Annotated in this window: 47 protein-coding genes, 2 rRNA genes, 2 pseudogenes and 3 riboswitches (2 of these 54 cut by a window edge); of the genes and pseudogenes, 3 read left to right on the forward strand and 48 right to left on the reverse strand. The window is 38.1% G+C overall.

Going from position 1 to position 57,671, the window contains the following annotated elements:
* The 5 genes from QNH24_RS22770 to QNH24_RS22790 form a co-directional block, all read right to left on the reverse strand.
* Positions 1-486 carry the start of a sodium:solute symporter family protein gene (locus QNH24_RS22770; protein WP_283869672.1) on the reverse strand. It extends 1,002 nt beyond the left edge of the window, so the window shows 486 of its 1,488 coding nt (coding positions 1-486); it begins with the start codon at positions 484-486; its stop codon lies beyond the left edge, outside the window.
* Between the two features lie 25 nt (positions 487-511).
* A complete protein-coding gene (locus tag QNH24_RS22775; protein WP_283869673.1) occupies positions 512-1,264 on the reverse strand; it encodes an SDR family NAD(P)-dependent oxidoreductase in 753 nt (250 codons plus the stop codon).
* Positions 1,254-3,005, reverse strand: a complete 1,752-nt coding sequence (locus QNH24_RS22780) for a methyl-accepting chemotaxis protein (protein WP_283869674.1) — start codon at positions 3,003-3,005, stop codon at positions 1,254-1,256. The genes QNH24_RS22775 and QNH24_RS22780 overlap by 11 nt, the downstream gene beginning before the upstream one ends.
* A gap of 106 nt (positions 3,006-3,111) precedes the next feature.
* A riboswitch (cyclic di-GMP riboswitch) is annotated at positions 3,112-3,197 on the reverse strand.
* A 205-nt stretch (positions 3,198-3,402) separates the two neighbouring features.
* Positions 3,403-3,597 (reverse strand): hypothetical protein, encoded by a 195-nt coding sequence (locus tag QNH24_RS22785; RefSeq protein WP_283869675.1) that lies wholly within the window; start codon positions 3,595-3,597, stop codon positions 3,403-3,405.
* Between the two features lie 216 nt (positions 3,598-3,813).
* Entirely contained in the window at positions 3,814-4,308 is a 495-nt protein-coding gene (locus tag QNH24_RS22790) for a YehS family protein (protein WP_054772112.1), read from the reverse strand.
* A gap of 191 nt (positions 4,309-4,499) precedes the next feature.
* On the opposite strand from QNH24_RS22790, the gene QNH24_RS22795 reads away from it, so the two are divergent.
* Positions 4,500-4,697: an alpha/beta-type small acid-soluble spore protein gene (locus QNH24_RS22795; RefSeq protein WP_054772111.1), complete on the forward strand. Its 198-nt coding sequence runs from the start codon at positions 4,500-4,502 to the stop codon at positions 4,695-4,697.
* Between the two features lie 211 nt (positions 4,698-4,908).
* Here the strand turns inward: QNH24_RS22795 and QNH24_RS22800 are convergent, their stop codons facing one another.
* The 27 genes and pseudogenes from QNH24_RS22800 to QNH24_RS22925 form a co-directional block, all read right to left on the reverse strand.
* The gene (locus QNH24_RS22800) at positions 4,909-6,267 is read right to left on the reverse strand and encodes a serine protease (protein ID WP_283869676.1); all 1,359 of its coding nucleotides are present in this window, start codon (positions 6,265-6,267) and stop codon (positions 4,909-4,911) included.
* Between the two features lie 186 nt (positions 6,268-6,453).
* On the reverse strand, positions 6,454-7,542 hold the full coding sequence (locus QNH24_RS22805) for a methyl-accepting chemotaxis protein (protein ID WP_283869677.1): 1,089 nt from the start codon (positions 7,540-7,542) through the stop codon (positions 6,454-6,456).
* Positions 7,543-7,583: 41 nt separating this feature from the next.
* A complete protein-coding gene (locus QNH24_RS22810; RefSeq protein WP_283869678.1) occupies positions 7,584-8,297 on the reverse strand; it encodes a hypothetical protein in 714 nt (237 codons plus the stop codon).
* A 43-nt stretch (positions 8,298-8,340) separates the two neighbouring features.
* On the reverse strand, positions 8,341-8,715 hold the full coding sequence (locus QNH24_RS22815; RefSeq protein WP_283869679.1) for a hypothetical protein: 375 nt from the start codon (positions 8,713-8,715) through the stop codon (positions 8,341-8,343).
* 172 nt (positions 8,716-8,887) lie between these two features.
* Positions 8,888-8,974: riboswitch (cyclic di-GMP riboswitch) on the reverse strand.
* A 139-nt stretch (positions 8,975-9,113) separates the two neighbouring features.
* Positions 9,114-10,076: a tRNA dihydrouridine synthase gene (locus QNH24_RS22820; RefSeq protein WP_283869680.1), complete on the reverse strand. Its 963-nt coding sequence runs from the start codon at positions 10,074-10,076 to the stop codon at positions 9,114-9,116.
* 348 nt (positions 10,077-10,424) lie between these two features.
* On the reverse strand, positions 10,425-12,407 hold the full coding sequence (locus QNH24_RS22825; protein ID WP_283869681.1) for an AraC family transcriptional regulator: 1,983 nt from the start codon (positions 12,405-12,407) through the stop codon (positions 10,425-10,427).
* 637 nt (positions 12,408-13,044) lie between these two features.
* On the reverse strand, positions 13,045-14,997 hold the full coding sequence (gene ltaS / locus QNH24_RS22830) for a lipoteichoic acid synthase (RefSeq protein ID WP_283869682.1): 1,953 nt from the start codon (positions 14,995-14,997) through the stop codon (positions 13,045-13,047).
* A 458-nt stretch (positions 14,998-15,455) separates the two neighbouring features.
* A complete protein-coding gene (locus tag QNH24_RS22835) occupies positions 15,456-15,749 on the reverse strand; it encodes a hypothetical protein (RefSeq protein WP_283869683.1) in 294 nt (97 codons plus the stop codon).
* A gap of 127 nt (positions 15,750-15,876) precedes the next feature.
* Positions 15,877-17,241, reverse strand: a complete 1,365-nt coding sequence (gene rlmD, locus QNH24_RS22840; RefSeq protein ID WP_283869684.1) for a 23S rRNA (uracil(1939)-C(5))-methyltransferase RlmD — start codon at positions 17,239-17,241, stop codon at positions 15,877-15,879.
* Between the two features lie 375 nt (positions 17,242-17,616).
* Complete coding sequence (cydS, locus tag QNH24_RS22845; protein WP_283869685.1) at positions 17,617-17,739, reverse strand: cytochrome bd oxidase small subunit CydS family protein; 123 nt, start codon at positions 17,737-17,739, stop codon at positions 17,617-17,619.
* Between the two features lie 12 nt (positions 17,740-17,751).
* On the reverse strand, positions 17,752-18,777 hold the full coding sequence (locus QNH24_RS22850; protein ID WP_283869686.1) for a cytochrome d ubiquinol oxidase subunit II: 1,026 nt from the start codon (positions 18,775-18,777) through the stop codon (positions 17,752-17,754).
* Positions 18,774-20,120 (reverse strand): cytochrome ubiquinol oxidase subunit I, encoded by a 1,347-nt coding sequence (locus QNH24_RS22855; protein WP_283869687.1) that lies wholly within the window; start codon positions 20,118-20,120, stop codon positions 18,774-18,776. Before QNH24_RS22855 ends, QNH24_RS22850 begins: the two co-directional genes overlap by 4 nt.
* Before the next feature lie 492 nt (positions 20,121-20,612).
* Entirely contained in the window at positions 20,613-21,536 is a 924-nt protein-coding gene (locus tag QNH24_RS22860) for a diacylglycerol kinase (protein ID WP_283869688.1), read from the reverse strand.
* Positions 21,537-21,632: 96 nt separating this feature from the next.
* Complete coding sequence (locus tag QNH24_RS22865) at positions 21,633-22,193, reverse strand: thioredoxin family protein (protein WP_283869689.1); 561 nt, start codon at positions 22,191-22,193, stop codon at positions 21,633-21,635.
* Positions 22,194-22,627: 434 nt separating this feature from the next.
* Entirely contained in the window at positions 22,628-24,055 is a 1,428-nt protein-coding gene (gene gatB / locus QNH24_RS22870; RefSeq protein ID WP_283869690.1) for an Asp-tRNA(Asn)/Glu-tRNA(Gln) amidotransferase subunit GatB, read from the reverse strand.
* 1 nt (position 24,056) lies between these two features.
* Positions 24,057-25,520, reverse strand: coding sequence for an Asp-tRNA(Asn)/Glu-tRNA(Gln) amidotransferase subunit GatA (gatA, locus tag QNH24_RS22875; RefSeq protein WP_283869691.1), 1,464 nt, complete (start codon positions 25,518-25,520; stop codon positions 24,057-24,059).
* A gap of 24 nt (positions 25,521-25,544) precedes the next feature.
* On the reverse strand, positions 25,545-25,832 hold the full coding sequence (gene gatC, locus QNH24_RS22880) for an Asp-tRNA(Asn)/Glu-tRNA(Gln) amidotransferase subunit GatC (RefSeq protein WP_054772107.1): 288 nt from the start codon (positions 25,830-25,832) through the stop codon (positions 25,545-25,547).
* Positions 25,833-26,095: 263 nt separating this feature from the next.
* Positions 26,096-27,229 carry a CamS family sex pheromone protein gene (locus tag QNH24_RS22885; RefSeq protein ID WP_283869692.1) on the reverse strand — a complete coding sequence of 378 codons (1,134 nt, stop codon included), beginning with the start codon at positions 27,227-27,229 and terminating at the stop codon, positions 26,096-26,098.
* A gap of 136 nt (positions 27,230-27,365) precedes the next feature.
* Positions 27,366-29,369: an NAD-dependent DNA ligase LigA gene (gene ligA, locus QNH24_RS22890; protein WP_283869693.1), complete on the reverse strand. Its 2,004-nt coding sequence runs from the start codon at positions 29,367-29,369 to the stop codon at positions 27,366-27,368.
* 14 nt (positions 29,370-29,383) lie between these two features.
* Positions 29,384-30,946 (reverse strand): annotated as a pseudogene (locus QNH24_RS22895) (3'-5' exonuclease); the annotation flags it as partial.
* 100 nt (positions 30,947-31,046) lie between these two features.
* Positions 31,047-31,853 (reverse strand): HNH endonuclease signature motif containing protein, encoded by an 807-nt coding sequence (locus QNH24_RS26210; protein WP_347342923.1) that lies wholly within the window; start codon positions 31,851-31,853, stop codon positions 31,047-31,049.
* Between the two features lie 86 nt (positions 31,854-31,939).
* Positions 31,940-32,962, reverse strand: coding sequence for a reverse transcriptase domain-containing protein (locus tag QNH24_RS26215; protein WP_347342924.1), 1,023 nt, complete (start codon positions 32,960-32,962; stop codon positions 31,940-31,942).
* 667 nt (positions 32,963-33,629) lie between these two features.
* Positions 33,630-34,322 (reverse strand): annotated as a pseudogene (locus QNH24_RS22905) (UvrD-helicase domain-containing protein); the annotation flags it as partial.
* A gap of 32 nt (positions 34,323-34,354) precedes the next feature.
* Positions 34,355-35,044 carry a heptaprenylglyceryl phosphate synthase gene (gene pcrB / locus QNH24_RS22910; protein ID WP_283869694.1) on the reverse strand — a complete coding sequence of 230 codons (690 nt, stop codon included), beginning with the start codon at positions 35,042-35,044 and terminating at the stop codon, positions 34,355-34,357.
* Between the two features lie 115 nt (positions 35,045-35,159).
* A complete protein-coding gene (locus QNH24_RS22915) occupies positions 35,160-35,480 on the reverse strand; it encodes a YerC/YecD family TrpR-related protein (protein WP_004225717.1) in 321 nt (106 codons plus the stop codon).
* Between the two features lie 15 nt (positions 35,481-35,495).
* Positions 35,496-36,548: a DUF3048 domain-containing protein gene (locus QNH24_RS22920; RefSeq protein ID WP_283872922.1), complete on the reverse strand. Its 1,053-nt coding sequence runs from the start codon at positions 36,546-36,548 to the stop codon at positions 35,496-35,498.
* Between the two features lie 80 nt (positions 36,549-36,628).
* Positions 36,629-38,350, reverse strand: a complete 1,722-nt coding sequence (locus tag QNH24_RS22925) for an adenine deaminase C-terminal domain-containing protein (RefSeq protein WP_283869695.1) — start codon at positions 38,348-38,350, stop codon at positions 36,629-36,631.
* 201 nt (positions 38,351-38,551) lie between these two features.
* On the opposite strand from QNH24_RS22925, the gene QNH24_RS22930 reads away from it, so the two are divergent.
* Positions 38,552-39,010: a YgaP-like transmembrane domain gene (locus QNH24_RS22930; protein ID WP_283869696.1), complete on the forward strand. Its 459-nt coding sequence runs from the start codon at positions 38,552-38,554 to the stop codon at positions 39,008-39,010.
* 92 nt (positions 39,011-39,102) lie between these two features.
* On the opposite strand, the gene purD is transcribed toward QNH24_RS22930, so the two are convergent.
* The 14 genes from purD to QNH24_RS23000 all read right to left on the reverse strand — a co-directional run bounded on the left by purD (position 39,103) and on the right by QNH24_RS23000 (position 53,572).
* Complete coding sequence (gene purD / locus QNH24_RS22935) at positions 39,103-40,359, reverse strand: phosphoribosylamine--glycine ligase (RefSeq protein WP_283869697.1); 1,257 nt, start codon at positions 40,357-40,359, stop codon at positions 39,103-39,105.
* A gap of 75 nt (positions 40,360-40,434) precedes the next feature.
* Positions 40,435-41,961, reverse strand: coding sequence for a bifunctional phosphoribosylaminoimidazolecarboxamide formyltransferase/IMP cyclohydrolase (purH, locus tag QNH24_RS22940; protein ID WP_283869698.1), 1,527 nt, complete (start codon positions 41,959-41,961; stop codon positions 40,435-40,437).
* Between the two features lie 431 nt (positions 41,962-42,392).
* The gene (gene purN, locus QNH24_RS22945; RefSeq protein WP_283869700.1) at positions 42,393-42,962 is read right to left on the reverse strand and encodes a phosphoribosylglycinamide formyltransferase; all 570 of its coding nucleotides are present in this window, start codon (positions 42,960-42,962) and stop codon (positions 42,393-42,395) included.
* Positions 42,962-44,017 carry a phosphoribosylformylglycinamidine cyclo-ligase gene (gene purM, locus QNH24_RS22950; protein WP_283869701.1) on the reverse strand — a complete coding sequence of 352 codons (1,056 nt, stop codon included), beginning with the start codon at positions 44,015-44,017 and terminating at the stop codon, positions 42,962-42,964. The genes purN and purM overlap by 1 nt, the downstream gene beginning before the upstream one ends.
* Before the next feature lie 22 nt (positions 44,018-44,039).
* Positions 44,040-45,464 (reverse strand): amidophosphoribosyltransferase, encoded by a 1,425-nt coding sequence (gene purF, locus QNH24_RS22955; RefSeq protein ID WP_283869702.1) that lies wholly within the window; start codon positions 45,462-45,464, stop codon positions 44,040-44,042.
* Positions 45,440-47,674 carry a phosphoribosylformylglycinamidine synthase subunit PurL gene (purL, locus tag QNH24_RS22960; RefSeq protein ID WP_283869703.1) on the reverse strand — a complete coding sequence of 745 codons (2,235 nt, stop codon included), beginning with the start codon at positions 47,672-47,674 and terminating at the stop codon, positions 45,440-45,442. Before purL ends, purF begins: the two co-directional genes overlap by 25 nt.
* A complete protein-coding gene (gene purQ, locus QNH24_RS22965; RefSeq protein WP_054772102.1) occupies positions 47,661-48,344 on the reverse strand; it encodes a phosphoribosylformylglycinamidine synthase subunit PurQ in 684 nt (227 codons plus the stop codon). The genes purL and purQ overlap by 14 nt, the downstream gene beginning before the upstream one ends.
* A gap of 2 nt (positions 48,345-48,346) precedes the next feature.
* A complete protein-coding gene (gene purS / locus QNH24_RS22970) occupies positions 48,347-48,595 on the reverse strand; it encodes a phosphoribosylformylglycinamidine synthase subunit PurS (RefSeq protein WP_283869704.1) in 249 nt (82 codons plus the stop codon).
* Positions 48,596-48,597: 2 nt separating this feature from the next.
* Positions 48,598-49,308 (reverse strand): phosphoribosylaminoimidazolesuccinocarboxamide synthase, encoded by a 711-nt coding sequence (gene purC / locus QNH24_RS22975; RefSeq protein ID WP_283869705.1) that lies wholly within the window; start codon positions 49,306-49,308, stop codon positions 48,598-48,600.
* A 129-nt stretch (positions 49,309-49,437) separates the two neighbouring features.
* Complete coding sequence (gene purB, locus QNH24_RS22980; protein WP_283869706.1) at positions 49,438-50,733, reverse strand: adenylosuccinate lyase; 1,296 nt, start codon at positions 50,731-50,733, stop codon at positions 49,438-49,440.
* A gap of 13 nt (positions 50,734-50,746) precedes the next feature.
* Positions 50,747-51,871: a 5-(carboxyamino)imidazole ribonucleotide synthase gene (gene purK, locus QNH24_RS22985; RefSeq protein WP_283869707.1), complete on the reverse strand. Its 1,125-nt coding sequence runs from the start codon at positions 51,869-51,871 to the stop codon at positions 50,747-50,749.
* Positions 51,868-52,356, reverse strand: coding sequence for a 5-(carboxyamino)imidazole ribonucleotide mutase (gene purE / locus QNH24_RS22990; RefSeq protein ID WP_283869708.1), 489 nt, complete (start codon positions 52,354-52,356; stop codon positions 51,868-51,870). The genes purK and purE overlap by 4 nt, the downstream gene beginning before the upstream one ends.
* A 396-nt stretch (positions 52,357-52,752) precedes the next feature.
* Positions 52,753-52,851: riboswitch (purine riboswitch) on the reverse strand.
* Between the two features lie 94 nt (positions 52,852-52,945).
* Entirely contained in the window at positions 52,946-53,140 is a 195-nt protein-coding gene (locus QNH24_RS22995; RefSeq protein WP_283869709.1) for an NETI motif-containing protein, read from the reverse strand.
* A gap of 162 nt (positions 53,141-53,302) precedes the next feature.
* Positions 53,303-53,572 carry a hypothetical protein gene (locus QNH24_RS23000; protein WP_283869710.1) on the reverse strand — a complete coding sequence of 90 codons (270 nt, stop codon included), beginning with the start codon at positions 53,570-53,572 and terminating at the stop codon, positions 53,303-53,305.
* 527 nt (positions 53,573-54,099) lie between these two features.
* Here QNH24_RS23000 and QNH24_RS23005 point away from each other — a divergent pair.
* Positions 54,100-55,239, forward strand: coding sequence for an IS110 family RNA-guided transposase (locus tag QNH24_RS23005; RefSeq protein WP_283869711.1), 1,140 nt, complete (start codon positions 54,100-54,102; stop codon positions 55,237-55,239).
* A 178-nt stretch (positions 55,240-55,417) separates the two neighbouring features.
* Here QNH24_RS23005 and rrf read toward each other — a convergent pair.
* Positions 55,418-55,533, reverse strand: a 5S ribosomal RNA gene (gene rrf, locus QNH24_RS23010).
* A gap of 162 nt (positions 55,534-55,695) precedes the next feature.
* Positions 55,696-57,671: ribosomal RNA gene (locus QNH24_RS23015) — 23S ribosomal RNA — on the reverse strand (it continues 952 nt past the right edge of the window).

The following is a 57,671-nucleotide window of genomic DNA, read 5'->3' on the forward strand; positions in this document are numbered from 1 at the left end:
CGTTAGTGATACAAATAGTAATGCGGCAGGTACAAAATCAATTTGTAAAAGTTGCTGAATAATATATGTTCCACCCACAGTTAGCGCAGCTGCATTAAAGACCCCAAAGGCTATTGCCATCACGACTCCTGTATATGCACCTAGCTTCTTACTTCCATATCGTAATCCATAGTAATCTGCTAATGTCCAACCCTTCAATCTTCGTAGTGGCTTTGTCCAGATAAGTGCCCCAAGAATCATACAGGTACCTAAGCCGCCCATTGTTGCTGAACCTTCAAACCCTCCACTTGTATAGCCTGAACCAACAGCAGCAAAAAAGAAGGGTGCGGCTAATAAGGCGGCAACTAAGCTTCCTGTTACGACAGATAGTGGCATGCTCCATCCAGCAACAATTAAATCCTCGGCAGTATTTACACGCTTATAGCCTTTATAGCCAATATAATAAATAAAAATTAAGTATAAGCTAAAGATGATTATATTTAACATAAGTATGGCTCCTTAGTTTTTCGCTTTATCCATTCATAACAACCCCACCATTAGGCGTTAAAAGCTGTCCTGTATAGAAATTGGCATTTTCTGAGGCTAAAAATAATACACTCTTTGCAATTTCCTCAGGTTGTGCTAATCGTTTTAAAGGATATTTAGCGGACTCCTCCTCTACATAGTTGTCACCAAATTCCTTAAGGATATCAGTAAATGTGCCACTAGGAGCTACTGCATTGACTAAAATAGAAGGGGCTAATTCTCTTGCTAAAGCTTTTGTAAAAGCGTTAATTCCACCTTTAGCAGCCGAATAATGCGTAAACTCTTCACAACCTAGACTACCAATATCAGAAGAGATATTAATAATTTTTCCACTGTTTTGTTCCTTCATTCTTTTTGCTGCTTCACGACAATTATAGAAGCAGCCATATAAATGTACCTTAATCATTTTATCCCATTGCTCGTCAGTCAAATCTGTAATGCTTGAAGCCTGAGCAAATCCGGCGTTATTGACAAGAATATCAATTGCGCCTAAATGTGTATCCATATATTGATACATGTCTTGCACTTGCTGAGAATTCGATACATCTGCATTGAATTTAATTGCCTGAACGCCAAACTTTTCTGCTTGTGCACGAACCTCTTCTGCTTCCTTGTCATCCCCAATATAGTTTATTAAGAGATTAGCACCGTGTTCCGCAAAGCCTAATGCGATAGCTTTGCCGATGCCTTTACTTGAACCAGTTACAAGAACATTTTTTCCTTTAAAATTAATTTCCATAATGATCATTCTCCAATTTGAATTTTGAAACGAGTGCCTGCAATTCTTCTGCTGTTTTTCCTAATGAAGAAGATGCCTCTTTTACTTCCTGCATTGCTGTCAATTGATCTTGTGTTGCTGTTGAAACATTTGATGAGAATTCCGAAGACTGCTCTGCTGATTGTTTAATGTTATTTACAGATGCAGCGACTTCCTCAGATGAAGCAGATATTTGCTGAGATGCAGCCGAAATTTCACGAATTTGGCTTGCAACCTCCTCAGACGAAGTGAGAATTTCCTTAAAGATTTCTCCTACCTCATTGGTAAATTCCATACCAGCCTTTACATCCTCTTTACCCTTCTCCATAACCGTAATAGAAGCGTTTGAATCAGCTTGAATTGTACTAATCAAATTGTAAATTTCAGTAGCAGATTGTGATGATTGCTCAGCTAAACGTCTTACCTCATCAGCCACCACCGCAAAGCCCTTTCCGTGCTCTCCAGCTCTTGCTGCCTCAATAGCGGCATTCAATGCTAATAAATTTGTTTGATCTGCGATGGCTGTAATAAGGCTTACAATATCGCTAATTTTTTTCGTATTGGAATGTAATCCATTGATGGTTGTGCCGATTTGTTCCACAGAGCCATTAATTAGCTCCATCTGTGTAATTACTTGCTGAACAACTTGATTCCCACGTTCGGAAGCTTGAGATGCAGCAATAGAAGATTCAGCTGCCGTATTAGCAGAGTCTGCAATTTGCTGAATGCCTGTCGCTGTTTCTTCCATTGCAGCTGCTGTTTCTTCTGTCATCACCATAGAAGCCTCAGCATTTTGTGTAATTTGTCTCATATCCTGAGCAATATTTGTAGAACTGTTATATGTCTCCCCTGCATGCACAGTAAGCTGATTAGCTGCAGAAGATACATTGTTTGATGTATTTCTTATGTTTAATATGATATGTTGCAAATTGGACACCATCTTATGTATAGATTCAGATAAATTTCCAATTTCATCCTTCGTAATTTCTAAATCAACATTCATCAATTCACCATTTGCGACCTGATTGGCTACATTTACTACTTTCTTTAATGGCTTTAATAAACGATCAATAATTATGTAAACTAAAATTAATAAAATAACAATACCAATAACAGCAATCACAATCTGTTTAGTGACACTTTTTTTAATAATGGTGTTAATGTAATCCGCAGAATAATCAATACCTAATAATGCTATTAGTTGGCCGTTATCATCCTTAATAGGACTAAAAACTGTTCTCCATGAACCAAAAGGATCTTGGAAAATATCAGTTACCTCCGTACTGTTATTTTTAATAGCCAATTTAGCTGTCTCTACATGCTCATCTGCTAAATCCGTAAAAATTTCACCTGCTTCATACACATCATTTAAATTGGTCGTATAACCTATTGGGTTGACGCCACCCTCATCCTTGACATCCCATATGTAGCTCCAGCTCATAATTCCTTGTTCCTCTTGGATCTTATCGAGCTGCTTTTGAATTTTTGTAAATTTAGCGTTGGTTTCCCCTTTTTCGGTCAATAAAGCTTTAATCTCATCACTATCAAGATTCATGGCTGTTAATAACCCAACACTTTTTAACTCTTGCTCTAAATCTACAGTCATTCGATTGTTTAATTCTCTAATACTTTGTGTAGTAATCACAATTATTAGAAGTAAAACAATAATGCTCACTGTTAGTAAAAGTTTGTTTTTTAATGAAGCATTCTTTAAGAACTTCATTATTACTTCCCCCTTATTCAAATTTTTTATAAAAAAATAACCTATTTCACAAAAAGAAATAGGCACAAAGAATATAACTAGCATTATATGTACGTAACTAGCAATCTTCTGCAACCCAGCCATCATAGCATTCATTGCCTTAGACCTGTGGCTTTGCGTCTCTACTTTTCAGTAGATTTGCCTATCTTTTTCCTCCTCAAATTAACACAATGGGTAAAAGTAGTCAATGGAACCATTTTAAAATACGCATTTCTTAATACTTATTTACCATCAATTAACAATCAGCGGAATGATTCTAATGACACACGAACACATAAAAAGAGTAGCTACAAAAATCGTAGCTACTCTTATGTTTTTATATTCACTTACCCCTAAGTGTTTATTCCTATTAAAATCACTATACGTTGTGTGTCATAAGTAAGATTGTTGGTATAAAAGATAAAACAAACATACATAAATACCATACTGATGTACGACGTAATGAAAAACGAACCTGTTTTTTCTCTGCATAAAAGATGTCTAATATAATTGCAACAATGAGTGGCGTACTAACACATGCAATAGCAACTAATAAGATGTCAAAATAAACCATAAAAGCACCCCTCTGTTCGTAAACATTTATTTTCCCCGTTTGTGACAACTTTGTGTCATCTAAAGTGTACACAATTCCGTCACATTTTGTCAACTAAATCTTGAAAAGAAAATTGTGATTTTAACAGTATATTTACAACCTTTTAGAGCTATTTATGTAAGATTACCTATTAAAACAGCAGCTACAAAACTGTAGCTGCTGTTTTAAAATATCCATTTATTCTCTATATTTATTTGTTAGTCCTCTTAAAAAGTTTCTCACGAATCGATCGCCACATTCCTTATAGTTGCGATGACTTGGATTTCTTAAAATGGCACCTAATTCACCTTTCGAAACATTAACACCGCCATCATATAAAATATCCAACATATCCTCACTTGTTAATGCTAAAGCAATTTTTACTTTCTTTAATAGCATATTATTAGGACTTTCTTTTCCTGAAATCAGTTGTGCTCCCTCAGCTTGTCCAGGCTTAGATGGCTGTGGCCCTCGCTTGAATGTGATGAGCCCATTCAAGAAAGCTTCAAGCATTTTATTATTACATTTGATGTATTCTTCTGGTGCTTCTTCCTCATCATTAACTTTAATAAGCATGTTCAAAACTTCATCTTTTGTAAAGTCCATGCCACCTAGCTTAAAAATTTTAACCATATCTGTATTTTTGATATCTAATGCATATCTTAAACGAATTAAAATATCATTATTCGTCATTTAATAACCTCCATTTACTTAGAAAAAACTAAAATTTAATTAAGTTTCACTTTATTATAGCAGAGACATTCACATTTTTAGCTATCTTTCCACAAAGTTACTTTACTATAGTAATTAGAATATGCATTTTCCTAAGTTAAATGTATGAATCGCTCACTCTCGACCATTCTAATCACAAGGAGGTGAGCAAAATGGCTATTCGTAGTTCCAATAAACTTCAAGTACCTGGTGTACAAGAAGCTGTTGATCAATTAAAGTATGAAATCGCACAAGAATTTAATGTACAGTTAGGGCCTGAAGCCTCTTCTCGCGCAAACGGCTCAGTCGGAGGAGAAATAACAAAACGCCTCGTGGAAATGGCTGAAAAACGTTCAAAAGGTTTATTATAATAACAATAAAAAAGAACGAATCCCTTTTGTTTGGAATTCGTTCTTTCATATTTTATTAATAATTAATTTTTTCATCACTCCAAGTTTTCTTGAATAAGTTCACTTAATTCATTATCGCTCTCAATAGGCATAAGTTTGTACATAATTGACTCTCCTTTTTATGATAAGGGTAACATCTATTACAGGGTTTTATGAAATAATAGATTGATCGTTAACTCGGTAATTCAATAAAATTTTGAGCAAATTGATAGATTAAATGAGCAGGTACAGCTAAGTTAAGATTCTGACCATCATTAAAGCCTGCTGTAATCAACCCTACCAATCTTCCTTGCATATCCAATAAAGCACCACCTGAACTTCCGTTTGAAATGGCCGCCGTAAATTGAATCATAGACATATCTCGAATATCCCGAAACCCAGAAACAATACCATCAGAAACGGAATTAAATAATCCTAGAGGACTGCCAATAGCAACTATTTTCTGTCCTCGAACTAATGGACCTTCAACTTTAACAGGTAAAGGCTTGCTTACTCTATCTACCTTCAGAATGGCTAAATCATGCATATCATGATATTTTACAAACTGATGAGTTATATATTCGTTCGTATCGTTTTCATATAGTACAGAATAATATTCACCACCACTCACAACATGCAGGTTTGTTAAAATATACCCATCTTGATGAAGAACGACACCAGAACCAAAGCACAACACCTCATGATCCGCTCCAAACGTTTTAATCATTACAACAGATGTGGCTAAAGAGGCTAATTGCTCATAGCTACATTCTTCCGTCGTTTTATTCTGAACTGGAAGACTTATTGCTTGTTGAGATAGTGTACTCTTTCTAGTTTGAGGCTTTGGTATTACCACTTCCTTTTCGTAGAAACCGCGACACTTATATACAGTAGATGATGCTGCAATGATTGGAAGCAAATTTGGAATGTCTTCTTTAGGATTCATATAACAGATATCACAACCAAGTGTAGATAAGAAATATAAGAATAATAATTCATGCTGTGTAATGCTACCAACAAAAACAATTTTCTGCACTGTTTGGTTATCTTCAGAAAAAATTTGAGGCAAATAATAATCCATCCAGTATAAAAATTTTACTGCAAAATTTTTTAATAAAGTTTCATTGGCGTTTGGCTGATTTTCTTTATACATTTGGATGATTTCTTTAAAGCTAATTTTTTTTGTCCATTCAAGATGAGCTTTCTGTAATTTACCACATAAAGGTGTCTCGTAAAGTAACGCAGGGTTATTAACCACGACTTGCCAATTCCCCCAAAGCTCTGAAAATCTATCTACATCTTTTTTATTGGTGATGACCTCAAGCTTATGTAATCGTAAATAAAGCACACTTTCCTTTTTAGCATAAAAATACTCATCCATTTTTAAAATATCTTCTCTATAAAGATCGACAGATTCAGGTATACCGATATATCGAAGAAAGACAACTTCTTTTGTAAGGGAGCTTTTGTATTGAATGTTTTCCATAAACTCCTGAAGAGGATTGCCTGGTTTTTTATATTTAATTTTTAAAGGTCTGGTTGTCACAATCATATCCTTCCATCTCCTACAGTACGTATATTTATTTAGCACTTATATACAATTCGTTTATATTCCTCTAAATCCTTTATTCATTTACATGAAAAAGAACGAATTCCTCCCAGAATTCGTTCTTGCTTAACTTCCCTTTGGCCTATTCTCTTGTGGAAGTGACATATCTCCATTTGTTGCTTAAAACATTCAAACAGCTCTAACTTCTTCTGTTTCAACACCACGATTTAAGGTCTTTTCTACATCATTTTTTAATTTTACAAGTTGCTCTGCTTCTTGAACTAGTTTTTCCATTGTATTTAACTCTTCATCGCTAATTCCAACTAACTCTTCAAACATTTCAACTGACTCTCGCGAAATAAAAGAAATATCCTTCATAGCTGCCACAATTTGAAGTGAGCTTGAAGATAATTCTTCTGTACTTGCTGATGAATTCGCATTATTTTCAGCAATAATTTTTGTTGTATCTACAATTTTTTCAAACATTTCTCCTATTTCAAGAATTTTCGTATTTGTTTGTTCAAATTCTTCTGTTCCTTGCTTCATCGATATTACGACTTTGTTCGTCTCATCTTGGATATTTTTGACAATATTTGAAACTTCATCAGCTGACTGACGCGATTGTTCTGCTAATTTGCGAACTTCATCAGCAACTACAGCAAAGCCTTTACCATGTTCACCTGCACGTGCTGCTTCGATAGCTGCATTCAATGCTAATAGATTGATTTGCTCGGAAATTCCTGTAATTACTTTTACAATGTTTCCAATTTCGTATGATTTTTCTCCAAGTGTATTGATTGCATCAAATGTCGTATTAATCGTTTGATTAAATTGCTCCATTTTCACCAGTGAATCTTTTAACTTAACGTTACCCTCTTGCGTTAATTCTAACGTCGTATTCGATTGTTCTGAAATTTGGTTTGATCTTATAGACAGTTCTTCAATAGCTACTGTAATGTCTTCGATAGAAGTAGAGCTCTCTTCGGTAGCGACTAGTTGCTTTTTTAATCCTTTACCGACTTCGTCAATTGCGGCCCTTACAGTATCAGCCTTTTCAGTTGCGTATTCCCCATGTTCAAAAAGATTTTCACCTTTTTCCTTGATCTTATTTGCGAATTTATAAAATTGTTCACCTATTTGACCTGCTGGTAATTCGTTTAGTCCATTTTGTCCTTCATTATTTAACTGGGCATGACGTTTAAGTGAAAAATAGCGGTAAGCAAAATACAAAGATGTACATATTAAAACTACAATAATCCCTAGCATAATGGCTTCCATGAAAATATCTCCTATTCTACTAACGTATTAGTGATGAAATTTTATAGTTCTTTTACAATGATGTAAATTCCATCTGCTACAGTTGATGGAATACTGCTTAGATGTTCGTTGCTTTCATATTTATGAACAATAAAGTTTCCTTCTATGTCTACATATTTTGTCAGGTCATGATACTTCTCCATTAAACGCAATGACTTTGGATTTGTCGCTTCACCTAATACTAATCTTAAGCCTTCTTTTCTTGCTCTTTTTACTAATATATCTCCTAAGCCTTGTACAATCTCATGACGATTATGCTCGGCAATTACACCTAATAAAAATAAATGTAACACCTCGCCATCTTCCATATTTTTTCCATAACGTTTTTTATAATCTTCTAAGAAACGTTTATCAATATCCTCTAATACATGCATGACTATATTCATATTAGAAAACGTGCCTTCAAAAATATCCTCTTCCATAATTTCAAGGACATTCGTATCTCCAACTAGTGCGCCTACGACTTTTCGCTCTTTATCTAGTGCAATAGCACAATATCCTTGATGAACATTTGCTTCAATATATTCCTTTGTAAATTGATAGAAATCTTCGTACGGGAGTTGTAAGGCGTACCCGATAATCGGCTCTTGAACCCATTTACCGGCAACTTCTACTCCAATAAATGTTTTTGCTAAACATTCTGCTGCCTTTTCAATTAAATCTGGCTGGTCCTTTGTAAGGATTTCATATGTATATAATTCTTGAATTGTTTGCATCGTAAATTCCTCTTTTCAAAATGTGACTATAGCTAATTAAAGGTTAACGAATTGGTAATTGCGAAACATTGTCGACCACAGTTCCTGGGAAGTTAACTCTCTCTAAAGCATTTCGTACTTGAACATATCCTATTTTAGAGGCTGGGCTAACAATAAATAGTTCTTTAAAACCTAGTGATGCGTAAAACATTAGTGTTTCTCCTAGCTCTGTTGAAACCTTTGAAGGAAGGGGTGATTGATAAGTTGCATCAAAAACTAATGTATATGTATTTTTCTGTACTCTAGCCACTGTTTCTTCCAAATCTTTTAAATATTGCTCTACAAGAGCTGCTTTAATAAACCCTATTACTTGGACGTGAACTTCTTTTTTTGCCTCATAAATCGCCATTTTATATTTTTCTTTATCAACGACTATCATCTCAAATCTCCTTTTTATTCTTTATTTGATATTGTTAGTATTATTCTATAAATATAAACATTTCAATATAATTACATCTATCATTACGATTGATTGTTGTCTGTTCTTTTATTTTTTCAACAAAAAAACTATCCTTGAACATAATTAGGATAGCCAAAAAAACGCTTATTATTTTGGCAACCCGACTATCATTATCCAAGGGGATTTTAGACTCGTAGCTTTGCGTCCTTACCTTTCGATAAGTTTGCCTTTTTCTATTTTATAAAAATAATACTAACATCACATTGATATATTACAATTACATTATAAATGACTTGTCAATTTTTGTCGACATTTAGTAATTTACTCCTAATAACATCAGGAATTAGAAGCATTTTAAATTTATGTTATAGTATTCATCAGTATTCTTTTTCAAAGCTATCAAGCAATGCACGCACTTCATCTGTTGATTTCGTGTTCATCAATTGATTTCTTAATTCGCCAGCCCCACGGAATCCTTTGACATAGATTTTGAAAAAGCGATGTAGCCCTGTGATGGAACGTGGCAGTACTTCCGCATATTGATCTTGAAGATCGAGCTGCAATCTCAAAAGATCTAGATATTCTTTACTGCTATGCTCTTTCGGCTCTTTTTCAAAAGCAAAGGGATTTTTAAAAATACCTCGCCCAATCATAACGCCATCAATCCCATATGTCTTCGCAAGCTCCAGCCCTGTTTGACGATCAGGAATATCTCCATTGATGGTAAGTAGCGTATTTGGTGCAATACGGTCACGTAACATTTTGATTTCCGGAATAAGCTCCCAATGCGCATCTACTTGACTCATTTCCTTTCTTGTTCGTAAATGAATAGAAAGATTGGCAATATCCTGTTTTAAAATATGCATTAGCCACTCTTCCCACTCATCTACATCCTTATAGCCAAGTCGTGTTTTCACACTAACAGGCAACCCACCCGTTTTTGCTGCTTGAATAAGCTCTGCTGCAACGTCTGGACGTAAAATCAGGCCACTGCCTTTCCCTCTGGTAGCCACATTCGGTACAGGACAGCCCATATTAATATCAATGCCTTTAAATCCAAGCTCTGCCATGCCAATACTCATTTGACGGAAATATTCGGGATTATCCCCCCAAATATGAGCCACCATCGGCTGTTCATCTTCTGTAAAAATCAAACGGCCCCGCACACTTTTCATGCCTTCTGGATGACAATAGCTATCCGAGTTTGTAAACTCTGTGAAAAATACATCTGGTCGACCAGCTGCACTTACTACGTGACGAAAAACAACATCTGTCACATCTTCCATTGGTGCAAGTACGAAAAATGGTCGTGGTAAATCACGCCAAAAATTATCTATCATTTCAAATCCAAATCCTCTCACTATAATACTGCTTCAAACTTTCGGTCAAAAAATATAAAGCTTCTTTTACACTTATATCATGCTTAATAACTTATTATCAAACACAAGTACTTTTGGACATTTATAATTTGTGAAAAACTATTGTGAAAATCGCAAATAAGCAGTTGATATAGATTTTTCTATATCAACTGCTTTTCTATTACGCCAACTCCAACCACGACACAGCTTCACAATCTAAATACCTTCGAATCACTGGATTAAGCTTTGTTCAGCATAAATTTAGTACTCTCCATAGTCAATTTTAGAGCCCATTCAAATACTTATACTAACTTCCTACAGATATTTCGCTCATTGGAGTTCCTTTGATTTCTTAGTGCTCAGCAAGCTATCTACGACAAAGTCAAGCTGCTTATCTAGCGAAAAGATATCATTGTAGAAGAACAAGCCAAAGCTCATATCGATAAGCCGACCATCCTTCACTGCCGGAATGTTATTCCAAATCGTGTTGTCTGATAAATCTTCCATTCCTTCAAAGGCAGAGCGGAACACATAATCACCAGCATACTGAGACAACACTTCGTAGGAGACATCCATGCTCGTCGCATCATTCTTGGAGGTTTCTATTTCCTGTTGCACGATTTCAGGTGCTTTCATTCCCAAATATTGATAAATAATCTGTGACCCCCGTCCATAACCCATCCCCACCATTACGGCCATAGAGCCTTTGTTACTTTCCATAATTGTGACTGTTTTGTCCAAGATACCAGCCTGCTGCAGCTTCTGCTTGCTTAGTTCCACCTTCTTATAAAAGTTGTCCAAAAGTACTTTAGTCTGTTCTTCTTTACCAAATGCTTTCCCCAGAATATCCATGCGTTCTTCCACAGGTAAGTCATATGGTATATAAAGAGTGGGGGCAATTTTATGAAGATTGTTGTAAATTTCTTCTGTTGTAACAATAATGAGATCTGGTTCAAGGGCAAGCACCGCTTCTGGGTTCGGTTGCCCATCCCCCAAAGTGGTGATGCCATCCAATTCGCTAGCGATTGCCGCATCGCCTCCTCCCACCAGCGTGGAGATACCAACAGGTTTTATTCCTAGAGCAAGCAGGTCGCCCATCAAATATAGGACTACGACCCGCTGCGGATTAACAGGTACTTCCACATCTCCTTTGAGGGTGTGCACAATTCTCGTTTGCGGCGTCTCCTTAGCTTTAGCATTTGATATTGTCTGTTGCGTCTCTGCTGGTCTGGCCGTTGTTCCATTATTCACAGGCGCATTCGATGTACACGCCGATAGCAACAACATCAAGCTCATGGCAACCGCCAATATTATTTCCTTGTTTCTTGTCTTTCCAAACATCAAAAATTCCTCATTTCCCTTAGATTTGACTATTTTATCTAGTTCTCTCTCAGTGTAATGAGGTTGATAATCGTTATCAATATCATTAATGTCCTTATCAGTTATCATTTTTATCCGATACTCACTTGGCGTCATATGATGATATTTTTTAAACATTCGAATTAAATTTAATCCGTCCACAAAACCACACCCAGCAGCAATTTCTTGAATAGTAGCATTTGTGTATTGCAAATGCCACTTGGCCGAAGCCAACCTTATCTCATTCAAATACTCCTGAAGACTTTTATGCTCGCGTTTTTTAAAAAGCCTAACTAACTGGCTCCTGCTAATCGGTAGCATTTCAATAAGTTTTTGAATGGACACAGGTTCGCTATAATGTCGTTCTAGATATTGCTTGGCCAAAACCACATAATCAGGCTGGAAGTAAAGAATATCTCCCTCTTCCAACTCATTGTAAATCTCATAGACAATCTGATACAGTACAATCTTTGAATAAAATTGATTCAACACGGATTCCCGATTCCAATGGTCTTTCATAATCAAAAATTTCTCCATAAAAAAAATGGGATTCCCTGGTGAAAATCCATACGATTGTATAAACGGATTAATATGTTCTAACAAACGATAAATTTCTCTTTTGTAAAAAGGCGGAGTTTCTGCTCTATACAGCACCATGTAAGTCTCTAGACTTCTGCTTGTAGGATGAATCGATAATTCAGTTCCTTTCCCTCCATGAAAAATACCAAAACGTTCCGATTGATATAATGTGTGATCCAGTTTTACGTTAGCCGTTCCACCACAGGTATACACCAGCATACTAGTCGGCATCCTGTAACTTTGAATCGGCTTGTCCGGATGAAGCAACTTGTAACGAACATCTATTAATGAAATGGATGAGCGTGTCCATAGCCGAACAGCCATATCGATCATTTCTTTTGTAAAGTGGTTAGTTGAATCCATATCTTCCGACAACTACCTTCACTCCTTCAATCCATATCATAATTGTATGGTAATATAAATGATAATGATTATCAACTTCAAAGTAATTTCTTTCCTACTTATCTTCTACTGTACATGCGATCTAAAATACACAAAAGCACGAGCGCTGAATACGTTCGTGCTTTATCAAGCAGGTAAATGCGGTTCATAAATACTACTTCCTCACAAGCTAAACACAGCACTCTACATGTGTGCTGTTGGATTTCATTTTTTATAATATAGTTTTGAGCATATCTAACGGACTTACTTCTTCATTTGGATAAGCCTGTTTCATTAGCTAAATAGTTTTTTTCAGCTTCTTTTATTAGAGTGCTTCATTTTCAACGCATGCCTTAAAATAAAATAAAATTTTTATAAAGCATTACTAGATGAGCCTAAAGACAATCAAGTTCTTTTATTATACTAACTCCAACCAAGCAACCGCTTCACAATGAGCGGAGTGTATGTAGCAACATTTGAGCCCTGAAGGGTTTACCTTCTTAATTCATATCCAAAAATAACATATAAAAAAGGCAATTCAAGATAATAGTAAGATATCATAAAGCAATCGGATCATAAACTCTTTGATCTTTGATATCAAACACATTTTCTTGAATTGCCCAACAAATAATTAATTCGATTCTACATTCTCATCTTTTGAGTAATTATACTGAGAAGGATCAACCGGTGTATAACCTTTTGGTGTATAGAATCTCAATAAATCACCATTCACGACTTTATCAGACAAATACAACTTATGATCTACTTCATTTTTGATCGTTTTCGCAGACTCTAATTGACTATCATCTAGTAATAATCCTGTTTTATTATCATAAAACTTTTCATTAATTGAATAAATCGTTGGACTGACAAAATCGCCATTTCTAAATGGCACAATTTCATCATGCTCTTCTGATAATAAATCTGAACCAAATTGAACAAATTTTTGCGTATCAATTCCTAGTAAATGTAATACCGTCGGAAGAAGGTCTGTTTGGCCTCCATAAGTATGGTCAGTTCCTCCTTGCATTCCTGGAACATGTATAAATAATGGTACGCGTTGTAAATTAGCACTTTCATATGGTGTAATTTCTTTGCCAATCACTTGTTCCATCGCTGTATTATGATTATCAGAAATACCGTAATGGTCACCATAAAGAACAATCATCGTATTATCATATAAGCCTAATTCTTTTAATTGATTGAAAACCTGTTCGATTGCTTCATCGGCATAACGAGCAGTTTGGAAATAGTTATCAACACTAGGATCTCCAGTATTAGCTTTATCAATCGTTACTAAATTTTGATCCATTTTATATGGATAGTGATTCCCTACCGTAATTAATTTTGTATAAAAAGGTTGTGGTAAGGAACTTAAAAGACTTTGAGATTGTTCAAAGAAAGGTTTATCTAATACACCATACTCAGCCATATCACCTAAAGAATCTGTATTATAATAACTAGCATCAAAGAATTTGTCGTATCCAAATGATTTATAAATCACATTTCGGTTCCAGAAGCTTCCGTTATTACCGTGGAATACAGCAGATGTATAACCATAATCTTTTAGAATACTAGGAGCTGCCTGGTACGTATTTTGTGCTTTTGTAATATAAGCAGAACCTTGTGGTAACCCAAATAAAGAATTTTCCAGCATAAATTCTGCATCGGACGTTTTACCTTGACCTGTTTGATGGAAGAAATTATCAAAATACATTGTATTCTTATCTTTAGTTAATGAATTTAAAAATGGCGTAACTTCTTCACCATTTAATTTATAGTTGATAAGGAAATTTTGGAATGATTCTAAATGTAAATAGATAACGTTCATTCCTTTTGCTGCACCAAAATATTTTGCATTAGGTTTGGCATAGTTTGATTTTGTATAGTTTATCACTTCTGTAATATCACTACTATCCGCCAAAGCTCTTTGTGAAGATGCTTTCATCGTTTCAACTGAATCATAAATCGTATAGTTATACATTCCTAAATATTTCACAATATAGTTTCTATCAAAACCTCGCGTTAATAGTTGTGGGCGATTAGTTTCGGCTAGTCCTAAATTTAGGATTGATACTACTAATGCAAATGCAATGATTGTTATTGCTTTTTTATAGCCAACGCGATTCGTTTCTTTTTTAATTTTTCTTGAAAATCGTAGATAAAACATGACAAATACATCCACAAAGAACAAGATATCATAAGGTTTTAATAATGAGAGAACACTACCACCTAAATCTCCAAAATTCTGAGTTTGGGAAAGTGTAGGTAATGTAATAAAATCACTAAAAAATCGGTAATAAACAATATTGGCATATAAAAGTATAGACATCAAAGTGTAAATTATAACAAGTGATGTATATTTTCGTTTTCCTCTAAATAAAAATGAAAATCCAAGAAATAGCATTGCTGAACCCAGCGGATTTATTAATAAAAGGAATTGTTGAATGACTCCCTCTACCCCTAGATCAAATTGTGATAGTTGACTAAAATATGTTTTAAACCATAGCATTAAAACAGCTAATAAATATATTCCCAAAAAGTTGTGTAATAGGTCATCTTTTTTACTTACTAGATTTTTCATTTTTGCACCTACCTTTTACTTATTTAAATTAAAATCTAAAATAAGTATTGCATTTGAAAAAATGTTACTTCACAATAGTTTTTTTAGCGACTAATGTATCTTACTCCCCATCTAAATTTCTGTCAAGTTGTTAACTATCATAAAGACAATTGGTATAATTATTGCTAATTAATATAAATCTTGCCATGGAAAAAATGCCACGAAAATGTTATGTTACTAACATTTTCGTGGCATTTTAATCCGAGACTTTTTTTATCTCCGTTAAGTTCAATTATGCAACCGCTTCACAGTGTGTAGAATGTATGTGGCAACACATTGGTGCTGGTGGGTTAAAATTGATTCCGCTCTACTTTAGCGAAATACCAACATATTATCTCCAACTTTCACTTACAAAAAGAGCATCAATCCTTTAATAAGCGACTCTTTGAAGAATTATTTCATTATGTAGCTAAGTTTGATTACCTCAAGTCTTTTTTTTTTCTTCTTTTTGATTCTTTTACATAATTAATATAGTTTCCTATTCCTTCTATTGCTGAAACTGCAATGATGGCCCATTCTAGTGCATTAACATCTATTAACGATTCCTTTCCATAGAATAATGTAACGCTAGCAATAAACCCATAGAGAATGGCTTTAGAAAAATACTCCCAAATAGGAGAATAATTTTCTATATTAATTTTTCCGTATATTTTGTCTATTACGATTACCATTCCTAAAATTATAACTATGGTTATAATAAATTCCGTCTTCATAGTTCGCCTCCATAAAAAATTTTACAAATGCTTCATTATAATTTCTTCGAAAATATCTTAATCCTTTATGTACCGAAAAAGAACGAATTCCCTACTTGAAATCCGTTCTTTTATCATTTCTTTATTATTAAATTAACTCCAACCACGCAACAGCTTCGCAATGTGTCGAATGCGGGAACATGTCAACTGGTTGAATTTCCTGTGTTTGATAGCCGCCATCCTCCAGAATACGTAGGTCACGTGCAAGTGTGGCTGGATTACATGATACATAGACAACCCGCTTCGGACGTTGCTCTAAAATGGTGTTTAAAAGTGCCTCATCACAGCCTTTACGTGGTGGGTCTACAACAAGGACATCGGCTTCTTTGCCTTCTCTATACCAACGTGGAATTACTTCTTCTGCTGGACCTGCCTCAAAATACGTATTTGTAAAGCCGTTCAGTGCTGCGTTACGCTTTGCATCTTCAATAGCTTGTGGGACAATTTCTACGCCCATGACTGTCTTTGCTTTTTGAGCAAGGAATAGAGAAATAGTACCGATTCCACAGTAGGCATCAATTACTCGTTCATCACCCTGTAAATCAGCGTAGTCTAGTGCTTGTTTGTAAAGAACTTCAGTCTGTTCAGGGTTTACTTGATAGAATGAACGAGCTGAAATTTCAAAGCGTACATCTCCAATTGTATCGATAATAACGTCCTTGCCCCATAGATTTACGGTCTCATCACCGAAAATGACATTTGTTTTGTTACTGTTGATGTTTTGCATAATTGATGTAACATTCGGTAAAAGCTTTTGTATTATCGCAACGGCTGCCTCTTTTTGAGGGAACTTTTTCTTTTTCGTTACGAGTACAACCATGACTTCCCCAGTCGCACGAGCTGTACGAATGACTACGTGACGTAGCATTCCCTCATGTGATGTCTCATTGTATGGTAGGATACCCATTGCAGCTAACTCCTTTTTCAAGCCAGCAAGGATAGCGTCCGCTTCTCCTGTTTGAATTAAACAACGTTCCATATCAACAATGCTATGCGTCTTAGTTTTATAAAAACCTGCTATTGCTTGTCCTGCTTCATTTACGGAAAAAGGGATTTGCGCTTTATTACGGTAATGCCAAGGCTCTTTCATGCCTTTAACTGGAAGAACAGGCGCATTAATTTTACCAATACGTTGCATAACGTTCCGTACCATATTTTCCTTCCATTTTAGCTGCCCCTCATAAGATAAATGCTGTAATTGGCAGCCACCACATTGCTGGAAATAGTCACAAGGTGCATCCACACGATCGGGAGACGGCTTGATAATTTCTACAGCTTTGGCAAAGCCGTAATTTTTTAAGGTTTTCAACACATGGATTTGAGCTGTTTCGTTAGGAAGTGCGCCCTGTATAAATAGCGGGTAGCCCTCAACCTTTGCCACGCCATTGCCGTCATGTGTTAAATCTTCTATATAAACTGTTAGTCGATCATTTTTTTTCACGGGTGCTGACATTCATACATCCTCCATTTCAATCTTCTTATTGTAGCATGTGTTGGCGCATGAAAAAAGAACAAGGCTTGTTATTGTAGGAACTATCTTATGAGCAGAGTAAGTCCGATTGGCGTAATTTACCTGAGTGGATATATCTGTGAGATGAGCGGAACTACTCTTTGCCTGAGCAGTTTCACGTGCTACCTGAGCGATTCTTCTCTTGACCCGAGCAATTTTATCTTCTACCTGAGCGGTTCTCCCCTTTGCCTGAGCAATTTTTTCTTCACCCTGAGCGGTTCTCCTATTTGCCTGAGCAGTTTCTTCTCCAACATGAGCAATTCTTCTTTCCTTTAAAAGAACAGACCTAATCAGCCCTACTCTGCAGAAAAAGAGTCGCTATTCGCGACTCTCTTCCTGTTTTTTTGCTATATGACGATCTTTGGGTGCCCACCAAAACGCAGCGATAATTCCTAGAATTACTACAATAAATGGCGCATAAAACATAAGAAACTTTTCCATTATTCTTTCCTCCTATGCATGATTGTCTTCTTTTCCTGTCACATAATTTTTGTTGAATAGGAATAACTTTAACAATAAAAATAGTGATGGAATTAGCAGACATAATCCCAAAATAAATGCAATCACGAGTGCAATCGCCATTTGAGTGCTGGTGAAGCTATCATAAATTGTTAAATATGGGTACAGTAAATATGGATATTGTGCGATACCATAGGCAAAGAATGCTACTGCGAATTGGGCAATCAATAGTCCTACAGCCAAACCATAATTTTTTCGCATCGCTATTAATAGCACCGTAATAATAAATAGTACTGCTGAAATGGCAAAGAGCCACCATAAATCAACCATATGATTATAGCTCTCTGGGTTGATGGATTTCATTTCATACATAATGCCAAGCGCACTAACCATTAAAGGTGCGGCCCAGATAAGCGCATATTTTCGCATTAGATTTGTGGCTTCCTTATCCTTTGCCTTATGGGCATACCATGTTAAAAATACAGCTGAAATATAAAGTACAGCAGCTATGCTCAAAACGACAATACTCCAGGCAAATGCACTTGTGTAGAGCGTCCAATAATTTAAGACGGGCTGCCCATTTACAATATCAACATATCCCCCACCAGCAATTGCAAATACTACGGATAGAGAGGCTGGGATAAGTAAGCCTGCCACACCATATGTCAGTGTGTATCCAATATGTCCCCGTGAGCCATATGATTCAAACGCATAGTAGGAGCCTCGTATTGCAAGCAGCACAAGTGAAATACTTACTGGCACAAGTAAAATCGTTCCATAATAAAAGGCTGTTTGTGGGAAAAATCCTACAATCCCAACAAAGAAAAATACTAAAAAGACATTCGTCACTTCCCAAACAGGTGATAAATACCGCTTAATAATATTTGTTAAAATATGATTTTTCCCAATGAGTAGACTATAGGCATTAAAGAAGCCTGCTCCAAAATCAATCGAAGCAACAATGACATAGCCGAATAGGAAAATCCATAGTACTGATATACCTAAAATCTCTAATGTCATAGGAAATCACCGCCTTTTTCAGAATGGCGATCTTCAATTTCACGTTCAATTGGATTCTTTTTGAACATACGAACCAATACCACAATGCTCCCTATTGCCAATACAGCATATACACCAGTAAATAATAGCATCATTAAATCTACATGATCACTTGTAGTTGCTCCCTCTGGTGTTCGCATTAAACCATATAAAATCCAAGGTTGTCGTCCAACTTCTGCGAGCCACCAGCCAGCTTCAATAGCAATGATAGAAAGTGGTCCTCCTGCGACAATAATCCATCTAAACCAACGCGTGTGGATAAATTGCCAGCCACGTGCTTTCCCCAGTACGTAGAGCAGTGAAACAAGCGCCATGAACATGCCGATAAACACCATAATATTAAAGAGATAGTGAATATACAGAGGGGGACGGTCTTCCTCTGCAAATTGGTCTAAGCCAATGACCTCTGCAGTTGGATTATTATAAGCCAAAATACTAAGGGCATATGGAACCTTTATGGCATATTTCACTTCCTCACCATCTAACACACCAAAAAGTATAAGTGAAGCTTTATCTTCTGTTTCAAAATGCCATTCAGCTGCTGCTAATTTTTCTGGCTGATATTCTGCTAAGTACTTTCCAGAAAAATCTCCGATAATTGCAGCTGCAATAGAGAAAATCAGGCCAATCTTCATCAGTAATAATAATGATTTTTTATGATACACATGCTTAGAACCTCGAAGCATACGGTATCCTGCAATTGCTGCTAGGACAAATGCTGATGTCATATAGGCAGTCACAAGAACATGAGCTACCTTTGTTGGCATTGCTGGATTAAACATTGCTAAAAATGGTTGGATGTTCACTAGCTGCCCATCTACAATATCAAAGCCCTGTGGTGCGTTCATAAATGCGTTAACAATCGTAATAAACACAGCGGACATAGATGCACCAACAGCTACAGGAATTAGCAGCAACATGTGCTTTTTCTGACTATCAAAGCGATCCCATGTGTACAAATAAATTCCCAAGAAAATGGCTTCAAAGAAAAATGCAAACGTTTCCATAAAGAGTGGTAACGCAATTGTTTGACCAGCAAGTTGCATAAAGTTTGGCCATAATAAAGATAACTGTAAGCCAATTGCAGTTCCTGTTACTACACCGACTGCCACAGTAATAACAAAACCACGCGCCCAACGTCTTGCCATTAATATATAATGCTCATCATTCTTTTTATACCCAGTCCATTGAGCAATCATAATCATTAACGGGACACCCACACCAATTGTTGCATAAATAATATGGAACGATAATGTTAGCTCGGTTAATGCTCTACTCCAAAAGACTGCTGATTCATTAATCATCTCATTGCCCCCCTAACTTCCAAATATTCTTCCAAGAATGGAAAGTAGCATGATAATCGCAACACCGAAGCTTAGCCAAATGAGCTTTTTTTCCTGTGACTTATACAAAGGCAACACTTCCTTTCCCTTAGCTATACCCCCATTTTCCACTATTACAACGAAAAAAACCTTTAAAACGGACCGAAATTTCAGCCTATTATAAAGGTTTCAAATTTTGTTCAAGTAATATACGCACATTTGCCAAACATTTTTCTTAATTCATTCACAATCAAAAATAACTAAGGATTTTTATCTATTTAAGTGCCGTTTTTTAGCACCATAAATGAAGAAGTGACCTAAATCAGGTGACATTTATCTATTAATGAGTATTGTGGGTTTTTGAGTTTCTTCTTCTCCCCATTATTGAACAAAGAAGAACCAAACTCCTCTTAAGTAATTTCACTTAAAAAAGCTCTCTTGCACTGAAAAAGTACAAGAAAGCTCCTTCGTTATTTATTCAATTAAAATACGATCTTCCTCACGAATATCTGCAAGTGGTACAAAAATTTCAATATGGCGTTTTAGATTTTCAAACGTGGCAGGTGCATCTCCACCATATTCGCCATCTAGGTTTAGATGTATTTCATCTTCTGTTGTTACTTTTACCACACTAGCTTTTTTATAAATTACTCGATCATCATTTAAATGCTCGCCTCTTAAAGCCATTGCGGCTAGCTGGATAAATTCAGGGAGGCTTACTTTTTTCAATACTAATAACGTAAAGTATCCATCATTGATGCTTGCGTCTGGTGCAAGCTTTTCAAAGCCACCCACTGAATTTGTTAAACCACATAAAAACATCATTGCATCGCCATCAAAAACCTCACCATCATATTCAATACGCATATGAGAAGCCTTGAGGGATGGAATCATTTCTACTGCTTTTAAGTAATAAGCTAGCTGCCCGAGCATTGTTTTCATTTTGCTTGGTACTTCGTAGGTTAACTCGGTAATGCGACCACCAGCTGCAATATTGATGAAATAGCGTTCCCCATTTAATAAACCTACATCCACTGGCAACGTATCACCCTTTATAATAATATCTACAGCATCTTCAATATTTCGGGGAATATGCACCGCACGGGCAAAGTCATTTGTTGTGCCCATCGGAATTAAACCAACTTTTGGACGTTTTTCGAATGGACTCACACCTGAAACAACTTCATTTAATGTGCCATCCCCACCAACTGCAATAATGATATCAAAGCCACGTTCTACTGCATTTTTTGCCGCAATGGTTGCATCGCCTTCACAAGTTGTTGCATGACAAGATGTCTCATAGCCTGCTACCTCTAGTTTTTCCAATACTTCTGGTAGATGCTTTTTAAATACCTCTCGTCCAGATGTAGGATTATAAATGATTCTTGCTCGTTTCATAACATACCTTCCTGCTTCATAAGATTCTATTTCATTCAACGAATTATTCGCTGAAATGTTGCACTGTATAAATAGCAGATGCCTCTTAATTAACAACTACTTCAAAACTGATGTCACTTGTTTTTTAAAATCTTCATAAACAAATGTCCAATAGGATTGATTCGTTATATTTTCCTCACGAATTTCTGCATATAATGCCTTTTGAGCATCTTCAAATGTAGGATCTTCTTTATCGGGTAGTCCTGCTCGTTTGCTCACTACTAGTTCCTGTAATTGTGGTGCACGAGGTCCCCATTTGCCGATAACCTGTCCAGCATCATCTAATAAAAGATAAATTGGAATAGCGCGACCACCATTTGTTAAATAGCGATCAATTAAATCTGTATCCTCATCACGCAGTACAGCACGCATATCTAAATCTGCTGCTTCTGCAATTCGGCGAATAATCGGGTTGTTTAGCATCGCATCACCACACCAATCCTCTGTAATTGTTAAAATTTTAGGATGCTTGTCTTTTAGCAGCTCGACAAAGCCATCATTTGTTGGCACTTCAAAGCCATCATAAAGGCGAAAGCTCTCCTCTTTTAGCGTTGTCATGTTATCCATATATTGCTGAATTGAAATTGCTTCATTAAAATATTGTTGCTCTGTTTTCATCGTTGGTATCCTCCTAATGTTTTATTTTCTATTCTATATTTTGCTATGAATACTCCTTTTAGACAACTGTAAAGCTTTATCAATTTCGCACCTGTAGGGGTGGGAGACTTCTAATGAATAAAGATAAAAATAATGAACTTCTTTATTTATAACCTATAATTTATAGATAAGCTATTATATTACAGAACATTGTACATAAGCGGTAGATAAAAGAGGAGATATAAATTAGTTGTGATGAATAAAGCACCCCGAAAAACGGGACGATATTTATTTACCACAAGATCTACGGAGGGGTAACACTTATAATGATTAAAGAAAATTAACCTAATGCTCAGCAATTGTATCGCTCTTCACTTGATCTGGATAGAAATTAAGTGTAAGCCAAACTATAAAAGGAAAGATGGTACTAAGGCTTAGCCTAGCACCATCTTTTTTTAACGCTTTGCAATTTCTTGTTGTAATAATTTATTGACCATTGGAGGGTTTGCTTGGCCTTTTGTAGCCTTCATAATTTGACCTACTAAGAAGCCGATAGCACGATCCTTACCATTTTTAAAGTCTTCGATTGATTGTGCATTATTGTCAAGAACCTCTGTAACAATCGCAAGTAATGCACCTTCATCAGAAATTTGAACTAAACCTTTTGCCTTGACGATATCTTGTGCGGAGCCTCCATTTTCAACTAATTCGGCAAACACTTTTTTACCGATTTTAGAAGAAATTGTACCATCAGTGATTAATTTCACCATTTCAGCAAGATTTTCTGGCGTTAAAGCAGTATCTTTTAGATCCTTTTGCTCTGCATTTAAGTAAGCAGAAACATCACCCATTAACCAGTTGGCAGAAAGCTTAGCATCTGCACCTTTTGCTACCATTGCCTCGAAGAAGTCTGAGATTTCTTTTGAAATAACAAGAACTCCTGCATCATATGGTGTTAAGCCTAATTCTTCAACGTAACGTTTTTTACGTGCATCTGGAAGCTCTGGAATTTCCGATTTTACACGCTCTAGCCATGCGTCATCGATAGAAAGACGAACTAAGTCAGGCTCTGGGAAATAACGATAATCATCTGTTCCTTCTTTTACACGCATAAGGATTGTTTTTCCTGTTTTTTCATCGAAGCGGCGCGTTTCTTGCTCGATGACACCACCAGAAAGAAGAACATCTGCTTGGCGTAACTCCTCATGCTCTAAACCACGACGAACAAAGTTGAAGGAGTTAAGGTTTTTAAGCTCTGTCTTCGTTCCAAATTCCTCTTGACCATATGGACGTATTGAAATGTTAGCGTCACATCGTAGTGAACCTTCTTCCATTTTACAGTCTGATACATCTGTATATTGGATAATGGATTTTAATTTTTCTAGATATGCATAGGCTTCATTTGGTGTACGAATGTCTGGCTCAGATACGATTTCTACCAGTGGTGTACCTTGACGGTTAAAGTCAACTAATGAGTGGTCACCGGCATGTGAAAGCTTCCCAGCATCCTCTTCCATATGAAGTCGCGTAATACCGATACGTTTTGTATAGCCGTCTACTTCAATATCAATCCAGCCGTTTTTACCGATTGGTTTATCGAATTGTGAGATTTGATAAGCTTTCGGATTATCTGGATAGAAGTAATTTTTACGGTCAAATTTCGTTTCTTGCTCGATTTCCATATTCAATGCAAGAGCTGCACGCATAGCGAAATCTACCACATTTTTATTAAGAACTGGTAGGACACCAGGATATCCTAAGTCAATAACTGTTGTATTTGTATTTGGTTCAGCACCGAAATGAGCTGGTGCTGGTGAGAAGATTTTTGAGTTTGTTTTTAACTCAACGTGTACTTCTAAACCAATGACTGTTTCAAAGTTCATGTTATTTTCCCTCCCACATTTGAGGAACTTGTTTATGGAACTCCGTTGCTTGTTCAAAAGCATGAGCTACACGGTAAATAGTTGCTTCATCGAAATATTTACCAATAATTTGTAAACCTAGTGGTAGACCATTTTCAAAGCCACAAGGAATTGAAATGGCAGGTACGCCCGCTAAGTTCATTGGGATTGTTAAAATATCGTTTGCATACATTGTCATAGGATCATCTACGTTTTCACCAATTTTAAATGCTGGTGTTGGAGATGTAGGCCCAATGATTACGTCAAAGTCTTCAAATACTTTGTCGTAGTCTGCTTTAATCAGTGTACGTGCTTGTTGTGCTTTTTTGTAATAAGCGTCATACGTACCAGCACTTAATGAGTAAGTTCCAAGCATAATACGACGCTTTACTTCATCCCCAAAGCCTTGAGCACGTGTTTCTTTATAAAGGTCCATTAAATTTGTAACGTTTTCTGCGCGGAAACCATAGCGGATACCGTCAAATCGAGAAAGGTTCGAGGACGCTTCAGAAGAAGATAGGATATAGTAAGCAGCCAGTGCATATTTAGAGTGAGGAAGAGAGACTTCTTCTACTGTAGCACCTAAGCCTTTTAATACTTCTAACGCATCTAGAACTGACTGACGTGCTGCTTCACCAACACCTTCACCAAGAAATTCTTTTGGTACAGCAATGCGTAAGCCTTTGACATCACCAGTTAGTGCTGCTGCATAGTTTGGTACTTCTACGTTTGCAGACGTTGAATCATTAGGATCTAAACCTGCAATTGCCTCAAGTAAAAGAGCATTGTCTTCAACATTACGTGTAATTGGTCCAATTTGATCTAAAGAAGATGCAAATGCTACTAGTCCAAAACGCGATACACGACCATATGTAGGCTTCATCCCCACCACACCGCAATAAGCTGCTGGTTGGCGGATAGAACCACCCGTATCAGAACCAAGTGAGAATGGTACTTCCCCTGCTGCTACTGCTGCGGCAGATGCACCTGAAGAACCACCTGGTACGTGGTTTAAGTTCCAAGGATTTTTTGTTGTTTTATAGTATGAGTTTTCATTGGAAGATCCCATTGCGAACTCATCCATATTTAGTTTTCCGATCGTTACCATTCCGGCATCACGTAGCTTTTTCACTACAGTTGCATCATAAATTGGCATAAAGCCTTCTAGAATTTTAGAAGCACATGTTGTTTCTAAGCCTTCTGTTACGATGTTGTCTTTCACACCGATAGGAAGGCCAAAAAGTGGTCCACGCTCTTCAAATGGTACTTTGTCCATTTCAGCTGCTTGTGCAGTTGCTTTTTCTTCATTCGAAGCAAGGAAAGCTTGTACATCGCCATCAAGCTTGGCAATTCGTTCATATGCTTCTTTTGTTAAATCAGCGATAGTTAAGTTACCCGCTTTAATGTCAGCTTGTAGCTCCTTTGCTGAACGTTCAAATAACGTCATGAGGAATCCTCCTATTTTTTAGTTTTACATGATAGCTGGTACTTTTACTTGACCATCTTCTTGTTCTTTTACGTTTAACATCATTACTTCGCGGTCTAAGCCTTTTGTTGCCACATCTTCACGCATTACGTTTACTAGTGGTAGCACGTGAGTTGTTGGTTCAACATTCGTTGTATCTAGCTCGTTTAATTGCTCTGCGAAGTCTGTAATTTTACCAAGCTGTTCAGCAAATTTTTCTGCTTCCTCTTCTGATATAGCAAGACGTGCTAAATTTGCAACGTGCTTAACTTCCTCTTTTGTTAATTTTGCCATTTTCCACACCTCCGAATACACATTCAAATCATTGTTTTTTCTTGATAACAATAGGGTTGAATAAAGTTAACCATACAAATAATCATAACATTTTTCCTATTAAAAATCACAACTTTCACCAAAAATATAGAAACTTTCACTACTATGACAGAGTGTTGTCTCTTATAGATGTAACCATTTCTTCATTATTTCTATCCCTTCACTTTATAGCTTTTCTTTGGATGGATACATAAAAATATAGCCAGCGCAGAGCTGACTATATTTTATTCATAGATATGCACATAAGGTTCTTTATCATTCGATTTCTTAATAATTAACGCCTCTGGACCGTTTATCGAAGTTATACTTACTTCTACATTGATATTTCCGAAATAATTCATGAGAACACCAGTTAGATATTGGGTAAAACCAATAATTTCTGCTTGACCGAAGAATTGAATGGGTACTTCAATTTTCAGCTTTTGAATTTCTTTATTTTGGTAGAAGCCTGTTCCTATCACACTCGTATAGTTAGAAAAATATTTATCGATATCCAGTTTAAATTTCTTAAAGTTATTGCTATCCTCTCGATAAACATCCTTCGATTCATCTGTTGGGAATAGGACATATTCTTCATCAATTGCTTGCCAATCTGCTACATCATTTTGTCCAGCTTTTGCAACGCCATAGCTAAAATATGTCCCTGGAATAATATCATTATTAGCTTTCTGTTTAAATAAGCCTACTACAATCGGGACATCTTTCAATTCTTCACGAGCTCTTAAACGAGAAACAATTTCAGAAGCCATTTTCTTCCCTTGTTCAACAAGTGCTGATTCTGGTATTGGCTCCTCATAATACTCCCCATATTTTTCTTTTTGATAATAATAAATAGAGTTTAAGGAAAGTCCTATCGAAATTCCACCTAATTTCACTTTATTATCTTTTGTTTTTGTTAAATAATTCTGCTCAACTATATGCGATAAATAAATAGGTGCCTTTTTTGCACGTTCCTCTGCTGGCATAGATTCCGTTGTTGGAGGATTTAAGCCATCCTTTTTTTGAGAACTACGCTTCAGCCAATTAGTCACAGTGCTTTTAGCTAAATATTGGCCCTCCTGGAAGAAAAAATTCTCTGTGTCAAACTCATTTTGAGAAAGGCGCATCAGGCCTGTTTCTACTTCCTTCATATCATATTTTGTATATATATTAGAGACTACCAAACCTCTACTAGCACTTTCTTTGTAGGGAGTTAGCAGCTTGTAATAGGATTCATCTATCTTGAAGCTTGGAATAATTGTTGTTTCCGCTTTTTCCTGTTGTGTCTCCTGTGTAAGCTCTGTGTCCTTTTTAGAAGGTACACAGCCGACTAGCATTGTAGCAGCGATCATTGCTGGAATGAGTCGAAATGACTTCATTATTTTAATACTCCTTTACTGAAATTCAATTTTGATGAATCTGAACTTATGGAACAGAAAGCTGGCATATGCAATTAAAATGCCTTAGCTTTCTGTCAAAGCTGTTAAGACAATACATCAAGTTACATCTAAATTGTTAAACGAGGTTGAGTTGTTCAATCAGGCTGTCCTCATTCCAAACCTCAATACCTAACTGCTCAGCTTTTGTTAGTTTAGAACCAGCATCAGCCCCTGCGATGACAAGATCTGTTTTTTTGCTGACACTCCCTGTAACAATTCCACCTAACTCTTCTATTTTCGCCTTTGCTTCGTTACGTGTCAATTGCTCAAGTTTACCAGTTAAGACAATTGTTTTACCTGCAAAAGGATTATCTCCTACAGTTACCTCTACCCTTTTACCCTTATACATCATATTGACGCCTGCTTCCGCTAGACGACCAATCACTGCACGTGCATCCTCATTTGAAAAATACTCGACAAGAGAAGAAGCCATTTTATCGCCAATTTCATAAATTTCAACTAGCTGCTCCTCTGTTGCTACCATCACTGCCTCCATCGTTCCATATGTTTCGGACACTATTTTTGCAGCTTTTTCACCAACATGTCGTATCCCTAGTCCAATCAATAAGCGCTCCATTGAATTTTCCTTTGAGGCTTGAATAGCATGCACCAAATTTGTCGCTGATTTTTCACCCATTCGTTCAAGCTCAACAAGTTGTTCAACGGTTAAATGATATAAATCTGATACATCATGAATTAAATCCGCACGCAATAATTGCTCAACTACTTTGTCACCCAGACCATCAATGTTCATTGCATTTCGTGATACAAAGTATTTAATGCTTTCAGCAATTTGTGCAAAACATGCAGGATTTACACAGCGTAATGCTACTTCACCCTCGATACGAATCAGCTCACTATCACAGACCGGACAATTTTTAGGCATCTCGTAAGGCACTGAATTCTCAGGTCGTTGCTCCAGTAGCACTCCTACAACTTGTGGAATAATGTCACCAGCTTTGCGGATGATGACTGTATCTCCTATACGAATATCCTTTTCGCGGATTAAATCTTCATTGTGCAATGATGCACGTTGAACTGTCGTACCCGCCACTTGAACAGGCGTTAAAATGGCAGTCGGCGTTACAACACCTGTACGTCCAACTGTTAAATCAATATCGAGTAAGGTTGTCACTACTTCCTCAGCAGGGAATTTATAAGCGATTGCCCAGCGAGGACTTTTTGCTGTATATCCTAGTTCATCCTGCTGAGCATAACGGTCCACCTTAATAACGATGCCGTCAATTTCATAAGCTAAATTCGAACGGTTTTCTGTCCATTTATCGATAAAGGCTAATACCTCCTCAATCGTTGAACAGCGTTGACGTTCCTTATTGGAAGGGAAACCTAGCCCCTCTAAATAATCAAGCATCTCTGCATGACCATCGATGCCATACACTTCACCATCGCCGCCAATAGCATAAATGAATGTTGATAATTGACGACTTGCAGCAATTTTAGGATCTAACTGACGTAAAGAGCCAGCAGCTGCATTTCGAGGATTAGCAAACAGCTCCTCACCATTATCAGCACGCTGAGTGTTTAATGCTTCAAAGGATTTCTTTGGCATATAAGCCTCACCACGCACCTCTATTGTGATTGGCTCCTTTAAACGCAAAGGTATCGCGCGAATCGTTTTTAAATTCGTCGTAATATCTTCTCCTACAACGCCGTCTCCCCGTGTTGCTCCTTGTACAAAAACACCATTTTCATATTTCAAGGAAATGGCAAGACCATCGATTTTCAGCTCGCAAACATAGGAAAAGTGATCACCAATTGCTTGGCGCACTTTTCGGTCAAACTCTCGTAAATCTGCTTCATTAAAAGCATTAGAAAGACTTAGCATAGGAAAATCATGCGTTACCTTTTTAAAGCCCTCTACTACTGCGCCACCAACTCGTTGGGTCGGTGAATCTGGATAAATTAATGAGGGATTTGCTTCCTCTAGCGCAATAAGCTCATGTAATAATTGATCATAGACACTATCTGCTACGATAGGTTGATCCAACACATAGTATGCATGACCATATTCATGCAGTAATTTATTTAATTCTGCAATGCGTTGTTCAATTTCGTTCATTTTAGTTCCTCCGCTTACGCTTTTTCAATAGGTGCAAATTGTGCAAGTAATCGCTTAATGCCGATTGGCTGTGGAAAAGCGATATCTAGCTCTGTACTATCACCCTCACCTTTTACACTGACAACCATACCTGTTCCCCATTTTTTATGGACGGCTTTATCTCCAGCCTTCCAGCCAAATTGGTCTCCGCCTGTTGCTTGTAAACGGGAGGTCGCAGGTTGCGTTCTTTGAATGTCTCCAAGTGTTCGCCTTTGATAATTGCCTGCTGAACGGTTTCTAGCTGTAAACGGAACTTCAGAGGTCGCGCCGCCCTTGGAAATAGATTCAATAATATCCTCTGAAATTTCACGTAAAAAACGAGAGGCATTGTTATAACTAGAACGACCAAAAATCGTTCGGCTTTGTGCACATGTCAAATACAAGCGCTCCTCTGCACGCGTGATGCCAACATACGCTAAACGCCGCTCCTCTTCCATTTCATCCATATCATCAAGTGAACGAGAATGTGGGAAGATATTTTCTTCCATTCCAATGATAAAAACAACAGGGAATTCCAAACCCTTTGCGGCATGCATTGTCATTAAAATGATATTGCCTTTGGATGTATCATCTTTATCTAATGCATCAATATCTGCAATAAGCGCTAAATCTGTTAAGAAGGCTATTAAGCTCTTATCATCACTACGCTCTTCAAATGCTTTTGTTACTGATAAAAATTCTTCAATATTTTCTAAACGGCTTTCTGCTTCAATGGTTTTTTCATTTTGTAGCATAGCTCGATAACCAGATTTTTCGATCACCTGCTCTACCATTTCTGTAACCGATAAATATTCTTGCATCTCTGTAAAGCCTTTAATCATCGCATAGAATTGCTCTGCTGAATTTGCAGCCTTGCCTGATAGCCCCATAAACACTAGGTCATTCATAGCATCAAAAATTGAACGATCTTGTTCAATTGCGTAGCGAGCCATTTTTTCAAAGGAGGTAGCACCGATACTACGCTTTGGTTCATTAATAATACGTGCGAGCGATAAATCATCATCATTATTGGCAATCAGACGTAAATAAGCCAATAAATCCTTAATCTCTTTACGGTCATAGAACTTTGTACCACCAACAATTTGATAAGCTATATTGGATTTAACAAGAACTTCCTCCATAACACGCGATTGAGCATTTGTACGATATAAAATCGCAAAGTCATCGAATGAGCGATTATCTTTTTTCATAAGCTGTTGGATTGTTTGTATAACGAACTGTGCTTCCTCTTGCTCGTTATACGCTTTGTACAAGACAATTTTTTCACCTTCTGCATTTTCTGTACGCAGTTCTTTTGGGTAACGTGTTGTATTATTTTGAATGACGTCATTTGCTGCTTTTAGGATGCGTTTTGTTGAACGATAATTTTGTTCAAGCATAATGACCTTGGCATTTGGATAATCCTTTTCAAAGGACAGGATATTACCAATGTCTGCCCCACGCCAACGATAAATTGATTGATCTGAATCCCCTACAACACAAATGTTTTTAAATTTTTTAGCCAATAACTGCACAAGTAAGTACTGGGATTTATTGGATATGGATAGGTAAGCATTTGAAGTAATCTCCTGCTTTTCCCCCCATTCACACCGTACGTGAGGGTTTCCCCTCATACGGCGTTCCATCAATTATGAATCTTTATACTAATACTTTATTTCCAGCTTTCACACGAAGTTTATTTACTTTGTCCAAACTTGGTTTTGTTAACTCTAACATTTGAAGGTATTTATTAATGATGTCTTCTGTTGTGGCATGAATCAGTTTATGGGCTTCTTTCGTTATAAAAACTAAGTTGTCATACTTATCGTTACCACCTTTTGCCTTTGGAACGATGTGATGTAATTCCATATTTTTCAGAATGAGTGCTTCTCCTGTGATATAGCAAACCCCTTTTTGAGCAATGTATTTAGAAATACGATTGTCGTTGTATTCAATACTACGATTGATTACAGGATTTTTCATGAGATACTTCACAACTTCTTCTGATACTGATTTTTGCTTTTTATGAATCAGACTTCTACCTTCAACTGTATAATTATTGATTTCTTGCGTAAAGTTTGTCGGATTTTTGTGTTTGATTCCATCGATAGGGAATATCGCTACTTTTGCAACGAATGTCTTTTTCTTGCCAAGATAATCTTTGAAATGTTTCTTGTAGTACGTACTTGGCTCACCTTTATCCGATGAAACTTTCTTCAAGCTGTTATATAAGGTTCGTTTGACTGAAAATGCAATTTCACTAAAATCTTTCGTTACCATCGTTGCTTGCTGATAGAAGTTATGAAGTCCTAGAATTGTTGCATTGAGTTTGGACACTTCTGAAGCATTAGATTTCTTTTTAATTCGTTTGATGTTTTCTTTGATTTTGCTAATTGCGTTTTTCTTCGCCTTATTTGTCATGAATGATTTTACGGTATGCTTCTTTTTATTTCTAGCCACTTTCATTTTAAAGCCTAGAAATTCCGAGAAGTTTTTCCTTAAATTAATGACCTTTGATTTTTCTTTACTAATGTCGAGATGTAATCTTTCTTTTAACCATTCTTCACACCTTCGAAAATCTTGAAGGCACTTTTATGGTCTCTACAAAAGATTTTAAAATCATCTGCATATCGCACAATGAACATTTCTTTCAAGCTTGTGGCTCTTTTTAAGGTACTATATTTCACTGACCTATCAAGTCTAACCTTGCCACCAATAATTCTTTTACGCTCATAGTTTTTCTGTGTTTCAAACGTTTCCCACTGATTGCTTATCCACCAATCTAATTCGTTTAGCACAATATTAGATAGTAGCGATGATAAAATACCACCTTGAGGAGTCCCTTTATTAGGTGTTCCTACTCCTACAATTTCTGCTTTCAGTAGTTTACTTATGATTGAGAGAACCTTTTTATCCTGGATACCCATTGACCACATTTGTTTAAGAAGTTTGCCATGATTGACATTATCGAAGAAGCCTTTGATGTCAATATCAACCACATAGTGCAGTTTGTTGATATTTGCTAATGTTACTGCTCTAGAATATGCATGTAAAGTTCCTCTGTTCGGTCGAAAACCGTAACTGTGATTATGGAATTTCGCTTTGCATATTGGCTCTAGAATTTGTTTAATACATTGTTGAATGATTCGGTCCTCGATTGTCGGGATGCCGAGTGGTCGAATTCCTCCATTAGCTTTTGGTATTTCTTTTCTTCTTATTTTGTGTGGTATGAAGTTTTCAAGTCTTTTTCTGACATAATCAATTAATGCGTTCGGGTCTTTTTCTCCGATAGTAATGATAGTCGATTCATTAATACCTTTGGTGAGAGAACCCTTGTTTTTCTTGATGTTTCGATATGCCAGTAAAATATTTTCTCTTCTAATAATCAATTCATACAGATTTTTAAAGCGTTTGTTCATTTGACTTGCTTTGTAAAGGTCATCTAAGGTTTGTTGCATATCGTAATATTCATTGTTTCGTAAGGACTGTCGTTTTAAAACTTTCTTGTTTGCTGTTTCAGTCAATACTCTCACCACTTTATTACTTCTTTTGGTGATTGCATTTCTTTTAGTCATACGAGAACCTGATAGTATAAAGTATTGTTTTAGTTATCCATAAATTGACTAATGGCTATCCCTCCACCGCTTATTATTACGGCTTCAACGGTACTGTGCCATCACTTTCACCAACTTAAAATAAGGTTATACAAATTGTTTTCCCTTATACCCCTTCATCGAGTGCAATCTCTCCAAGTAGTTGGCTTACCACGTTCCAAGAAATCATATCTGTACATTTAATACCTTTAGGTCATTCCTCTAACCCTGTTAGCTGGATAGTGCCTGTAACACTATAAGGTGTTTCATAAAGACAAATCTTACTCCACCTCACTAACCCAACAATACGTTGGTGTACCCTTTCGAATACCTATACCTCTAGAGCCGTACATTCGGAATTTCGTCAGTAGGAAGTTTTGTTCCCTACATTCTAACCATGAGTATTTTTATAGAACCCCAGTCTATCCATCCCACAGAATACCTCTATCCCGCTTTCCTTCTTTCGATTAGGAGGATGTTCAACTGACTTCACCGAGCTTATAACACCATCATGATTGCACATGACAATGCTATTCGGAGGATTAGGTCGAGCCTTTCAGAGCGTTACCTCATCATTCGACTCATCCGATTTCTTAGTTCTCCTAGCAAATATGCTAGTGGCTAATCTTTTCAATTAGCAACGTGTCGCACTGTCTTGATACTCATCAACATGAATATATTGGAATTTATTCTGATAGTATTCAAGCACCTCTGGGACTCTCTTGAATAATGTAATAGTGGTCATTATTAAGTCATCGAAATCTAGGGATTGGTTGCGGCGTAGTCTTTTTTCATAGCCCTTGTAAACTCGTGCAACCGTTTTTTCGTAGGGATTATGTTCATTAATTTGAGCGACATAATCATCTGCTGCAATACATTCGTTTTTTGCTGCACTAATAGCATTTAAAATAGCGCGAGGTTCAAAGCGCTTCGAATCAATGTTTTCTTCCTTCATCACATTTTTAATGACTGATAGTTGATCTGTGGAATCTAAAATTGAAAAATTACGTGATATTCCAAGCTGATCAATATTACGTCGTAAAATACGTACACACATCGAGTGGAATGTGGATACCCACATACTATCGCCTGTCCCATTACCAAGAATGCCATCAATACGCTCTCGCATTTCTCGTGCCGCTTTATTGGTAAAAGTGATAGCTAAAATTTTTGATGGGTACACTTCTTTTTCAATGATTAAATACGCAATACGATGTGTTAGTACACGCGTTTTCCCCGATCCTGCACCCGCCATAATTAGAAGCGGCCCTTCAGTCGTTTTGACCGCATTCTCCTGTTCAGGATTCATACCTGCTAATAAGTTTTTTGTTAACTGCTCCATTTCGCACCACCTTACAAACGTTTGTTCTTAAATTATATCGTATTTTTAACAGCCTTAACAGTTGCAAGTGCAGCTTTTAAATCATCATAAATAATATTACCAACTACAACTGTATCCGCATATTTTGCCATTTCGGCTGCTTGCTTTGTGGAAGTAACACCACCACCATAAAACAATCGTGTATTTTTAAGCTCCTGCTTTACAGCACTAACAACACTAATATCACCATATGTTCCGCTATACTCTATATAAAATACTGGTAGCTTAAAAAAGTTTTCAGCCAGACGTGCATAAGCAACAATGTCATCTAACGATAAATCCGTTTTTGCATTTGTCACTTCTGCAGCCTTACAGTGTGGATTTAATATACAATAGCCCTCAGCAACTAGCTCGTCCCACACCATGATATCCCCATATTCCTTTATCGCTTCGTGGTGTAAGTTTTTAATCCATTTAGGATCATCACTATTTAACACTGTCGGAATAAAGTAATAGTCGTAGCCTGGTGTTACCGAATCAATTGTAGAAATTTCAAGGGCTATCGGTACTTCAAAGCGTCTTACACGGACCAGTAAATCTAAAACACCGTCCAATGTTATATCATCTGTACCGCCAACTAAAATGACATCTGTTCCTGATTCGCAAATTTTTTCTAATGCTTCATCTGAAATTTCCTTAGCCGGATCGAGCTTAAACACATGTCTCCATTCTAAATATTCCATTTATTTTACCACCTATCATTTTCTATCTATTCGTTAACAAGTATAGCTTATGACTGACGACAAAAAAATGAAAAAGACTGGGCAGAAACTAAACTCTACCCAGCCTCTTTACCTACTATTCTTTTGGTGCTTGAAATGGTTTTTCATCAGGATACAAACGACCTAGCATTTCATCATATGTATCGTTTCCATAATCAAAGCAACGTCGCACTCGAGAAATTGTTGCTGTACTAGCACCTGTTTCCTTTTTGATGGATTCGTAGGTTTTCTTTAAACGTAATAAATGCGCAACTTCAAAGCGTTGTGCCAGTGATTGAATTTCACTAATCGTACATAAATCATCAAAAAACTTATAGCATTCTTCAATGTCTTTCAGCTCTAACACTGCTTTAAATAATTGATCTGTTTGATGCCCTCGAATTTTTTCGATTTGCATGCAATTTTCCTCCCTTTAAGGCTGCGTTTTCACCATTGTCTGTAACCCTGGTGAAGCTGGTACGAAATGAACCCATGACTTTCCTGGTACTAATTTAACAAGCTCCCCAGATTCTTCAACAGCCATCGGTAATCCATCAATATTAGCCCATTTAACTTCTCTCATATAGCCATTTTGGAATACGTAAGCATTTCCACCAGAAGTTAAATCAATTTCTTGGCGTCCAACATTATCAATAGTTCGATGATTCATTTCAAAAAATAAAACATTTGCCAATGATAATGCCTCGCCTGTTAACATATCCTTTGTGTCAACGCTAGCCGATTGTCGTCCATAATGATTATTTTGATGATCATACACATACGAATTATGGAAATACTCACTATTTCCGTAGTAAATGTCAACTTTACTTGTTTCAATGCCTATTTTACCACGTTCATCGGGTTCATAAAAAGCCTGACGCACTTTTTCACTGTAAATCATTGAAGCGCCTATCTTTTCAGCACCTTTTAATAAATTCTCTGATGTTATATAAGAATTATGCGGTGCAACACGATCCTTTGAACGTTTAAAAAGTGTACCATCATAATTCATGCCATTTATATTATCGATTACATTATTCTCAAGCATTGATTTAGCTTCCGGGCTATAGCCATGAGCTACATAAAATGCATCAAAGCCTTTAGCAATATCGACAAAATAGGATCTGGCACTACGAACAGGTCCAAAATTTTCTGGTAACTCACTTTGGTAGACTGCTAAAAAACGAGTAACATCACCCTCTGCCAGCATTTCATAAGTAATATCTGCCGCCGCTAATCCGGATTGAGGGCGTGCTGCTGGATGATTATTAATCGTCACGATGATTGGACGTTGTGTAATTTCCTCTTTAACAGCCTCACCTGTTAAAGGAGCAAGAAATGCTTCCTCTTTTACAGGCTCCTCAATAACTGGTTCCTCTTTAGTTTTGTCTGTTTGGTCCTTTACTTCCGAGGAATCCTTTGAACATCCTCCTATCAACAAGGCACTAAATGCCATAGTGATAAATAGTTTTTTTGATTTTAACACATGCATTACTTTCTCTCCTTTAAACAATCACACAAACTGTAATTGGGCTATGGTTACGCTATAGTGAAATCAAATCACAACTAGCGCATAACTGCTGGTAATAATAACTTCTTCTTCATAACATCAAAAATCCCTTTTGGTGTTATACGGATATAAGGTAAATGTGTAGATTGTAAAAATAACAAAGTATAGATTGCATCACCTAGTCGATAACCACGCTCAGCTAATGCTTGTTTTAAAGCTAGTTCTTTATTTGTTAGCTCCTCTACATCTCCATCAAAAAGTAGACCACCTATTGTTAAAGGAATAGAAGCAATTACTTCTCCCTTTTCTACAAGGACAATGCCTCCCTGCATCGCTTTCATTTCCTCAAAGGCTTTTATCATATCCTCTTTATTTTTTCCAATAAGTAAAATATCACCTGTATTGGAGTAGGAAGAGGCAAAGCCTTGAACACTAGTCGCAAAGCCTTTGATCATCGTATTTACGTGCCAATTGCCGTCTCTATTAATAAGCATTAAATAACACTCATCATGATCAGCTAGCTGCCCTTCCCTAGTAACTAGGGAATTATATGGTTTTGTAATAACATCGTTCACAAGCTCAATTCCAAATGGCATTGAAAACTGGAAGTCATGGGAATTTAATGAAAATCCTAAATTAAACGCTGGAAGAGCTGAATAATCTATAGCAGCAAATTTATGCACACGCTGTCCATCACGTTTTAACCAGACACCTTTGGATAATACGCTTTCAGGAACTGGATGCCATTCATCTTGTAATATATTCAAGGAAGCAAATCGTCCTGTCGCGATAAAACCATGTAAGCTAGACATATTGTAATAGCGTGCAACATTATAAGTAGCCATTTGATAGGCATCTATTGGTGAGACACCTGCATCTAAAGCTGCTTGAATACATTTATCCATCACACCATCCTGATGGAAGGAAGGCGTTGAACCGTCTGTTGTCATCATTAAATGATCAAAAATAGGAAGCCCTTTTTCTACAATTCCTTTTAAGAGATGTGGTAAATCTGGGCGAATCGAAGAATGACGTAGTGTCACAGCATATCCCTGCATAATACGTCTTTCCACTTCCTCCACTGTCATTGCCTCATGATCACCATCTGCCCCAAGTAGTTTCATACGGGCTAAAGTTCTTTCTGAAGCCCCTGGAAAATGGCCTTCTATTTTTTTGCCGTAGCCTTTAGCCATTTGCATACGATAAAGCATTTGGTCATCCCCATGCAACAATCTTGGCCAGCCTGTTAACTCTCCTCCAAGTAAAACATCATCCCGCTCTAACCATTCTAAGATTGATGTATTAGAGAAAATTTCTTCCTCCTGCTCCATCTCAGTTTGTGAATCAAAGCGTGTCCACCAGTAAAAAGAAAACGGAAGCTTTTTCAAGTCATTCAATATTGAAAACGCTTTCTTATTTTCTAAAGATAAAACAAAACTTAAATTATCAGAAATAAAAGCTGTTGTACCTAGTTGTCCACAAAAATCAGCAAAAGATTGTGGATGATAGAGCTGGAATGGATGGACGTGAGGTTCAATATAGCCTGGTACAATTGTTTTATTCGTACAATCAACCACCTCTGTCCCCTCTATAAAAGGAGGCATTCTGTCGCCAGCATAGACAATTCGATCTCCTAAAATCCAAATGTTCCCTACTACCCATTGTTTGAGCATACTATGTAAATAACGTGCATTTTTTAACACAATATCCGGTGCCTTTTTACCATCAATTACCGCTAATTGTTGGCGTAATTTTGTAATTTTCCATACTGGATCCATTCTATCCGCTCCTTCCTAAATTACGTAAAATTTCATTGTGTAATTCTAATGTGATATCACATACTACTATTGCATAAGCGCATTTTTTCATTAAAATGCGGCAATTATGCAATCATCTTGTTTCAATCGTAACACAGCACTTTCATAAAGCAAAGTGCACCCCGCTTTATTTTTTCCACAATGACTAAAGGAGGAAATAGTATGATGCAACAAGCTAATTTAAGTGAAAAAAATGCCTTCTGTCGCTTTGCCATGGGTACAGGTATGACGGCATTTGGTATCGCTAGGGCTTCAAGAAATCCTAACTGTACGGGCGGTCGATTAATGATTGCATTAGGTGCTATGAAAATGGCTGAGGGTATCTTTAAGTATTGCCCGACAAAAGCTTTACTGAGTTCCAATATGCAAAATGCCGTGAATAGCTCTATGCAAAGTATGCTCGGTGGACAAAATTCTATGTCATCTAATCAATCTATGACATCTAATCAATCCATGTCATCCGAGCAAATCGGCAAGCTCATGAAGGATTTCTCCTCTGCCATATCTGGTAATTCGTCAGGATCAAGCGCAACTGCTTCAAAGCAATCTGACGCCAGCACTTCAAATCAAAATTCCTCAGACAGTAAAAATTCTACAACTAAAGCACAAAATCCTTCTTAGTCAAAGGAGCCGTCTCAACTATATGAGACGGCTCTTACCCTTATAAATCATACGTTTAATAATAAGAAGAAGTTTCAAAGCATGATAAAATTTTATTTAAATGTTCGCCAACCGATATCTTTACGATAGAAGAAATTGTTCCAATTTTCAGTTGCAATACCTTCATATACCTTTTCTTGCGCTTCTTTTAGAGTAGATGCTTTTGCTCCAACTAATAAAACTCGCCCACCGTTACCAACAAATTTATCATCTACAAGCTTTGACCCTGCATGGAATACGGCATGTGAAGCAGATAGATTCTCTAAAATAGGTAATGCATGCCCTTTTTCTACATCCCCTGGATATCCTTCAGCAGCAATTACAACACCGAGCATTGCATCCTCTGACCATTGTAAATCAAAGGGTTTTTCATCCATTAAAGCCATCATAAAATCACCAAAATCAGAAACCATACGTGGTAAAACGACTTGTGTTTCTGGATCTCCAAAGCGTGCATTAAACTCAATCACCTTTGGACCATTTTTTGTTAATATGAGCCCTGCATATAAAATTCCAGTAAAAGATACACCGTCTGATTCCATCCCTTGAACAGTTGGCTCAACTATTGTTTTATAAGCTACGTCCACTATCTCTTGTGAAATTTGGGGTACTGGTGAATAAGCACCCATTCCACCTGTATTAGGACCTTTATCGCCATCATATGCTCGCTTATGATCCTGAGCAATAACCATCGGATAAATCTGACCTTTATGGACGAATGACATAAATGAGAATTCTTCACCATCTAAGAATTCCTCGATAACAACTCGAGAGGATGATTCACCAAAACGTTGATTCCCAATCATATCCTGAACAGCTTCAATGGCCTCCTCCTCTGTCATGGCAACAACCACACCTTTACCAGCGGCTAAGCCATCCGCTTTTATTACAATTGGTGCGCCTTGTTCTTTAATGTATGTGATAGCCTTATCTGCTTCTGTAAACGTTTCGTGAGCCGCTGTTGGGATATTGTATTTATTCATAATATCCTTTGCATATGATTTACTGCTTTCGATTTGTGCTGCTTCTTTTGTTGGACCAAATACACGTAAACCACGAGCAATAAAGAAATCTACAATCCCTTCAGCAAGTGGTTGCTCAGGGCCAACAAAAGTCAAATCTACTGCATTTTCTTTTGCAAATTGTGCCAAGCCTGCAAAATCCATCGTATCAATAGCAACTACCTCTGCATCGCCTCGCATACCATCATTGCCAGGTGCAACAAATACCTTACGCACAGATGGGGAATTATTAAATTGTTTAGCGATAGCATGCTCACGGCCACCGCTTCCGATTACTAATACATTCATCTTGGGAAATCCTCCTATTTGTAAGTAAAACCGAGATGAACCAACATCTCGGTCTTAGAATTTAATATATTTTGATTAATGCTTAAAGTGGCGTACACCAGTAAATACCATTGTAATACCATACTCATTTGCTTTATCAATAGAATCCTGATCTTTAATGGAGCCGCCTGGTTGAATAATTGCCGTAATACCAGCTGCCGCAGCTGCTTCCACTGTATCACTCATTGGGAAGAATGCATCAGATGCTAATGCAGCACCCTTTGCTTTTTCGCCAGCTTGCTCAAAGGCAATTTTAGCTGCACCAACACGATTCATCTGACCTGCACCAACACCAAGCGTCATTTGAGAATCTGTTACGACAATTGCATTTGATTTAACATGTTTAACAACTGACCAGCCAAGCTGTAATGCTTCCCATTCTTGTGCTGTTGGTTCACGATCCGTTACTACTTTGATATCTGCATTAGCAAAGCCGTAACGATCCGGCTCTTGAACAAGAAGTCCACCTTCTACAGATACTACATTAAAATTATCTTGTTTTACTTGCTCAAAAGGAATTGTTAACAAACGAATATTTTTCTTTTGCGTTAAAATATCAAGGGCTTCTTGAGTAAAGGCTGGTGCAATAATAATTTCTAAGAAAATATGACTCAATTTTTCAGCCGTTGCTGCATCCACTTCCATGTTTAATGCGATAATACCACCAAATATAGATACAGGGTCTGCTTCGTATGCTTTATCAAATGCTTCCTCTAATGTTACACCTGTACCAACACCACAAGGGTTCATATGTTTTACTGCAACTGCTGCAGGCATTTCAAACTCTTTTACAATTTGCAAAGCTGCATTGCCATCTTGGATATTATTGTAAGATAATTCTTTACCATGTAATTGAGTTGCATAGGCTAATGAGAAATCAGAGCCAAGACGTTTTTGATAGAATGCTGCTTTTTGATGAGGATTTTCACCATAACGCAAGTTTTGTTTTAATTCATATGTCATTGTTAAGCTCTCAGGAAACTCTTCTTCAGTTAAATAGTTTGATATATAGGAATCATAGGCAGCTGTGTGACGGAAAACCTTTGCAGCTAGCTTACGACGCGTTTCAATTGTTGTTGTGCCGTCTGCTTTTAGTTCCTCTAATACATTTGCATAGTCATTGCTATCCACAATTACTGTGACATATTGATGGTTTTTTGCTGCAGAACGTAACATTGTTGGACCACCGATATCAATATTCTCGATAGCATCATCCCATGTTACATTAGGCTTTGAAATTGTTTCAACGAACGGATAAAGATTGACACAAACAATCTCAATTGGCTCAATTCCATGCTCATTCATTTGCGCTTGATGAGAAGCATCATCAAACTTACCTAATAGACCACCGTGAATCATTGGGTTTAATGTTTTTACACGACCATCTAATATTTCAGGGAATTTAGTTACTTCATCAACTGCTGTTACGGCAACATGATTGTCCTGTAACATTTTTTTTGTACCACCAGTTGATAAAATTTCATAACCTAATGCTACTAGTTCTTTTGCAAATTCTAAAATACCATCTTTATTGGAAACACTGATTAATGCACGTTTTGTCACAACAATATCCTCCTAATTTTTAGGATCATCACCAAAACGTGTGGTTGATTTCCGTTCCGGCTGGGCGCTTTGTAGCTGTCGCTTTGCTTTCGCTACAGAAAACATTTGCCGCTGACGCTTCGCTTTCGCGCAGAGCTTCCTGGGGGCGTCCGATGAGCCGCTTGGGCCAACATGATGTTGGTCACGAAGGCGTTATCACAGGACGTGATGCTTTTAGCCTTCGTTCCTCTATATCGCTGATCCCCAAGGAGTCGCCCAGCCTTCACTCCAATCAACTTTTTTTACATAGTAGACGTTTTAACAAAAGTCATCCACAACTTTTGGTGATGAACCAATTTTTATCGTGTTTGCTACGAAAATATATCTTGCTATTATTGATAGAGTAAAGTTAGGCTGTATTGTTCCAGAAGACCTAACTCCTCACCACTGAATTACTTTAATAATTGCTGTAAAGCTTTCGTATATAGTACATGCTCTTGCTTATGAATAGCCACTTCTGTTGCCTCACGATCACCATCAATAACAGCAACTGCTGCTTGTGCAATAATAGGACCTGTGTCCATACCTTCGTCTACAAAATGCACAGTTACACCTGTTATCTTGACTCCATGTTCCATCGCTTGCCCAATCGCATCCTTACCTGGGAAAGCTGGTAATAATGACGGATGGATATTCACGATACGTTGTGGAAATGCTGAAAGTAATACTTCACTAATCAGTCGCATATAACCGGCGAGCACAATCCATTCCACATTACATTCCTGTAAAGCATTGATAATAGCTGTCTCGTAATCTGCTTTTGAAGCAAACTCTTTTGGATTTAAAGCTAGGACTGGAATACTAAAATTCTCGGCACGTGTTACTACAAATGCGCCAGGCCTGTCTGTTACAACAAGCTCAACCTTTGCATGTAACTCACCACGTTCAATCGCCTCTTGAATGGCCTGAAAATTGCTACCACTGCCTGAGGCAAAAACGGCAATCTTGGCTGGTGCAGTCATTACACTAAACTCCCATCATGTAAGCCATTAAATACAACACCCTCGCCGCTCACAACACGACCGATTTTGTATGCTTTTTCACCATTTGCTTCCACAGTAGCAATTACTTTATCAGCTTCATCTGCTGGAACTGCTAAAACAAAGCCAATGCCCATGTTAAAGACATTATATAGATCCTTATCCTCAAGCTGGCCTTTATCTTTCAAAAACTCAAAAATACGTAATACTGGCCATGAACCTAAGTCAATTTCAGTTGCTAATCCCTTTGGCATCATGCGAGGAAGATTTTCATAAAAGCCACCGCCTGTTACATGTGCACAGCCATGAACGTCTGCTGCTTTTAAAGCTGCAAGAACTGGTTTAGCATATAATTTTGTTGGCACTAACAAAGCTTCTCCAATAGGGCCAAGATCCTCGTAGCCTGTCACAATTGCATCTACTGCATAGTCATTATCCGCAAAAACAATTTTTCGTACTAATGAATAACCGTTTGAATGCACTCCACTTGAAGCTATACCAACAAGCACATCACCCTCTACGATTTTTTCACCTGTTACGATTGCTGATTTTTCACATGCACCTACTGCAAAACCTGCTAAATCATACTCATCCTCTTCATAAAGACCTGGCATTTCTGCTGTCTCGCCACCGATTAATGCTGCACCAGATTGTACACAGCCATCTGCAACACCTTTGACAATTTGTTCAATTTTCGCTGGTTCAGCTTTACCAAGGGCAACGTAATCTAAAAAATACAATGGTTCAGCACCCTGTGCCACAATATCATTCACACACATAGCCACGCAGTCTACACCAATCGTATCGTGCTTATCCACCATAAAAGCTAGCTTAAGCTTTGTCCCAACACCATCTGTACCTGAAATAAGAACAGGCTCCTTAAGATTTAGTTCTGACAAGTCAAACATACCGCCAAAGCCACCGAACGTTCCCATCACACCTAGACGGTTTGTGCGTTCAACGTGAGACTTCATTCGTTTTACTGCTTCATAGCCTGCTTCAATATTTACACCTGCTTGTTCATATGCTTTTGACACGCAGAGATCCTCCTTATCATCCTTAACGTAATAGTTCTTTTTCATGTGGTAAGATCGTATCTGGGAAAATTTCTGTAGGATATTTGCCTGTAAAGCAAGCTAGGCATAGTCCACGATTTTCATCTTCATATGGTCGTGCAATCGTTTCAACCATCCCCTCAACAGAAAGGAATGTTAGTGTATCTGCTCCGATTGCTTCACGGATTTCATCTACATTATGACTAGATGCAATTAATTCTTCATGTGTCGACGTATCGATGCCATAATAACAAGGATCTGTCATCGGTGGTGAAGAAATCACGACATGTACCTCTGCTGCACCTGCATCCTTCAGCATTTTGACGATACGACGGGAAGTTGTACCTCGTACGATAGAATCGTCTACCATCACAACTCGTTTCCCTTTCACAACCTGAACGACTGGAGAAAGTTTCATTTTTACTCCGCGCTCACGTAATTCCTGAGTGGGTTGAATAAACGTTCGGCCGACATAACGATTTTTAATTAAACCTAACTCATACGGAATACCACTTTCCTCAGCAAAACCGATTGCTGCAGAAATACTTGAGTCTGGTACACCTGTTACAACATCAGCCTCAATATGTGCACATTCACGAGCAAGCTGTTTCCCCATACGTTTTCGTGCCATATGAACATTAATCCCATCAATGTCTGAGTCAGGACGGGCTAAATAAACATACTCCATTGCACACATGGCACGTTTATCCATCTCTGCAAAACGATCTGACTTTACACCTTCATCGGTGATAATTAATAATTCACCAGGCTCAACAGAACGAACAAATTCTGCGCCGATTAAATCAAATGCACAAGTTTCAGAAGCTACCACCCAGCCATCTCCTAGCTTTCCAAGAGAAAGTGGACGTAAACCATGTGGATCACGTGCAACAAGCATTTCATCCTTTGTCATAATTAAAAAAGAATACGCACCCTTTAATAAAGAAAGGGCATTTTTCACCTTCGCACGGAATGGTGAATGCGAGCTTTTCTTAATAAGATGCGCCAGCACTTCCGTATCAGAGCTAGAATGGAAAATACTCCCTTGTCGCTCTAAATACTGTTTTAAATGTGTCGCATTGACTAAGTTACCGTTATGGGCAATTGAAAGGCTACCAGTTGAGGAGTGGAATAATAATGGCTGTACGTTTTCAATACCGCCACCACCAGCAGTCGTATAACGAACATGCGCAATAGCCGCTTTGCCGTTCACTGCCTTTAATTTATCTTCGTTGAATACATCATTCACTAGTCCTTCGCCTTTCACCGCGCGAAGATGCTGACCGTCTGAAACAACGATTCCAGCACCTTCTTGTCCACGGTGTTGAAGAGCATGAAGCCCGTAATAGCTAAGGTGTGCTGGATTTGGGTTACCCCAAATGCCAAACACCCCACATTCTTCGTTTAAGCCTCTGAGTTCAGCAAGCATGGGATTGCTCCTTTCCAATTAGAACGGAATTCCTCCACTGTACCTTCTACAAGCACACCTTTGTCCCCGTTGATTTTAACAAGTGCATCGTTTGTTACGACACCAATTTTTTGTGCGTCTTTGATGATTTCTACAAATGCGGCTGCATTTTCTTCTTTCACTGTGACAACAAAACGAGATTGACTTTCACTGAATAATGCCGTTGTAGCAGAACCCGTCAATGTTACGTCAACACCTAGCCCATTTGCACCAAATGTTGTTTCAGCAATAGCAACAGCAAGACCACCCTCTGCTACGTCATGAGCAGATTGGACAAGTCCAGCTTTAATAGCCTTCAGTAATGCTTGCTGACGTGCAGCCTCAACCTCTAAATCGATAGCTGGTGCTTTACCAGAGATAACTCCATTGTTTAATAACTTTTGAAGCTCTGATCCACCAAACTCAGTATTTGTCTCACCAATTACAAATACCACATCCCCAGCAGCTTTTACTTCTTGTGTTGTGACATGAGCTAAGTCTTCAATCAATCCAACCATACCAATTGTTGGTGTTGGATAGACTGCTTCACCTGAACGTTCATTATAAAGAGATACATTACCACCAATTACTGGGGCATTCAATGCCGTACAAGCAGCAGAAATACCATCAGCAGATTTTTCAATTTGCCAGAAGATTTCTGGCTTCTCTGGATTACCAAAATTTAAGCAGTCGGTAATCGCAAGTGGCGTACCACCAGTTGCAACAATATTACGAGCTGCTTCAGCTACTGCGATAGCACCGCCCACCTCTGGATCTAAATATATATAGCGAGAGTTACAGTCTGTCGTCATCGCTAAACCTTTATTTGTACCACGTACACGAATAACAGCAGCATCAGACCCCGGTTTAACAACTGTGGATGTACGTACTTGATAATCATATTGATCGTATACCCATTCTTTAGAGGCAATTGTAGGTGCTTTTAATAAAGCATTTAATGTCTCTTTGTAATCTGTCACTACAGGCTCTGTATTATCAATCGCTTGGAATTCTGCATAGTAAGCGGGCTCTGCAGATGGCTTATGATAAACTGGTGCATCTTCTGCAAGTGCATCAGCAGGTACTTCAGCTACAACTTCACCGTTGTGTAATAGACGAAGCATTTTATCATCTGTTACTCGACCAATTGCTACAGCATCTAAATCATATTTATCGAAAATCGCTTTAATTTCATCTTCGCGACCTTTTTTCACAACAAGTAGCATACGTTCTTGAGACTCCGATAACATCATTTCATATGCTGTCATACCTGTCTCACGTTGCGGTACTAAGTCTAAGTTCATTTCTACACCAGAACCAGCCTTTGAAGCCATTTCTGCTGAAGAAGATGTAAGACCAGCTGCACCCATATCTTGAATACCAACTAAAGCGTCAGATTTAACAACCTCTAAACATGCTTCAAGTAAAAGTTTCTCCATAAATGGGTCCCCTACTTGTACTGCTGGACGTTGGTTTTCTGATTCCTCAGTTAATTCTTCTGAGGCAAATGTCGCACCATGAATTCCGTCACGACCTGTTTTCGCACCAACATACATAACTGTATTACCGACACCTGCTGCAATACCACGTTGAATATCCTTATGGTCAATTAAACCGACACACATTGCATTAACAAGTGGATTGCCTTCATAGCAAGGATCAAATTGAATCTCGCCACCTACAGTAGGTATTCCAATACAGTTACCGTAACCTGCGATACCAGCAACGACTTCTTCGAATAAATATTTACCACGTGCTGATTTTAACTCCCCAAAGCGTAGGGAGTTCAGCATTGCGATGGGACGTGCACCCATTGAGAAAACATCACGAATAATACCACCCACACCAGTTGCAGCACCTTGATAAGGCTCAATTGCTGAAGGGTGATTATGTGATTCCATTTTAAATACAACTGCTTGTTCGTCACCAATATCGACAATCCCTGCACCCTCACCTGGTCCCTGTAAAACTTGAGGTCCTTTTGTAGGGAATTTACGTAGTACTGGCTTTGAATTTTTATAAGAGCAGTGCTCAGACCACATTACTGAGAAAAGACCTGTCTCTGTCCAATTAGGTAGACGTCCTAAAATACCCTCTACCATTGCAAATTCTTCGTCTGACATCCCCATACCAGCGTATAGCTTTTCATCTTTAATTTGCTGTACTGTTGGCTCAAACTTAGTTGTTGACATGATTTTCCCTCCACTGCTTCACAATTGATTTAAATACTGCTAGACCGTCTGCTCCGCCCACCAGTGCATCAACAGCACGCTCTGGGTGTGGCATCATCCCTAATACATTGCCGCGCTCGTTTATAATCCCTGCGATATCTTCTAAAGAGCCGTTTGGATTTTCACCTGAGTATGTGAATACAATTTGATTATTATCTTTTAGTGATTGTAATGTTTCCTCGTCACAGTAGTAATTTCCTTCACCATGTGCGATTGGAATATTGATGATTTGACCTTGCTCATATTGATTTGTGAATAATGTATTATTGTTTTCAACTTTTAGCTGTACTGTACGGCACATAAATTTTAAGTTTTTATTGCGCAGTAAAGCTCCTGGCAATAAACCAGCTTCCGTAAGGATTTGGAAGCCATTACATACACCAAGTACAGGTTTACCAGCATCTGCTGCCTTTTTAACTTCAGTCATAATGTTAGATTGATTAGCCATTGCACCACAGCGAAGATAATCTCCATATGAGAACCCCCCTGGTACTAATACACCATCAAAGCCACTTAAATCTGTTGCTGTATGCCATACATATTCTACTTCTTCACCTAGCTCGTCTTTAATCGCATGATACATATCGATATCACAGTTGGACCCAGGGAATACGAGTACTGCGAATTTCATGATTAGTTAGCCTCCTCGACTTCGTAACGGTAGTCTTCGATTACAACGTTTGTTAAAACCTTTTCACACATTTCTTTTACTAGAGTATCAATGTCACGCTCTGTATCTTTAATTGTTAGTTCAAGATATTTACCTATACGTAAATCTTCTACTTCACCATAACCCATTTTAGCTAAAGAACCTTGTACTGCAGAGCCTTGTGGATCAAGAATGCTCTCGCGTAATGTTACGTAAATTTTAACTTTTTTCATTGTTATTTGCCTCCGAGTCTAGAAAGTATAATAGTATAAACTTCAGTTAAATTACCAAGGTCTCGACGAAAGACATCTTTGTCTAACTTTTGATTCGTTGTTGCATCCCAAAGTCTGCATGTATCTGGTGAAATCTCATCCGCTAATAGCACGTTTCCATCATGGTCACGTCCAAACTCCAATTTAAAGTCGATTAGCGTAACATTAACCTCCGCAAAGATTGGCTGCAAAACTTTATTAACAGCTAAAGCACCTTCGTAAATAGCTGTCACTTCTTCAGGTGTTGCAAGATCAAGTACGTCAATATGCTCCGTTGTAATGAACGGATCACCCAGCTCATCATCCTTATAATAATACTCAACGATTGGACGTTTTAATGGTGTTCCTTCCTCTAAGCCGAGGCGTTTTGCTAAGCTACCTGCTGCTAAATTACGAACTACAACCTCTATTGGAATAATATCTACTTTTTTCACAAGCTGTTGTGTGTCAGATAATTGTTTTACGAAATGTGACGCAATTCCGTTTGCTTGTAATTTTTCGAATATTAATGAAGTAATACGATTATTTAAAACACCTTTTCCTTCAATCTCTTCCTTTTTCTCACCATTAAATGCTGTGGCACTATCCTTGTACTCAACAAGCAGCACGTTTGGCTCCTCTGTTGTATACAATTTTTTTGCTTTACCTTCATACAAAAGTTGACCTTTAGTCATATCGTTATTCCCCCTGGATATTATGAAATACGTGCGGATTATCCCAGAATTGAACCGTACATTTAACGATTCAATTCTGATATATCCGCTAGTGGCTCTAACATTCATTTTAAGCAGGCTAAATAAATATTAGTTAAGTCCTAGTCGTTCAAAAATCATATCAACATGCTGTAAATGGTAGTTGTAGTCGAAGCACTCATCTAGCTCTTCCTTCGTTAAATACGATGTAATTTTTTCACTTGCATCGACTAACGTACGGAATTGAACCTGCTCGTCCCACGCCTGCATCGCTAAAGGCTGTACTGTATCATACGCTTCCTCACGCACTAATCCTTTATCAATAAGGGCTAATAGGATACGTTGAGAATAAATTAAACCAAAAGTGCGACCCATATTACGTTTCATGTTTTCAGGGAATACGGTTAAGTTTTTCACAATATTACCGAAGCGATTCAACATATAGTTAAGAGTAATTGTTGCATCCGGTAAAATAACGCGCTCTGCAGATGAATGTGAAATATCACGTTCATGCCATAAAGCTACATTTTCATAAGCTGTTACCATATAGCCACGCATTAAACGAGACATACCAACCATGTTTTCAGAACCGATTGGATTACGTTTATGTGGCATTGCTGATGACCCTTTTTGCCCTTTTGCAAAGGCCTCTTCCACTTCGCGTGTTTCAGATTTTTGTAAGCCGCGAATTTCTGTAGCAAATTTTTCAATGGAAGTTGCGATTAACGCTAAAGCGCCTAGATACTGTGCATGTCGGTCACGCTGTAATGTTTGTGTTGAAATAGGTGATGCTGTTAGTCCTAATTTATCGCAAACATACTGTTCAACACGAGGGTCGATGTTGGCGTAAGTTCCAACGGCTCCAGACATTTTTCCTGTTTCAATCACTTTCGCTGCTGCTTCAAAGCGTTCAAGGTTACGCTTCATTTCTTCATACCATAAACCAAGTTTTAAACCGAAAGTTGTTGGCTCAGCATGAACACCATGTGTACGCCCCATCATGACCGTATACTTATGCTCTTTTGCTTTTGCTGCAATAATATCAATGAAATTCACGATGTCTTTGTGTAAAATATCATTTGCCTGTTTAATCAAATAGGAAAGAGCTGTGTCAACTACGTCTGTAGAAGTTAAACCATAGTGCACCCATTTTCGCTCTTCGCCCAGTGTTTCAGAGACAGCACGTGTGAATGCCACAACATCATGACGTGTTTCTTGCTCAATCTCTAATATACGATTAACATCAAATGAAGCCTTTTCACGTATTTTAGCTACATCTTCTTTTGGAATGTCGCCTAATTCTGCCCAAGCCTCGCATGCTAAAATTTCAACCTCTAGCCAAGCTTGATATTTATTTTGTTCTGTCCAAATTGCACCCATTTCGGGTCTTGTGTAACGTTCAATCATCGCGTATCTCCTTCTATTCTGACCAAATGCCAGAACTCTCGATTTGTTGTAGTGTTTCTTCTAAGTTTTTTGTCATAATCGTTACGTGGCCCATCTTACGGTTCACTTTAGCTTCAGCTTTCCCATAAAGATGTATTGACCATTCAGGATATTTAGCAATTGAGTTACTAAGTGGCATGACATGCTGCCCTAAAACATTGACCATAATAGATGGTGCCCATAGCTGTGGTTTACGTAGCGGCCAACCACATACAGCACGAATATGCTGATGGAACTGTGAAACATTACATGCTTCTATTGAATAGTGACCTGAATTATGAGGTCTAGGTGCTAATTCATTAATCATAATGCCGCCATCTTCTAATACAAACATCTCTACTGCAAGGGTTCCGACTAACTGCAAGTAATCGGCAATTTTCAAAGCTTCTCGTTCCGCAGCCTGAGCTGTTTCTTCTTTTATACGGGCTGGCACAATAGTTTCATGTAAAATATGGTGAACATGAATATTTTCTCCAACTGGCTGACAGTATGATTCACCATTACCATTTCTTTGGACTATTACTGATACCTCTTTTACAAATGGTACAAATCCCTCAGCTATACATTGGGAATGAGAAAAAAGATCCCTCGCTAATGGCAGGTCTTGTGCTGATTTTAAAAGCTGCTGTCCTTTGCCATCATAACCACCTCTTGCTGTTTTGACTATACAAGGATAACCAATCGTATCAATATTGGCTACTAATTCCTCATAAGTATTTGCAACAATATAAGGTGCTACTGGACAACCAGCTTTCACTATCGCTTCCTTCTCAGTCACTCGGTTTTGTGTAATGCGTACTAATTCTGCCCCCTGAGGTACATAAGCCATTTGTGTTAAGCGTTTTAGCCCATCATAATCGATATTTTCAAACTCAAAAGTGATCACATCACTTACTTCTGCAAGCTCCTCTAAAGCAGCCTCATCGTCATATGGTGCCACAATACGGATATCTGCAACCTGTCCACATGGTGAGTCCATTGTTGGTTCAAGAACGGCAATTTTAAAGCCAACTTCTTTTGCAGCAAGTGCCATCATACAGCCAAGCTGCCCACCTCCAATAATACCGATCGTTTGCCCTGGATAAATAATCTTTGTCACACCAAGTCACCTGTGCTTTCCAATACTTGTTGCTTTGTTGCTTCTCTTCTAGCATCTAGTTTAGTAGCAAGTGCTGTATCTGTTGTCGACAAAATTTGCGCTGCAAGCAAACCTGCATTTGTCGCTCCTGCTTTACCTATTGCAACTGTTGCTACAGGCACACCTCCAGGCATTTGAACAATTGATAATAGAGAATCAAGACCATTAAGAGCACGAGATTGTACAGGCACGCCAATTACGGGTAATGTTGTTTTTGCTGCCACCATTCCTGGTAAATGTGCAGCCCCACCTGCCCCTGCAATAATCACCTGAACACCTCGCTCACGTGCTGATTCAGCATACTCAAACATTAAATCTGGAGTACGATGTGCAGATACAACCTTTTTCTCGTACGGTAATTGTAATTCATCTAAAATATCACATGCATGTTTCATTGTTTCCCAGTCACTTGAACTCCCCATAATGACACCGATTTTCGGATTCATGAATTGTCGCTCCTTTTAAACGATAGAAAAATGATCAATATTTGTGCAATCTATTCTTCAAATAGCTACTGCAATTCTTTTCTTTATCAATTATGCCTCGGCATAATTGCGTCCGGAATCGGCTTTGTGCTTAGACCTGCAAGGTCAGTTAGCCGTTATCGCATGGATGCAATGATTTTAGGCTACCTTCCTTTATTAACTCCTGTCCGATTTCCGTGACATCCGCCGGAGGCTTTAACTCATTTCAGCGGGTGTCCAACATCCGCTGAAATAAGTTAAACAAAGAAAATCCCCAAATAAACTACTCTACCCTACACGTGAAAGCAGTTTACTTGAGGACTTATTAAGAAAAGAATATGCAAAAGTACATTTCTGTACATATACCTTCCGTAACATGCCAAAAGCGCTTTCCCGCATAGTCCAGCATTTACGGTGCCGGGTAGAGACACTAGAGCCAATCCTCTAGCATATATGTGGGACCTTATTTGTTTTTCCTTCTCACATTTTAACAAGTGATTTCACTATCGTCAATGTAAAAATGCGAACATTTTATTTTAGTCATTTGCAAACGTTCGGATTTTAGTCAAATCTACTCAGAATCTTGATAGACCATTGCTTTAAATTGTATTTTTTGACGTAAATACGTTGGTTCCCCGTTAACTAAGTGAAAAATCGGTTCTTCTTTTCTACCAACTGCTATAAAACCATCTTGACGCATTCTAGCCAAACAATCTTCAATTGACTCATTTTCTTCTACCTCATACCAAATTTGTCTTTTTCCCAAACTCTTCTTCCTTTCAAATTCCTATCCTTTTAACTTTCTTAGTTTGAATTCCATTATACCTAAAGATTATTCAATAAGTACTTATTTATAATTAATTTTAAGTAATATTTAAAATTTAGATTTACTAAAAATACCTGCAGCTACAAACTCTGCAGGTTATAATTATAGTTTTTGGAAACCGAATATTCTTATTAAATATACACCTAGAAAAAGGATCATCAAAAAAGCATTGAGCACAATAAGTACCTTACGTATATCACCCTTAATGCCAAAAATCGCACTGAGTATTCCTAATCCACCTAATACAAATGGTGTAAAAATGCTTAGGAAATTATAAAATTTTCCATACCATTTTGTTGGATCATAGCCAAACATAAAGAATGTTACTATTAATAACAAGATAGAGATTGCAGTAAAAATATAACGCCTCATAGTTCATGCCTCCAGATCATTGGATATTTAGCTAGTAAGGCTCTTGCTTTTCAACTTCCTTTGACAATAATTTTTTCAATATCTTATATAGAGAGAAAGAACGATTTAAAATGATATTTAAGATTCCATATAATATTCTGCCTATCTGTTCATTAGTTCTATAAGTCTAAGTCATATTAGTTTTTCTATTTGTTTCTAGTATAATGCTAACCGTAACTATTACTGCTACATCCTTTTAAATAATTATAGCACTGCAGAATTTACACATAAATAAAACAATCATGAGCTTTCTTCTCCCAACCCTGGCATGAAAATAAGTTCCTCCTGTCCATAATGGTAGTGACACAAACAGGATGTAAGACGCGGCTTTTTTTGGTGGCTTAGACCCTGGGCATAAAACTGTTTGAGTGAATTTGGTGTTCAACCCTTTGTTAGCTCCACTTGATAGTAGGATGACTACGTACAGAAAAATGCTTATTTTCAAATTCACTCACTGTTTGTGATCTTTATTGTTTGGAGTGATTTTTATGGAGGTATTTATTAAGAATTGTGCAGGCTTAGATGTGCATTCTGAGACAATTGTTGCTTGCGTTTTAAAAGGGAGACACGAAAACGAAGTATATCAAGAAACAGAAACTTTCCCTACGCTCACGAAAGATTTGTTTCGTCTATTGAAATGGTTAGAAAGCCATGAAGTTACACATATTGCGATGGAGAGTACGGGTGTGTATTGGAAACCTGTATTTAATATTTTGGAGGACTTTTTTGATATTACACTTGCGAATGCCCAACGAATCAAAAACGTTCCTGGCAGAAAAACAGACGTTTCAGATGCAGAATGGATTGCGAAGTTATTACGTCATGGCTTGATTGAAAAGAGTTTTGTTCCACCCGTGGAGATTCGAGAACTCAGAGATTTAACAAGACTTCGGAAAAAGTGGATTGGCCATTTAACTTCTGAAAAGAATCGCATTCAAAAAGTATTAGAAAGTTCAAATGTCAAACTAAGTACTGTGATTTCAGATGTATTTGGCGTATCCGGGCGTAAATTACTAAATCGATTAATTGAACAAGGTTATGTAGATGAAGCCGATGTCGAAAAGAATATTCATGGAAGGTTAGCCCCTAAAAAACAATTGATTACCGATTCTTTATTTGGAACACTCAATGAACATCAAATATTTCTTATTCGCCAATCTTGGCGACACATTGAATATTTGGAGTCATTGGTTTTAGAAATTGAAGAACGGATTAATCAACTATTACAAAATTATCATGAAGAACTTCAATTATTAATGACAATTCCAGGTATAAAAAAAGATACTGCCGCAGTTATCATTGCAGAAATTGGTGTAAACATGAATCAGTTTCCCACATCACAACACCTTGCTTCATGGGCAGGCGTATCTCCTGGTAATCATGAGAGTGCAGGAAAAAGAAAAAGTACGCGTTCTATTAAGGGAAATCCACACATTAAATCGGCCATGTGTGAGGCAGCTTGGGCAGTTTCAAGAAGTCGAAATCGTTGGTTAGCGAACAAATATTGGTCACTCGCAGCACGAAGAGGCAAGAAAAAAGCACTCGTTGCGATTTCGCATCGAATGCTTCGAATTATTTACTCCATGCTACTGAACAAGGAGCCATATAAAGAACCACAATTGGTTTAGTTTAACCAAAAACCAAAAGTTATAAACCAAGATACCTTCCGACAGGTACCTTTGCTTTCTCATTGGCTTTTTTCGTTATTTATAGAATGACCTAGTCCACTTAATAATATTCAAAAAACAAAGGCATTATTTATTTTCACAGAAAAAAGCCGAGGAATAAATCCTCGACTTTTTAAATGCCTAGCGACGTCCTACTCTCACAGGGGGAAGCCCCCAACTACCATCGGCGCTAAAGAGCTTAACTTCCGTGTTCGGTATGGGAACGGGTGTGACCTCTTTGCCATCATCACTAGACTTGCACATGGATGTGCTGGCTTCTGCGTTGCAACATGGATGTTGCGTTCTTAGCAGAAGTTCCTTTATTTAAGTTTCAAAATAAACTAAATTTTGAAGTTCTCATGAAAGATGTTATTCTTTCAAAACTGAATAAACGGCGCATTGAATGCTTCAAACATATTGGTTAAGTCCTCGATCGATTAGTATTCGTCAGCTCCATGTGTCACCACACTTCCACCTCGAACCTATCTACCTCATCGTCTTTGAGGGATCTTACTTACTTGCGTAATGGGAAATCTCATCTTGAGGGGGGCTTCATGCTTAGATGCTTTCAGCACTTATCCCGTCCACACATAGCTACCCAGCGATGCCTTTGGCAAGACAACTGGTACACCAGCGGTGTGTCCATCCCGGTCCTCTCGTACTAAGGACAGCTCCTCTCAAATTTCCTACGCCCACGACGGATAGGGACCGAACTGTCTCACGACGTTCTGAACCCAGCTCGCGTACCGCTTTAATGGGCGAACAGCCCAACCCTTGGGACCGACTACAGCCCCAGGATGCGATGAGCCGACATCGAGGTGCCAAACCTCCCCGTCGATGTGGACTCTTGGGGGAGATAAGCCTGTTATCCCCGGGGTAGCTTTTATCCGTTGAGCGATGGCCCTTCCATGCGGAACCACCGGATCACTAAGCCCGTCTTTCGACCCTGCTCGACTTGTAGGTCTCGCAGTCAAGCTCCCTTGTGCCTTTACACTCTACGAATGATTTCCAACCATTCTGAGGGAACCTTTGGGCGCCTCCGTTACCTTTTAGGAGGCGACCGCCCCAGTCAAACTGTCCGCCTGACACTGTCTCCTGCCCCGCTAAGGGGCATGGGTTAGAATTTCAATACAACCAGGGTAGTATCCCACCGACGCCTCCTTCGAAGCTGGCGCTCCGAGATCTCTGGCTCCTACCTATCCTGTACAAGTTGTACCAAAATTCAATATCAGGCTACAGTAAAGCTCCACGGGGTCTTTCCGTCCTGTCGCGGGTAACCTGCATCTTCACAGGTACTATAATTTCACCGAGTCTCTCGTTGAGACAGTGCCCAGATCGTTACGCCTTTCGTGCGGGTCGGAACTTACCCGACAAGGAATTTCGCTACCTTAGGACCGTTATAGTTACGGCCGCCGTTTACTGGGGCTTCAATTCGCAGCTTCGCTTGCGCTAACCACTCCTCTTAACCTTCCAGCACCGGGCAGGCGTCAGCCCCTATACGTCACCTTACGGTTTTGCAGAGACCTGTGTTTTTGCTAAACAGTCGCCTGGGCCTATTCACTGCGGCTCTCATGCGCTTGCACGCTCAAGAGCACCCCTTCTCCCGAAGTTACGGGGTCATTTTGCCGAGTTCCTTAACGAGAGTTCTCTCGCACACCTTAGGATTCTCTCCTCGACTACCTGTGTCGGTTTGCGGTACGGGCACCTCTCACCTCGATAGAGGCTTTTCTTGGCAGTGTGAAATCAGGAACTTCGTCCATACGGACTCGCCATCACAGCTCAACGTTACAGTGTGCGGATTTGCCTACACACACGCCTTACTGCTTGGACGCGCACAACCAACGGCGCGCTTACCCTATCCTACTGCGTCCCCCCATTTCTCAAACGGTGAGGAGGTGGTACAGGAATATCAACCTGTTGTCCATCGCCTACGCCTATCGGCCTCGGCTTAGGTCCCGACTAACCCTGAGCGGACGAGCCTTCCTCAGGAAACCTTAGTCATACGGTGGACGGGATTCTCACCCGTCTTTCGCTACTCATACCGGCATTCTCACTTCTAAGCGCTCCACCAGTCCTTCCGGTCTGACTTCAACGCACTTAGAACGCTCTCCTACCACTGACATCGTAGATGTCAATCCACAGCTTCGGTGAATCGTTTAGCCCCGATACATTTTCGGCGCAGCGTCACTCGACCAGTGAGCTATTACGCACTCTTTAAATGATGGCTGCTTCTAAGCCAACATCCTGGTTGTCTGTGCAACGCCACATCCTTTTCCACTTAACGATTACTTTGGGACCTTAGCTGGTGGTCTGGGCTGTTTCCCTTTTGACTACGGATCTTATCACTCGCAGTCTGACTCCCGTGTATAAATATCTGGCATTCGGAGTTTGTC

Origin of the sequence: Lysinibacillus pakistanensis (assembly GCF_030123245.1) — a bacterium.
GTDB classification, from domain to species: Bacteria; Bacillota; Bacilli; order Bacillales_A; family Planococcaceae; genus Lysinibacillus; species Lysinibacillus pakistanensis.

Coding starts and splice junctions, on each gene's coding strand:
- QNH24_RS22775 (WP_283869673.1), bottom strand. CDS start 1,264: ATGGAAATTAATTTTAAAGGAAAAAATGTTCTTGTAACTGGTTCAAGT.
- QNH24_RS22780 (WP_283869674.1), bottom strand. CDS start 3,005: ATGAAGTTCTTAAAGAATGCTTCATTAAAAAACAAACTTTTACTAACA.
- QNH24_RS22785 (WP_283869675.1), bottom strand. CDS start 3,597: ATGGTTTATTTTGACATCTTATTAGTTGCTATTGCATGTGTTAGTACG.
- QNH24_RS22790 (WP_054772112.1), bottom strand. CDS start 4,308: ATGACGAATAATGATATTTTAATTCGTTTAAGATATGCATTAGATATC.
- QNH24_RS22795 (WP_054772111.1), top strand. CDS start 4,500: ATGGCTATTCGTAGTTCCAATAAACTTCAAGTACCTGGTGTACAAGAA.
- QNH24_RS22800 (WP_283869676.1), bottom strand. CDS start 6,267: ATGATTGTGACAACCAGACCTTTAAAAATTAAATATAAAAAACCAGGC.
- QNH24_RS22805 (WP_283869677.1), bottom strand. CDS start 7,542: ATGGAAGCCATTATGCTAGGGATTATTGTAGTTTTAATATGTACATCT.
- QNH24_RS22810 (WP_283869678.1), bottom strand. CDS start 8,297: ATGCAAACAATTCAAGAATTATATACATATGAAATCCTTACAAAGGAC.
- QNH24_RS22815 (WP_283869679.1), bottom strand. CDS start 8,715: ATGATAGTCGTTGATAAAGAAAAATATAAAATGGCGATTTATGAGGCA.
- QNH24_RS22820 (WP_283869680.1), bottom strand. CDS start 10,076: ATGATAGATAATTTTTGGCGTGATTTACCACGACCATTTTTCGTACTT.
- ltaS (WP_283869682.1), bottom strand. CDS start 14,997: ATGAAAAATCTAGTAAGTAAAAAAGATGACCTATTACACAACTTTTTG.
- QNH24_RS22835 (WP_283869683.1), bottom strand. CDS start 15,749: ATGAAGACGGAATTTATTATAACCATAGTTATAATTTTAGGAATGGTA.
- rlmD (WP_283869684.1), bottom strand. CDS start 17,241: ATGTCAGCACCCGTGAAAAAAAATGATCGACTAACAGTTTATATAGAA.
- cydS (WP_283869685.1), bottom strand. CDS start 17,739: ATGGAAAAGTTTCTTATGTTTTATGCGCCATTTATTGTAGTAATTCTA.
- QNH24_RS22850 (WP_283869686.1), bottom strand. CDS start 18,777: ATGACATTAGAGATTTTAGGTATATCAGTACTATGGATTTTCCTATTC.
- QNH24_RS22855 (WP_283869687.1), bottom strand. CDS start 20,120: ATGATTAATGAATCAGCAGTCTTTTGGAGTAGAGCATTAACCGAGCTA.
- QNH24_RS22860 (WP_283869688.1), bottom strand. CDS start 21,536: ATGAAACGAGCAAGAATCATTTATAATCCTACATCTGGACGAGAGGTA.
- QNH24_RS22865 (WP_283869689.1), bottom strand. CDS start 22,193: ATGAAAACAGAGCAACAATATTTTAATGAAGCAATTTCAATTCAGCAA.
- gatB (WP_283869690.1), bottom strand. CDS start 24,055: ATGAACTTTGAAACAGTCATTGGTTTAGAAGTACACGTTGAGTTAAAA.
- gatA (WP_283869691.1), bottom strand. CDS start 25,520: ATGACGTTATTTGAACGTTCAGCAAAGGAGCTACAAGCTGACATTAAA.
- gatC (WP_054772107.1), bottom strand. CDS start 25,832: ATGGCAAAATTAACAAAAGAGGAAGTTAAGCACGTTGCAAATTTAGCA.
- QNH24_RS22885 (WP_283869692.1), bottom strand. CDS start 27,229: ATGAAGTCATTTCGACTCATTCCAGCAATGATCGCTGCTACAATGCTA.
- ligA (WP_283869693.1), bottom strand. CDS start 29,369: ATGAACGAAATTGAACAACGCATTGCAGAATTAAATAAATTACTGCAT.
- QNH24_RS26210 (WP_347342923.1), bottom strand. CDS start 31,853: ATGAAAGTGGCTAGAAATAAAAAGAAGCATACCGTAAAATCATTCATG.
- QNH24_RS26215 (WP_347342924.1), bottom strand. CDS start 32,962: ATGACTAAAAGAAATGCAATCACCAAAAGAAGTAATAAAGTGGTGAGA.
- pcrB (WP_283869694.1), bottom strand. CDS start 35,044: ATGGAATATTTAGAATGGAGACATGTGTTTAAGCTCGATCCGGCTAAG.
- QNH24_RS22915 (WP_004225717.1), bottom strand. CDS start 35,480: ATGCAAATCGAAAAAATTCGAGGGCATCAAACAGATCAATTATTTAAA.
- QNH24_RS22925 (WP_283869695.1), bottom strand. CDS start 38,350: ATGGATCCAGTATGGAAAATTACAAAATTACGCCAACAATTAGCGGTA.
- QNH24_RS22930 (WP_283869696.1), top strand. CDS start 38,552: ATGATGCAACAAGCTAATTTAAGTGAAAAAAATGCCTTCTGTCGCTTT.
- purD (WP_283869697.1), bottom strand. CDS start 40,359: ATGAATGTATTAGTAATCGGAAGCGGTGGCCGTGAGCATGCTATCGCT.
- purN (WP_283869700.1), bottom strand. CDS start 42,962: ATGACTGCACCAGCCAAGATTGCCGTTTTTGCCTCAGGCAGTGGTAGC.
- purF (WP_283869702.1), bottom strand. CDS start 45,464: ATGCTTGCTGAACTCAGAGGCTTAAACGAAGAATGTGGGGTGTTTGGC.
- purL (WP_283869703.1), bottom strand. CDS start 47,674: ATGTCAACAACTAAGTTTGAGCCAACAGTACAGCAAATTAAAGATGAA.
- purQ (WP_054772102.1), bottom strand. CDS start 48,344: ATGAAATTCGCAGTACTCGTATTCCCTGGGTCCAACTGTGATATCGAT.
- purS (WP_283869704.1), bottom strand. CDS start 48,595: ATGAAAAAAGTTAAAATTTACGTAACATTACGCGAGAGCATTCTTGAT.
- purC (WP_283869705.1), bottom strand. CDS start 49,308: ATGACTAAAGGTCAACTTTTGTATGAAGGTAAAGCAAAAAAATTGTAT.
- purB (WP_283869706.1), bottom strand. CDS start 50,733: ATGATTGAACGTTACACAAGACCCGAAATGGGTGCAATTTGGACAGAA.
- purE (WP_283869708.1), bottom strand. CDS start 52,356: ATGAATCCGAAAATCGGTGTCATTATGGGGAGTTCAAGTGACTGGGAA.
- QNH24_RS23000 (WP_283869710.1), bottom strand. CDS start 53,572: ATGAGGCGTTATATTTTTACTGCAATCTCTATCTTGTTATTAATAGTA.
- QNH24_RS23005 (WP_283869711.1), top strand. CDS start 54,100: ATGGAGGTATTTATTAAGAATTGTGCAGGCTTAGATGTGCATTCTGAG.